This is a genomic window from Bradyrhizobium sp. 2TAF36 (assembly GCF_052114925.1).
GTDB classification, from domain to species: Bacteria; Pseudomonadota; Alphaproteobacteria; order Rhizobiales; family Xanthobacteraceae; genus Bradyrhizobium; species Bradyrhizobium barranii.
The window spans coordinates 1-57,267 of sequence record NZ_JBFRFR010000049.1 but is presented as its reverse complement, the minus strand read 5'-3'; the positions used below and the strand labels follow the sequence as shown (position 1 = coordinate 57,267).

Annotated in this window: 50 protein-coding genes and 1 pseudogene (1 of these 51 only partly in view); 23 read left to right on the top strand and 28 right to left on the bottom strand. The window is 64.2% G+C overall.

The features are described 5' to 3' along the window. Positions 1–1,294 carry the 5' portion of an O-acetylhomoserine aminocarboxypropyltransferase/cysteine synthase family protein gene (locus AB4Z51_RS26985; RefSeq protein ID WP_085404153.1) on the bottom strand. Its footprint begins 26 nt before the window's first position, so only the first 1,294 of its 1,320 coding nucleotides appear in the window; the start codon lies at positions 1,292–1,294; the stop codon falls past the left edge of the window. A gap of 250 nt (positions 1,295–1,544) precedes the next feature. Here AB4Z51_RS26985 and AB4Z51_RS26980 point away from each other — a divergent pair, with 250 nt between their 5' ends. Then, positions 1,545–2,951, top strand: coding sequence for an LLM class flavin-dependent oxidoreductase (locus AB4Z51_RS26980; protein WP_441498344.1), 1,407 nt, complete (start codon positions 1,545–1,547; stop codon positions 2,949–2,951). A gap of 12 nt (positions 2,952–2,963) precedes the next feature. On the opposite strand, the gene AB4Z51_RS26975 is transcribed toward AB4Z51_RS26980, so the two are convergent. Continuing rightward, positions 2,964–3,818, bottom strand: coding sequence for a LysR family transcriptional regulator (locus AB4Z51_RS26975; protein WP_085404155.1), 855 nt, complete (start codon positions 3,816–3,818; stop codon positions 2,964–2,966). A 130-nt stretch (positions 3,819–3,948) separates the two neighbouring features. Here AB4Z51_RS26975 and AB4Z51_RS26970 point away from each other — a divergent pair, with 130 nt between their 5' ends. Beyond that, positions 3,949–5,571, top strand: a complete 1,623-nt coding sequence (locus AB4Z51_RS26970; RefSeq protein WP_441498343.1) for an MFS transporter — start codon at positions 3,949–3,951, stop codon at positions 5,569–5,571. A 210-nt stretch (positions 5,572–5,781) separates the two neighbouring features. Continuing rightward, positions 5,782–6,747, top strand: coding sequence for an aliphatic sulfonate ABC transporter substrate-binding protein (locus AB4Z51_RS26965; protein ID WP_439034511.1), 966 nt, complete (start codon positions 5,782–5,784; stop codon positions 6,745–6,747). An 8-nt stretch (positions 6,748–6,755) separates the two neighbouring features. Here the strand turns inward: AB4Z51_RS26965 and nikE are convergent, their stop codons facing one another. From nikE to AB4Z51_RS26940, 5 genes are read right to left on the bottom strand one after another with little or no spacing between them, the layout of a single operon-like run. Continuing rightward, the gene (nikE, locus tag AB4Z51_RS26960) at positions 6,756–8,465 is read right to left on the bottom strand and encodes a nickel ABC transporter ATP-binding protein NikE (protein WP_441498342.1); all 1,710 of its coding nucleotides are present in this window, start codon (positions 8,463–8,465) and stop codon (positions 6,756–6,758) included. Beyond that, complete coding sequence (locus AB4Z51_RS26955) at positions 8,462–9,376, bottom strand: ABC transporter permease (protein ID WP_439034509.1); 915 nt, start codon at positions 9,374–9,376, stop codon at positions 8,462–8,464. The genes nikE and AB4Z51_RS26955 overlap by 4 nt, the downstream gene beginning before the upstream one ends. Continuing rightward, the gene (locus AB4Z51_RS26950; protein WP_439034508.1) at positions 9,373–10,290 is read right to left on the bottom strand and encodes an ABC transporter permease; all 918 of its coding nucleotides are present in this window, start codon (positions 10,288–10,290) and stop codon (positions 9,373–9,375) included. The genes AB4Z51_RS26955 and AB4Z51_RS26950 overlap by 4 nt, the downstream gene beginning before the upstream one ends. Before the next feature lie 3 nt (positions 10,291–10,293). Beyond that, complete coding sequence (locus AB4Z51_RS26945; protein WP_441498341.1) at positions 10,294–11,904, bottom strand: ABC transporter substrate-binding protein; 1,611 nt, start codon at positions 11,902–11,904, stop codon at positions 10,294–10,296. Then, positions 11,891–12,268: a hypothetical protein gene (locus AB4Z51_RS26940; protein ID WP_439035790.1), complete on the bottom strand. Its 378-nt coding sequence runs from the start codon at positions 12,266–12,268 to the stop codon at positions 11,891–11,893. The genes AB4Z51_RS26945 and AB4Z51_RS26940 overlap by 14 nt, the downstream gene beginning before the upstream one ends. Here AB4Z51_RS26940 and AB4Z51_RS26935 point away from each other — a divergent pair. Beyond that, positions 12,227–13,562, top strand: a pseudogene (locus AB4Z51_RS26935) (LLM class flavin-dependent oxidoreductase). The gene AB4Z51_RS26940 and the pseudogene AB4Z51_RS26935 overlap by 42 nt on opposite strands. A 13-nt stretch (positions 13,563–13,575) precedes the next feature. Here the strand turns inward: AB4Z51_RS26935 and AB4Z51_RS26930 are convergent. Beyond that, a complete protein-coding gene (locus tag AB4Z51_RS26930) occupies positions 13,576–14,667 on the bottom strand; it encodes an LLM class flavin-dependent oxidoreductase (RefSeq protein ID WP_441268403.1) in 1,092 nt (363 codons plus the stop codon). Between the two features lie 297 nt (positions 14,668–14,964). On the opposite strand from AB4Z51_RS26930, the gene AB4Z51_RS26925 reads away from it, so the two are divergent. The 6 genes from AB4Z51_RS26925 to epsC are packed head-to-tail and all read left to right on the top strand — an operon-like array spanning position 14,965 to position 20,283. Beyond that, positions 14,965–15,762, top strand: a complete 798-nt coding sequence (locus AB4Z51_RS26925; RefSeq protein ID WP_208089367.1) for an ABC transporter permease subunit — start codon at positions 14,965–14,967, stop codon at positions 15,760–15,762. Then, positions 15,759–16,487, top strand: coding sequence for an ABC transporter ATP-binding protein (locus AB4Z51_RS26920; RefSeq protein WP_441498340.1), 729 nt, complete (start codon positions 15,759–15,761; stop codon positions 16,485–16,487). The genes AB4Z51_RS26925 and AB4Z51_RS26920 overlap by 4 nt, the downstream gene beginning before the upstream one ends. A 19-nt stretch (positions 16,488–16,506) precedes the next feature. Then, positions 16,507–17,511 carry an NrtA/SsuA/CpmA family ABC transporter substrate-binding protein gene (locus AB4Z51_RS26915; RefSeq protein WP_208086070.1) on the top strand — a complete coding sequence of 335 codons (1,005 nt, stop codon included), beginning with the start codon at positions 16,507–16,509 and terminating at the stop codon, positions 17,509–17,511. Positions 17,512–17,526: 15 nt separating this feature from the next. After that, entirely contained in the window at positions 17,527–18,759 is a 1,233-nt protein-coding gene (locus AB4Z51_RS26910; RefSeq protein WP_439034505.1) for an acyl-CoA dehydrogenase family protein, read from the top strand. 44 nt (positions 18,760–18,803) lie between these two features. After that, positions 18,804–19,376 (top strand): flavin reductase family protein, encoded by a 573-nt coding sequence (locus AB4Z51_RS26905; RefSeq protein WP_085404163.1) that lies wholly within the window; start codon positions 18,804–18,806, stop codon positions 19,374–19,376. Continuing rightward, entirely contained in the window at positions 19,366–20,283 is a 918-nt protein-coding gene (gene epsC, locus AB4Z51_RS26900) for a serine O-acetyltransferase EpsC (RefSeq protein WP_166352076.1), read from the top strand. Before AB4Z51_RS26905 ends, epsC begins: the two co-directional genes overlap by 11 nt. Here epsC and AB4Z51_RS26895 read toward each other — a convergent pair. From AB4Z51_RS26895 to AB4Z51_RS26875, 5 genes are all read right to left on the bottom strand, one after another. After that, positions 20,280–21,146: an ABC transporter permease gene (locus AB4Z51_RS26895; RefSeq protein WP_063984176.1), complete on the bottom strand. Its 867-nt coding sequence runs from the start codon at positions 21,144–21,146 to the stop codon at positions 20,280–20,282. The genes epsC and AB4Z51_RS26895 overlap by 4 nt on opposite strands. After that, positions 21,139–21,996 (bottom strand): ABC transporter ATP-binding protein, encoded by an 858-nt coding sequence (locus AB4Z51_RS26890; protein WP_439034504.1) that lies wholly within the window; start codon positions 21,994–21,996, stop codon positions 21,139–21,141. Before AB4Z51_RS26890 ends, AB4Z51_RS26895 begins: the two co-directional genes overlap by 8 nt. Then, complete coding sequence (locus AB4Z51_RS26885; RefSeq protein ID WP_439034503.1) at positions 21,993–23,051, bottom strand: ABC transporter substrate-binding protein; 1,059 nt, start codon at positions 23,049–23,051, stop codon at positions 21,993–21,995. Before AB4Z51_RS26885 ends, AB4Z51_RS26890 begins: the two co-directional genes overlap by 4 nt. A 22-nt stretch (positions 23,052–23,073) precedes the next feature. Next, complete coding sequence (locus AB4Z51_RS26880; protein ID WP_441268404.1) at positions 23,074–23,988, bottom strand: TauD/TfdA dioxygenase family protein; 915 nt, start codon at positions 23,986–23,988, stop codon at positions 23,074–23,076. A gap of 296 nt (positions 23,989–24,284) precedes the next feature. Next, a complete protein-coding gene (locus AB4Z51_RS26875; protein WP_441498339.1) occupies positions 24,285–25,724 on the bottom strand; it encodes an FAD-dependent oxidoreductase in 1,440 nt (479 codons plus the stop codon). A gap of 373 nt (positions 25,725–26,097) precedes the next feature. Here AB4Z51_RS26875 and AB4Z51_RS26870 point away from each other — a divergent pair, with 373 nt between their 5' ends. From AB4Z51_RS26870 to AB4Z51_RS26825, 10 genes are all read left to right on the top strand, one after another. Beyond that, positions 26,098–26,934, top strand: a complete 837-nt coding sequence (locus AB4Z51_RS26870) for a class I SAM-dependent methyltransferase (RefSeq protein WP_439034500.1) — start codon at positions 26,098–26,100, stop codon at positions 26,932–26,934. A gap of 33 nt (positions 26,935–26,967) precedes the next feature. Further along, the gene (locus AB4Z51_RS26865; RefSeq protein ID WP_441268405.1) at positions 26,968–28,311 is read left to right on the top strand and encodes an LLM class flavin-dependent oxidoreductase; all 1,344 of its coding nucleotides are present in this window, start codon (positions 26,968–26,970) and stop codon (positions 28,309–28,311) included. A 45-nt stretch (positions 28,312–28,356) separates the two neighbouring features. Next, positions 28,357–29,172 carry a MetQ/NlpA family ABC transporter substrate-binding protein gene (locus AB4Z51_RS26860; protein ID WP_439034498.1) on the top strand — a complete coding sequence of 272 codons (816 nt, stop codon included), beginning with the start codon at positions 28,357–28,359 and terminating at the stop codon, positions 29,170–29,172. A gap of 9 nt (positions 29,173–29,181) precedes the next feature. Continuing rightward, positions 29,182–29,508, top strand: a complete 327-nt coding sequence (locus AB4Z51_RS26855) for a hypothetical protein (protein WP_439034497.1) — start codon at positions 29,182–29,184, stop codon at positions 29,506–29,508. 213 nt (positions 29,509–29,721) lie between these two features. After that, a complete protein-coding gene (locus AB4Z51_RS26850; protein ID WP_439034496.1) occupies positions 29,722–29,874 on the top strand; it encodes a hypothetical protein in 153 nt (50 codons plus the stop codon). Between the two features lie 45 nt (positions 29,875–29,919). Continuing rightward, complete coding sequence (locus AB4Z51_RS26845; RefSeq protein ID WP_441268406.1) at positions 29,920–30,432, top strand: Lrp/AsnC family transcriptional regulator; 513 nt, start codon at positions 29,920–29,922, stop codon at positions 30,430–30,432. Between the two features lie 601 nt (positions 30,433–31,033). Continuing rightward, positions 31,034–32,686 (top strand): ABC transporter substrate-binding protein, encoded by a 1,653-nt coding sequence (locus AB4Z51_RS26840; protein WP_441498338.1) that lies wholly within the window; start codon positions 31,034–31,036, stop codon positions 32,684–32,686. A 38-nt stretch (positions 32,687–32,724) separates the two neighbouring features. Next, positions 32,725–33,735 (top strand): ABC transporter permease, encoded by a 1,011-nt coding sequence (locus tag AB4Z51_RS26835; protein ID WP_439034493.1) that lies wholly within the window; start codon positions 32,725–32,727, stop codon positions 33,733–33,735. After that, complete coding sequence (locus AB4Z51_RS26830; RefSeq protein ID WP_441268407.1) at positions 33,732–34,580, top strand: ABC transporter permease; 849 nt, start codon at positions 33,732–33,734, stop codon at positions 34,578–34,580. Before AB4Z51_RS26835 ends, AB4Z51_RS26830 begins: the two co-directional genes overlap by 4 nt. Further along, on the top strand, positions 34,559–36,247 hold the full coding sequence (locus tag AB4Z51_RS26825; RefSeq protein WP_441498337.1) for an ABC transporter ATP-binding protein: 1,689 nt from the start codon (positions 34,559–34,561) through the stop codon (positions 36,245–36,247). Before AB4Z51_RS26830 ends, AB4Z51_RS26825 begins: the two co-directional genes overlap by 22 nt. A 43-nt stretch (positions 36,248–36,290) precedes the next feature. On the opposite strand, the gene AB4Z51_RS26820 is transcribed toward AB4Z51_RS26825, so the two are convergent. Then, positions 36,291–37,304 (bottom strand): DUF2891 domain-containing protein, encoded by a 1,014-nt coding sequence (locus AB4Z51_RS26820; RefSeq protein ID WP_441498336.1) that lies wholly within the window; start codon positions 37,302–37,304, stop codon positions 36,291–36,293. Further along, positions 37,301–38,224, bottom strand: a complete 924-nt coding sequence (locus AB4Z51_RS26815; protein ID WP_441268410.1) for a hypothetical protein — start codon at positions 38,222–38,224, stop codon at positions 37,301–37,303. The genes AB4Z51_RS26820 and AB4Z51_RS26815 overlap by 4 nt, the downstream gene beginning before the upstream one ends. 89 nt (positions 38,225–38,313) lie before the next feature. Between AB4Z51_RS26815 and AB4Z51_RS26810 the strand changes: the two genes are divergently transcribed. Next, a complete protein-coding gene (locus AB4Z51_RS26810) occupies positions 38,314–39,228 on the top strand; it encodes a LysR family transcriptional regulator (RefSeq protein ID WP_441498335.1) in 915 nt (304 codons plus the stop codon). Positions 39,229–39,253: 25 nt separating this feature from the next. On the opposite strand, the gene AB4Z51_RS26805 is transcribed toward AB4Z51_RS26810, so the two are convergent. From AB4Z51_RS26805 to AB4Z51_RS26745, 13 genes are all read right to left on the bottom strand, one after another. Beyond that, positions 39,254–39,655, bottom strand: coding sequence for a VOC family protein (locus tag AB4Z51_RS26805; RefSeq protein WP_441268412.1), 402 nt, complete (start codon positions 39,653–39,655; stop codon positions 39,254–39,256). A gap of 134 nt (positions 39,656–39,789) precedes the next feature. Beyond that, on the bottom strand, positions 39,790–40,572 hold the full coding sequence (locus AB4Z51_RS26800; RefSeq protein ID WP_441268413.1) for a class II aldolase/adducin family protein: 783 nt from the start codon (positions 40,570–40,572) through the stop codon (positions 39,790–39,792). Positions 40,573–40,587: 15 nt separating this feature from the next. After that, a complete protein-coding gene (locus AB4Z51_RS26795; protein WP_441268414.1) occupies positions 40,588–41,580 on the bottom strand; it encodes an NAD(P)-dependent oxidoreductase in 993 nt (330 codons plus the stop codon). A gap of 602 nt (positions 41,581–42,182) precedes the next feature. Further along, the gene (locus AB4Z51_RS26790; RefSeq protein WP_441498334.1) at positions 42,183–43,880 is read right to left on the bottom strand and encodes a GMC family oxidoreductase; all 1,698 of its coding nucleotides are present in this window, start codon (positions 43,878–43,880) and stop codon (positions 42,183–42,185) included. Between the two features lie 63 nt (positions 43,881–43,943). Further along, positions 43,944–45,275, bottom strand: coding sequence for an MFS transporter (locus AB4Z51_RS26785; RefSeq protein WP_441498333.1), 1,332 nt, complete (start codon positions 45,273–45,275; stop codon positions 43,944–43,946). Between the two features lie 72 nt (positions 45,276–45,347). After that, positions 45,348–46,154: an enoyl-CoA hydratase/isomerase family protein gene (locus tag AB4Z51_RS26780; RefSeq protein WP_439034484.1), complete on the bottom strand. Its 807-nt coding sequence runs from the start codon at positions 46,152–46,154 to the stop codon at positions 45,348–45,350. Positions 46,155–46,190: 36 nt separating this feature from the next. Continuing rightward, on the bottom strand, positions 46,191–47,735 hold the full coding sequence (locus AB4Z51_RS26775; protein WP_441268415.1) for an AMP-binding protein: 1,545 nt from the start codon (positions 47,733–47,735) through the stop codon (positions 46,191–46,193). Further along, positions 47,728–48,246, bottom strand: a complete 519-nt coding sequence (locus AB4Z51_RS26770; protein ID WP_441268416.1) for a (2Fe-2S)-binding protein — start codon at positions 48,244–48,246, stop codon at positions 47,728–47,730. The genes AB4Z51_RS26775 and AB4Z51_RS26770 overlap by 8 nt, the downstream gene beginning before the upstream one ends. After that, positions 48,243–49,058 carry an FAD binding domain-containing protein gene (locus AB4Z51_RS26765; protein WP_441268417.1) on the bottom strand — a complete coding sequence of 272 codons (816 nt, stop codon included), beginning with the start codon at positions 49,056–49,058 and terminating at the stop codon, positions 48,243–48,245. Before AB4Z51_RS26765 ends, AB4Z51_RS26770 begins: the two co-directional genes overlap by 4 nt. Further along, positions 49,055–52,057 (bottom strand): xanthine dehydrogenase family protein molybdopterin-binding subunit, encoded by a 3,003-nt coding sequence (locus tag AB4Z51_RS26760; protein WP_441268418.1) that lies wholly within the window; start codon positions 52,055–52,057, stop codon positions 49,055–49,057. The genes AB4Z51_RS26765 and AB4Z51_RS26760 overlap by 4 nt, the downstream gene beginning before the upstream one ends. Before the next feature lie 136 nt (positions 52,058–52,193). After that, positions 52,194–53,033 (bottom strand): helix-turn-helix transcriptional regulator, encoded by an 840-nt coding sequence (locus tag AB4Z51_RS26755; protein ID WP_071917558.1) that lies wholly within the window; start codon positions 53,031–53,033, stop codon positions 52,194–52,196. A gap of 127 nt (positions 53,034–53,160) precedes the next feature. Then, positions 53,161–54,582 carry a UbiD family decarboxylase gene (locus tag AB4Z51_RS26750; protein WP_259261118.1) on the bottom strand — a complete coding sequence of 474 codons (1,422 nt, stop codon included), beginning with the start codon at positions 54,580–54,582 and terminating at the stop codon, positions 53,161–53,163. A gap of 25 nt (positions 54,583–54,607) precedes the next feature. Continuing rightward, positions 54,608–55,228 (bottom strand): UbiX family flavin prenyltransferase, encoded by a 621-nt coding sequence (locus AB4Z51_RS26745; RefSeq protein WP_071915243.1) that lies wholly within the window; start codon positions 55,226–55,228, stop codon positions 54,608–54,610. 173 nt (positions 55,229–55,401) lie between these two features. Between AB4Z51_RS26745 and AB4Z51_RS26740 the strand changes: the two genes are divergently transcribed. Beyond that, complete coding sequence (locus AB4Z51_RS26740) at positions 55,402–56,373, top strand: LysR family transcriptional regulator (protein WP_259261119.1); 972 nt, start codon at positions 55,402–55,404, stop codon at positions 56,371–56,373. A 212-nt stretch (positions 56,374–56,585) separates the two neighbouring features. Continuing rightward, positions 56,586–57,267, top strand: a 682-nt coding sequence (locus AB4Z51_RS26735) for a Bug family tripartite tricarboxylate transporter substrate binding protein (RefSeq protein ID WP_441498332.1), incomplete at its 3' end; no start/stop codon positions are given.

The following is a 57,267-nucleotide window of genomic DNA, read 5'->3' as shown; positions in this document are numbered from 1 at the left end:
CGGCCTGTGCGAGCGCCTGACCGAGATCCGCCAAGATGTCGTCGGGATGCTCGATCCCCACCGACAGGCGTACGTAGCCGGGCGTGACCCCGGCGGCGAGCTGCTCGGCTGCGGTCAGTTGCTGATGCGTCGTCGATGCAGGATGAATGGCTAACGACCTGGCATCGCCGATATTGGCGACGTGATAGAACAGCTTGAGCGCGTCGACGAAGCGACGGCCGGCCTCGACGCCCCCTTTCAGCTCGAAGCCGACCAGCCCGCCATAGCCGCCCTTCAGATAGGCGTCCGCCCTGCGCCGGTTCTCTCCGTTTTGCAGACCGGGGAAGATCACGTTCGAGACCGAGGCGTGCTTGGCGAGGAAGTTCGCGACCTTCACCGCATTCTCGTTGTGCTGGCGGATGCGCAGCGGCAGGGTTTCGAGGCCCTGGATGAACTGGAAGGCATTCTGCGGCGCGATCGATGCGCCGAGGTCGCGCAGCAGCTTGACGCGGGCTCGCAAGATGTAGGCGATCGGGCCAAGCGGCTTCGCGGCCTCAGTCCAGATCGCGCCGTGGTAGGCCTCGTCGGGCGTGTTCAGAAGCGGAAAGCGATCGGCATGCGCGGCCCAGTCGAAGTTGCCGCCGTCGACGATGGCGCCACCGATCGCGGTGCCGTGGCCTCCGATATACTTCGTGGTCGAATAGACCACCACCGCAGCGCCATGCTCAAACGGGCGTGCGATCAGCGGCGACGCCGTGTTGTCGAGGATCAGCGGCACGCCAAGCGAGCGGCCGATGTCCGCGACCTCCTTGATCGGGAATACGTGCAGCTTGGGATTCGGAAGCGTCTCGCCGAAATAGACGCGCGTCTTGGCGTCGGTCGCGCGACGGAAGTTTTCGGGATCGGCGGGATCGACAAAGCGCACTTCGATGCCGAACTGCTTCAGGGTCTGCGATAGCAGTGTCCAGGTGCCGCCGTAGAGATCGGTCGAGGACACGATATTGTCGCCGGCCTGGGCAATGTTGAAGATCGCGAAGGCGGAAGCCGTCTGTCCAGAGGCAACTGCGAGGGCGGCCGCCCCGCCCTCGAGTGCAGCAAGCCGATCCTCAAAGGCCTGCTGGGTAGGATTGCCGATACGGGTGTAGATCGGTCCGAGCTGCTCGAGTGCGAACAGGCGCGAGGCGTGATCGGCGTTCTCGAACTGGAACGACGTGGTCTGATAGATCGGAACCGCGACCGCGCCGGTGGCGGGGTCGGAGCGGTAGGATCCGCCATGCAACGCCAGCGTCTCGAAGTTCCGGGTCTCCAAGGTCATCTGCAATTCCCTTTCGATCTCGAGAGCGCGCCATGCGCGGCAAGCCGTGCTTGTCGACGAAAATGATGCGGTCGGATTCTGCTGCTGTCGAGCGTGTCTGAAAAATAGCGATGCGCGTGCTGCGTCATTGCAGCTTCGCAACGCGTTTGTTCCCGGTCCTTTGCTGAATTGGAAACAAACTCGCTCGCGCAGAATGCTAAAAATGCTCACGCGAAGAGATGTTCTTTGCGATTGACGATTGGGCCCGACCATGACGAGACCGCGCGAGCTGCGCTTTAACGCTTTCAACATGACTGCGCCCAGCCACAATTGGGCGGGCCTGTGGTCTCATCCGCGCGATGCGTCCATCGACTACAACACACTCGATTATTGGGTCGACTACGCCAGGACCGCGGAACGCGGACTGCTCGATGGCATCTTCCTGGCAGACGTGTTCGGCGTTTACGACGTCTATGGCGGCACGGCCGATACCGCCGCCCTGCATGCGGTGCAGCTTCCGAACGCGGATCCGACGCTGCTCGTATCCGCCATGGCGCTCGTCACCAGCCATCTCGGCTTCGGCATCACATCGAACCTGACCTTCGAGCATCCCTATCAACTCGCACGTACCTTTTCGACGCTCGACCATCTCACCAAGGGCAGGATCGGTTGGAACATCGTCACGGGCTATCTCGACAGCGGCGCGCGTGGGATGGGCCTTCCGGCTGGTCGCGCCCATGACGAGCGCTATGACGCGGCCGAGGACTTTTTGACCGCGGCTTACAAGCTATGGGAGGGAAGCTGGGAGGACGATGCGGTTCGCCGCGACCGCGGCAGCCGCGTCTTCACGGATCCCGCCAAGCTTCACCGGGTTCTGCATGATGGTCCCTACTTCAAGGTTGACGGCATCCATCTCGCCGAGCCCTCGCCGCAGCGAACGCCGTTGCTGTATCAGGCCGGCACCTCGAAGCGCGGCCGCGCCTTCGCCGCCCGGCACTCGGAAGCGATCTTTCTCAACGGTCAGACCAAGCCAATCCTCGCACGCGCTGTCCGCGAGATTCGAGAAGCGGCCAAGACCTATGGCCGCGATCCCTACGACATCCGCCTGTTTGCCGGCGCGACCGTGATCGTGGCGCCGACGCGGTCCGAGGCGAATGATCTGCTCGAGGACTACGCACGGCATGTCGATCAAACCGGCCAGCTCGCCTTGTTGTCGGGCTGGACCGGCATCGACTTCTCGACCTACCGGCCCGACCAGCCGATCGAATATGTCGAGAGCAACGCCATCCAGTCGATGGTCGAGAATTTCACGGTCCGGAGCGACCGGCCGGTCAATGTCGGCGACCTCGCCAGATTGAGCCGCGCCGGCGCCCGCTCGCCCTTCGTGGTCGGCTCGCCGCAGGACGTCGCCGACGAGCTGATCGCTTGGGCTGACGAGACCGACGTCGACGGGTTCAACCTGTTCCGCCTGGTCGCGCCGGAGTCGCTGAACGCCTTCGTCGACCTCGTGGTGCCGGAGCTGCAATCGCGCGGCGTCTACAAGACCGCATATCGCGACGGCGCGCTACGCGAAAAGCTGTTCCCGGGACGCGGCCCGCGGTTGCACACGACACATCCCGGCGCGAGCTTCCGGCGCGCGCCTTCGACGACTGCGCTCCAATCCGACGCCGCCGAATAGCAAGGACGGAGCTCACGCCTGCGTGCGATGCTCGCGGAACGCGGCTGCCAGCGCCCCCAAGGCGGCCCGTGACCGCCGATCGGTCAAGGACGAATGAAGCACGATCTCGGACGGCGGCAGCTTGGGAAGCCCAAGCTTCTCGCCGATGTCGATCGTGCCACTCGGCGCGATCCGATACGACAGCGGCGCGATGGCGAGCCCCGCCACGACGGCGGCGTGAACCGCCGAAGAGCCGCCTCCCAGGAACACCTCGATCCATTTGATGCCGACCGCATCCAGCGCCTGCGTGGCTACGTTGCGCACGCCGCAGGTCGGAGCCAGCGCAGCCAGACGTAAGGGCTCTCCCGGCCTGTGCTCGAACCCCTGCGCCGCAAACCAGCCGAAGCGCTCACGCGCCAGCGTCTCGCCATCACGACGATCGTCCTCGCGCTGGACGATGGCCGCATCGAGCCGTCCCTGGTCGAACAGGTCGAGGAGGTTGCGCGAATTGTCGAGCTGGACCTCGATGGTCAAATTTGGATCGTGCGCGTGGAGACGTGACAGCAGGGCTGGGACTTCCGGCCCGGCGACATGCGCAGCGATACCAAGTCCGAAGTGACGCGGAGACGCATTGAGCCCCGCGATCGCGCGTTCGTGAGCAACGATCAGCTCCCGCGCGCCCTGCAGAAAGGCCGTCCCTTGCGCAGACAACCGGACCGATCGCGGCGTCCGCTCGAGCAACCGATGCCCGATGCGATCCTCGAGCCGCTTCAGCTTGACGCTGATCGCGCCTTGCGTCGTCCCCAAAGCCTTGGCGGCGCGCGTGAAGCTGTGAAGGTCGGCCACCATCACAAAGGCTCTGACGGCATCGACATCGAGCGAGAGCATTCCATCATCCAGCTTTGTTGTCTCTGAAATCTATATCGATCGGATTTTGTTGTGGTCAAGGGCCCCCTATGTTCGCTCAGCCTGACGCGGGCCTAAGCGCACGGGACACCCATCCCTCCCGGAGCGAGCGATGGCGCATGCGTGCTGGCAATCGACACCATGTTTGGAGGTCACGGCCTTGACGGTCTTATCATCACGACGAAACACGATCGCCCTGGCCGCAGCGTGCCTCGCGTCCCTCATGTTCGGCCTGGAGATATCCAGCGTACCGACGATCCTGCCGACGCTCGAGACGGTGCTGCACGCCAGCTTCCAGCAGCTGCAATGGATCATGAATGCCTACACCATCGCGGTCACGACGGTGCTGATGGCAACCGGCACGCTGGCAGATCGCTATGGCAGAAAGCTTGTATTCGTGGTCAGCATCGCCGTGTTCGGCCTCGCCTCCCTGATCTGCGGCCTGGCGGAAGACGCGCTCCTCCTCATCGTCAGCCGCTTCTTCCAGGGCATGAGCGGTGGTGCGATGCTGATCTGTCAGGTCGCGGTTCTCTCCCATCAATTCCAGGAAGGCCCCGAGCGCGCACGCGCCTTCGCCGCCTGGGGGATCATCTTCGGCATCGGTCTTGGTTTCGGACCGATCATCGGCGCGACGATCGTCGCGGTCTCCGGCTGGCAATGGGTGTTCCTGATCCACGCATTCATCGCAATCGTCACGATCGCGCTCGCCGTGAACGGCGTGCGGGAGTCGCGCGATCCCGAGGCAAAGCACCTCGACATCGCAGGCATTGCGACGCTCTCGACGTCGGTGTTCTGCGTCGCCTTCTATATCACGGAAGGCCCCGACTTCGGCTTTACTGGCCCAACCGGCCTTACGGTCGCCGCGACGGCCGTTCTGAGCTTCATCGCCTTCGTGTTGGCGGAGTTGCATAGCGCCCGCCCGATGTTCGACTTCTCCGTGTTCCGGATACGCGCCTTTTCGGGCGCGCTGCTCGGATCGGCCGGCATGAATTTCAGCTTCTGGCCCTTCATGATCTACCTACCGATCTTCTATCGCAGCGCCCTTGGTTACGACAACGTCGCAGCTGGCCTTGCGCTTCTCACTTACACGCTTCCGACGCTTGTGATTCCGCCGCTCGGCGAACGGATATTGCTGAGGTTCGGCGGCGGCATTGCCATCCCGTTCGGCCTGTTCGTCATCGGCCTTGGTTTCATGTTGATGTGGGTTGGCAGCAGCCTCGCGCATGTCACGTGGCTGACGCTGGCGCCCGGATGTCTGGTTGCTGGCGCCGGCCTCGCCCTCACCAACACGCCGGTGACCAACGTCACGACGGGTGCGGTGTCGAGCACGCGGGCCGGCATGGCATCGGGCATCGACATGAGCGCCCGCATGATCGCGCTCGCCATCAACATCGCCTTGATGGGCTTCATCCTGATCGCCGGCATTTCCTCCCGGCTGAGCAGCGCGCTTCCCGGTGCGCTCGATGCCGGCCGTCTGCAACACCTTGCGGAGCGGATCGCCGGCGGCACCGCAGGCATGTCCGACTTCTCCGAGCTGAGCCTCCTGCCGGCAGCGGAAACTGCCGTGCAAGATGCGCTGATCCACGGCTTCAGGCTGATGATGCTCTATGGCGGACTGTCCGTCTGGATCATGGCGCTGGTAAGCTTCGCGATTTCCGGCGAGAGCTACGCCGCACGGAAGCGCTCCGCGCAGAACAGCGATGAGCCAAGCTGTGTTCCCCGCTCATCGCCCTGATCGGATGCGTCCAGGCAGGGCGCTACGACAACATCCTTTCCGCGCCGATAACTCCATTCTCAATTCCGAACGCACGAGAGAATGTTCGTTCCCTTCTGCGCCCGACTGCGAAATTGCCACGCGGACCCGTTTGCCGTCAAAGTGAGCCGTCCAATCTCCCCAAACAGACGTCGAGACGGCAAGGCAGTTTCGTTGAACAGGATACCCGAAATGCATCATCTCACGTTCCGCCTGCGAGCCCTTGCCGCGGTTGCGCTCGGCTTCTTGGCCGTGGCGTCCGTTCAGCCCGCGAGGTCCGAGGAGATCCGCATCGGCTATCAAAAATCCTCGACACTAACGGCGATCCTGAAGACGAACGGGGAGCTGGAGAAGGCGCTCGCGCCGCTCGGCGTCACCATCACGTGGCACGAGTTCAGCAGCGGCCTGCCGCTGCTGGAAGCCATCAACATCGGCAGCATCGATTTCGGCGCGGACGTCGCCGACACCGTGCCGATCTTCGCGCAGGCCGCTGGCGCCAAGCTCGCCTATATCGCGGAAGAAGCCGCCTCGCCGGCAGCGCAAGCGATCGTCGTTCCACAGTCTTCAACTATCAAGACCATTGCTGAGCTCAAGGGCAAGAAGATCGCCGTCACCAAGGGCGCCGGCAGCCACTATCTGCTGCTTGCGGCGCTGGCGAAATCCGGACTCAACTTCAAGGACATCACGCCCGCTTATCTGACACCCGCCGACGGCCGCGCTGCGTTCGTTAGCAACAACGTCGATGCCTGGGTGGCCTGGGATCCGTTCCTGACCAGCGCCTTGCACCAGACAAAGGGCCGCATCCTGACGGACGGCAGCAACGGTCTCGCGAGCTACAAGCGCTACTATCTCGCTTCGGCCGCGTATGCGGACAAGCACGCCGAGGTGCTCAACGTGATCTTCGCAAAACTCTCCCAGACGGGAAAATGGGTCAAGGCCCAGCCGAAGGACGCGGCCACATTGCTCGCCGGGCTCTGGGGTATCGACGCCGCGACCGTCGAAGAGGCCAACAGCCACCGCTCCTATCAGGTTGGCGCGGTGACCGGCCCGGGCCTGTCCGAGCAGCAGCGCATTGCGGACGCGTTCCACGCCGAGGGCCTGATCCCCGTGAAGATCGATACCACGGCGATCAAGATCTGGGCGCCGAAGGGGTCCTGACTTCCAGCTTAGGCCGCGCTCAAGCCACGCTGGATGTCCGGCACGGATGCCAGCAGGCTCCTTGTGTAGGCGTGCTGCGGTTGCCTGAGCACGGCCTCGGCGCCACCCTGCTCGACGATGCGGCCGTTCTGGAAGACCAGCACGCGGTCGCACAGATGCTCGATGACGCCGAGATCGTGCGAGATGAACAGCAGCGCCGTTCCGAGCCGCGATTGGAGCTCGGCCAGGAGATCGAGCACCTGGGCCTGGATGCAGATGTCGAGCGCCGAGACCGGCTCGTCGCAGACGATGATGGCGGGTTCAGCCGCTAGCGCCCGCGCGATCGACACCCGCTGACGCTGGCCGCCGGACAATGATCGCGGCACGCGGTCGAGATGATCGGCACTCAGGCCGACCAGTTCGAGCAGCGACACGATCCGGTCCAGGCGCGCGATGCGGCTATCGGCGCTCGGAAGATTTTCCGCAATGATGTTCCTGACGCGATAGCGCGGATCGAAGCTGCTAAGTGCGTCCTGCGGGATGTATTGCAGCTTGCGACGAAGCCGGCGGCGCCCCGCTTCCGCGACCGAGGACCAGGGCTCTCCGAGCAATGTTACCTCACCGTCATCCGGGTCGAGCAGCCCGAGCACGACCTTGGCACAGGTGGATTTTCCCGAGCCGGATTCGCCGACGATACCGACGACCTCGGCGGCCCTGACATCGAAGCTGATGTCCTGCAGGACCACCGACTTCGCCCGTCCGGCGGCTTTCGGCGCAATGAAACTCTTCGAGATCTCCTTGACTTCGAGCACGACCTCGCCTGCCGCCTGTCGCTGCGGCAAGGGCTCCCGCACGATGGAGACCGCCGTCGCATCGCTCGCACCGGGCTCGAACCTCGCCGACGCGAGCCTGGACCCGCGCGACCGCCCCGACGGAATCGCCGCGATCAACTGCCGCGTATAGGGATGGCGCGGATGGGTAAGGACATCGCGAGTCGGCCCACTGTCGACGACCCTGCCGTCGCRCATCACGATGACACGGTCGGCGATGCCGGCGACCACCGCGAGATCGTGACTGATGAGCAGGAGACCCGCCCCCTCCCGGATTCGCTCCGCCAAGACCTGGAGCACCTGCGCCTGGACGGTGACGTCGAGCGAGGTCGTCGGCTCGTCCGCGATAATGAGATCGGGGTCAGCCGCGATCGCCGACGCGATCAGCGCGCGCTGGCGCAGGCCACCGGACAATTGATGCGCATATTGCAGAGCACGATCAGCGGGGTTGGGAATGCCGACCTTGCCGAGCGTCTGCAGCGTCCGGTCCCGGATAGCGCCTGCATCGGTCAGAATGCGATGGCTCGAAATGACCTCGGCAACCTCCTGGCCGATCGTGCGCAAGGGATCGAGCGAGACTAGGGCATCCTGCATGACGAGCCCGGTCACGGTCCCGCGCAGCTTGCGCCAGTCGGCTTCGCCGAAGCTGCGAGCGTCGCGTCCCTTGATCTCGAACCGGTGCACGGCGGTCTTCGCACCGTCGCCGGCGAGATTGAGCAGGCTTCGCGCGGTGATGCTCTTGCCCGACCCGGATTCACCGACCAGGGCAACGCATTCGCCGGGCCTGATCGTCAGATCGAAATCAACAACGATCGGCTTGCCACCATTGGCGCCGGCAAAGCCGATGCTCAGTCCCTGCACCTCGACGATCGGCGCTGCCCGATCTATCTGCGAACCTTCGCTGCTCATGCGAGCCGCCCTTCAAATCTCTGTTGTAGGTGATTGCCGATCACGCTGAAGGCGATCACCGTCGCGGTGATGGCGAGGCCCGGGAAGACTCCAGGCCACCAGGCGACGCGCAGCACATCCCGGCTCTCCGCCAGCATCACGCCCCATTCCGGCGTCGGCGGCTGCGGTCCGAGCCCGAGGAAGCTCAGGCCGGATACGATCAGGATCGTCGAGCCTATATAGACGGTCGCGATGATCGGGATGGCAACAAGAACGTTGGGTAAGACGTGCCGGATGAACACTTGCCAGCGGCTCAACCCGTAGATCGCGGCCTGCGTCACGTAATCGGCATCGCGTATCAGCTGGGTCTGCGCCCGCACCACGCGACCAAATTTCGGGATGCCGGCGATGCCGACCGCGATGGCGATGTTGAGCATGCCTTGGCCGAGGAAGGTCACGATCAGCATGGCGAGCAGCACGCCGGGAAATGACGACAGCATATCGAACAGGCGCGACACGGCCTCATCCAGAATGCGATTGCGCTGGCCCGCGATGATGCCGAGGACAATGCCTGCTCCGAGTCCGACCGCAACACCGCCGAACCCGATCAGGAGCGAGTAGCGCGTTCCGAAGACGGTCCGCGCGAAGACGTCGCGGCCGAGCCGATCGGTCCCGAACAGATGCGCCCAGCCCGGCGGCTTCAGGCCCTCGCTGAAATCGCCGACGAGCGGATCGAAGTGCGTGAACAGCGAAGGCGCGATCGACGCCGCGATCAGGAACGCGACGAAGACGAAGGACAGGACGAGCCCGAACGGCAGACGGCGCCGAACAGCGATTGCAGCCAGAGAATGTGACGCCTCGAAGCCAACGAGGTCTTGCGGGGCCTCGAGCGGTACGGCCGTGTCGAAGGAGCGATGCGACGGCGCGGTCATTGGGCCCTCAATCTCGGGTCGATCAGCACATAGAGGATGTCGAGCAGCGTGGACGCGGCAACGTGGATGAAGGCTGCGAGCAGCACGACGGTGAGCACGACCGGTACGTCGTGGGTCAGCACCGCGCCCAACGTTACCGTGCCGAGGCCTGGCCGGCCGAACACCTTCTCGGTGATGACCGCACCACCGAGCAGGCCGCCGATCAGCCAACCGCCTAGCGTCACCGCCGGCAAAAGAGCGTGCCGCAACACGTGACGCCAGCGAATGACGAGTTCGCCGACGCCGCGCGACCGCACGGTCGTCACGAAGGGCTGGTCGAGCGTCTTCTCCATGGCTTCACGCAGAACCTGCGTCAGCAGGCCGGCGGTCGGCAATGCCAGGGTGATCGCCGGCAGCACGAGGGAATTCCACCCCTCCGCGCCCGATACTGGAAACCAGCGCAGATTGAACGAGAATGCCATCAGCAGGAGGATGCCGAGCCAGAAGACGGGCGTCGAGGCGAACACCAGTTCGACGAACGAGGTCAGCTCGCGCGAGAACCGCCCTCGCCCCGCAGTTAGCAGCGCGATGAAGCCGGCAATCACGATCGCAAGCACGCCGGCCGTGAGCGCAAGCTCGACGGTCGGCAGAAGCTGCGATCCGACGACCTCGATCACCGGCTGGCGCAGCACATAGGACGTGCCGAAATCGCCGCGGAGGATGCGCGACAAGAACTCGACGTATTGCTCGGGCAACGAGCGATCGAGGCCCCATTCGGCTGCGATCGCCTCACGGAGACCGGGATATTCGACGTCACCGGCGAGGATGTCCTGAATGCGGCCGGGCAGCGCATGCAACGCGAGAAACGTTGCTGTCACGCTCGCCCAGGCCACCACCAGGCTGGTGAACAGCCTGGAGACGATGCGAGACCACATGGCCTACTTCTTCGCGATCCAGAAATCGTAGGCGCTGGACGGCGAGTCGAGGCCGGCCTCGAAGCCCAGACCGTTGACGTTGCTCTTCGCCGCCAGGAACCAGCTCGGCGCGAACAACGGCACGATGAAGGCCTGGTCCACACCCCGCTTCTGAATCGCGTCGGTGAGCTGCCGCTTGCGGACGGGATCGGTCGTCCGCAACGACTCGTCGATCTGGCTCGTGATCTCCTGGTCTGGATTGGGAATGTTGGAATAGAGGAAGCCCTTCGATCCCAGCATGTCGCAGAGCTCGCGGGCAGGATCGGACGGATTGTCCGTATTGGGATAGATCACCCAGGTGCCGTTGGCGTTGTTCTTGGCGTATTCGCCCGCCGTGATCAGGCGCAGGTTGAGATCGAGGCCGACATTCTTGCGCAACGCCGCCTGGACGCCCTGGATAAGGATGTCGCGATTGTCGCGCACATAGGGCTGCGGATAGCCGACCTCGATCGAGAGGCGCTTGCCGTCCTTGGTGCGGAAGCCTTCGGAATCGCGGCCAGTCCAGCCGGCTTCGTCGAGCAGCTTGTTGGCGCCAGCAATGTCGTTGCCCCAGGAACCGACCAGTGCCTTGTTATAGGCGGGATTGGCCGGGCCGATGATCGACCAGGCGCGCGGCACGGTGCCGAGATAGACCTGCTTCACGATCGGCTCCAGATCGAAACCGTCGCGCAGCGCGCGGCGCACGCGAACATCGTCCGCCGGCGGGCGCGTGTAGTTGATGTTGAAGGTGAAGGACGTGCTGGCGCCGGACGGGCCGGTCAGCAGCTTGAAGCCCGGCTGCTCCGCGAACAGCGGCGCATCGGTCGGCTGCACGCCCTCGATCAGATCCACCTGCCCCGAGGTCAATGCGCCCGTGCGAACGGCATATTCGGGGAGGAAGCGGAGAGTGACGCGGTCCAGATGAGCAGGTCCGTTATGCGCGGCATTGCCAGGCGCCCAATTATAGGCCGCGTTGCGCGCGAACACCGCGGACTGGCCGCGCGTGTAGCTCTCGAACACGAACGGTCCGGTGCCGGCCAACCCGCGTCCACCTCCGCAGAGATCACCMTTCGCCAGCGATTTCGGCGAGATCAGGCCGAGCTTCGCATTCGAGGTCGACTCCAGGAAACTCGAATCCGGCGTCGACAACACCAGTTTGACCACATAGGGCGAGACCACTTCGGCACGATCGTAGGCCTGGAGCAGCGAGACCGCGGTGACCGCGTTCTCGGGCTTCTTGACGAAATCGTAGTTGGCCTTGACCGCTGCAGCGTCGAACTTCTCGCCGTCGTGGAAGACGACGTCTTCCCTCAGTTTGTATGTGTATTCCTTGCCGTCGGTCGAAATCGACCACTCGGTCGCAAGCCAGGGTGCGAACGTGCCATCCGCCTTCTTCGCGATCAGCGAGTCGATGTAATTGCGGGCCACGAAGAACGCGGCCTGCTGTGACGAATAATGCGGATCGAAGCATGATGGCTCGGTCGTCACGCCCCACCGCAACGCGCCTCCGGAAACCGGCTTGTCTTCGGCATACGCTACATTCGACGCAAGCAAGGCAATCGCCACGCCGCTCACCAGCAAATTATTCTTCTTCATCCGCGTCACTCGCAATCGTTTCTGCTGTTGCCCCTGCAATCGGCGCATCGAACATCATCAATTGAAGGATGACGTACGTTCGCGCTTCATCCGATCTGCACGAGGCGTTATCTCTTGTTGCATCGCGATGTAATTCGTCGTCGCGCGCAAACGCAACATGCAAACGGTCGCGACGACGGCTGCACATGAAGTTTGAAAAATTATTCGAGCCCTCACGCCGACGGTGGATGAAATCGACGACATCGAACGCCAATCCGACAATTCGATGCTGCACGATCGTTGCGCATCGTGACCCGACAACCAGCTGACCTTTGGAATCCCCATGTCGCCACGCCAATTGCACCTGAACGTCAACCTGCTTCACTCCGGCGTATATCCGTCAGCCTGGCGACTGCCCGACAGCGATCCACGCGCCTTCTTCGATCTCGGTCATTATGTGCGCGTGGCTCAGATTGCCGAGCGCGGCAAGTTTGACGCAATCTTTCTGGCGGACTCGCCAGCCGTGAACGACCGCATCGACTACCGGTCGTTCACGTCGATGGAGCCGACCATCGTGCTGGCAACAGTTGCCGCAACGACCAGGCACGTCGGTCTGATTGGAACGGTGTCGACGACCTACAACGAGCCCTACAACATCGCACGCCGTTTCGTGACGCTCGACCACGCCAGCGGCGGCCGCTCGGGATGGAACGCGGTCACCACGGCAGATGCCGCTTCAGGCCGCAATTTCGGTCTGTCGTCGGTAACGGAACACAAGGCACGCTACGAACGCGCCAAGGAGTTCACGGAAGTCGTCCACGCATTGTTCGACAGCTGGGAGGACGACGCCTTTGTGGGCGACAAGGCGAGCGCGCGATTTGTTGATACGTCGAAAGTGCACCCGATCGCGCACCGCGGCCCGCATTACTCGGTGGCAGGACCGCTGAACGTCCCACGCTCACCACAGGGGCGACCGGTCACGGTGCAGGCGGGTGGCTCGAATGACGGGCGCGATTTCGCGGCAGCCTATGCAGAAGCCGTATTCACGCTGGCGCAGAGCATCGAGGAAGGCGTCGCGTATGCGCGCGATCTGCGCGCACGCGCCGCGTCCTATCGTCGTTCCGGCGATCGTGATTCTGCCCGGGCTCGCCACCGTCATCGGCAGCACCGAGGCCGAAGCCAAGCGGCGACAGGACGAGCTCTGGGAACTGGTGCCGATCGAATACAGCCTGGCGCGGTTGGCCGGCACGCTTCAGATCGACCCTACCCTCCTCGAGCTCGACAAGCCCCTGCCGGATCCCCTGCCGCTTCCGGTCAATGCCAACCACACCATGTTCCAAGGCACCGTGAATATCGCACGGCGTGGCAATCTCACAGTCCGACAGCTGATCCGCGCGCTCGGAGGCGGCGTCGGACATCGCATCATCGTCGGCACGCCGGAGCAGATCGCCGACGACATCGAGGCTTGGTTCAAGGCGGGTGCCGCCGACGGTTTCAACCTCATGCCAGACGTACTGCCGTCCGGTCTGGAGACCTTCGTCGATACCGTCGTGCCCATCCTACAGAGTCGCGGGCTGTTCCGCACCGAGTACGCCGGCTCGACGCTGCGCGATCATCTTGGCCTGCAGCGACCAGTGAGCCGATATGCGAAGCGGTCGCTGGAGGTCGCATCAGCCTAGCTGTCCCGACTATCTATCCCAGAGATCGAGCCCGCCCGTCGGCGGGCTTGGCCGATCGCCTGGCCCGCACGCGCGGAATTACGTCGAGTGCAAATCGCCGCATCTCGGCCTCGAACGGCTGGAATTGCAGCATGAAGAGCTCGATGCCGGCCGCATGGAACGCCTCGATGCGCTCCGCCACCTCGTCATAGCTCCCGACCAGCCCCGCGGCGGTACCGCCATTGCTGCCAACGCGCGGCGTCTTCTGCATGGTCTGCATCATCACGACCTTGGGGTCGGTGTTGTGCTTCTGGATCGCCTTCATCGGCGCATCCTTTGCGGCGAGGCTCAGCAACCGCTCGTAAGCGGCCTGCGCCAGCTCCCGGGTTTCGCGTGCGACGACGAAGGCCGACAAGCCGAAACGGAGCGGCGGCGCGGCATCGCGCGGGCGCACTGCGACATCGGCAATCAACCCGGCCACATCCTCCAGCGGCTGGCCATTGATAAACCAGACGTCGCCATGGCCTGCAACGAGGCCGCGCGCCGGCTCGGACTCACCGCCGACATAGATGGCCGGACGCTTGCGATACAGGCTGGTCGGGCGCAGGGCATAGTCCGTGACGTTGAAATGCTCGCCCGCATAATTGAGACGTTCGCCTTCCATGAGGCGCGAGACGACAGATATCCACTCGCGGCCGTAGGCATAGCGAGCGTCATGGTCCGGGAAGCCGATCCCGGCCTTCTCCAGTTCGGGACGGTTCCAGGCATTGACCAGATTGATCGCAAACCGGCCACCGCTGATGTTCTCGATCCCGAGTGCGAGCTTCGCCAGCACCACGGGGTGATAGAGATAGGGCTTGATCGCAGCAATGATCTCGATGCGCTTGGTCAGCGCCGCGATCGCTGCCGCGGCACTCCAGGCCTCGAGCTGATCGAGGTCTTCCTGATGCGGGTTGATGGTGTGCTGCGCGATCAGCGTTGAATCATAACCGAGCTCTTCGGCTGCAAGGATGAGATCGCGATTGCGCTCCCAGGACGCATCATAGGGCTCTTCGGGATCCTGATGCGCCGCGCGCGGCCCATGCACCAGCGCCCAAATGCCGAAGCGAAGAGGTGCAGTCGCCATCGTGCTCTCCTGTGACTTTCTCTCGTCAAGTTCTCGATCGTCGCCTGTTCTCGCCAAGGCCTGACGCAAAATCAAGCACATCCGCCTCAAAAGATTTTCTTTGTCGCGCAGCGGCACCGTGGCGACAGCAGATCACTCCGGAGCGAACGACAATTGAAATAGCGCTCTATTTCTGTCGGCACGATTTCATGGGACATTTTGCGCTGAACAAGGTTTCACGTCTTGAGCAATATCGAACTGAGCCAAATCGACCGCACGACAATCGTCGCTGACAACGCGCCGTCATCGCAAGGCAGCATGAAATCGCCTGCGGCGGCAAGCAAGCTTGGCGCTCGCGGCCTCCAGCTTCTGTCCTGGGTTGCACCCCTGCTGCTCGTTGTCGTTTGGGAAGCACTTGCACAGGCGGGATGGCTTTCGCCGCAGGTGCTGCCTGCACCAAGCAAGGTGATCCGAACGGCGTACAAGCTCGTAACCACCGGGACCCTGTTGAACGATCTCGGCGTCAGCCTGCTGCGTGCCGCGGCGGGCTTTGCGATCGGGTCTGCGGTCGGCGCCACGCTCGGCATCCTTGTCGGCTTCTCACGGATCGCGGAAGCCGCGATCGACCGCAGCGTGCAGATGATCAGGGCCATCCCTTTTCTCGCCGCACTCCCTCTGGTCATCGTCTGGCTGGGCGTCGGCGAGACGCAAAAAATCTTCCTTGTCGCGCTCGGCGTCACGTTCCCGATCTACATCAATACCGTGCTCGGCATCCGCCAGGTTGATCCCAAGCTGCTCGAGCTGGGACGAGTCCAGGGCCTGAGCTCGCTCCAACTGATCCGCCGCATCATTCTTCCCGGCGCGCTGCCGTCGATCCTGACCGGCGTTCGTTATGCTCTTGCCACGGCTTGGCTCGCGCTGGTCGTGGCTGAAACCATCGGCGCGCAGTCGGGGATCGGCTTTCTCGCGATGGATGCGCGCGAATTCCTGCGCACCGATGTGATCGTCCTGACGATCGCAATCTACGCGCTGATCGGCGTCGCGGCCGACGCCATTGCGCGCTTTCTCGAACAGCGCCTCCTCGCCTGGCATCCGAATTACGGAGCAGCGAGGTGAACGTGCACGTCGCTCCGCAGCCTTCCGCGCCGTTCGAATCCGGACCGGCCGTCGTTGTCAGCAACCTCGTCCGCAGCTACGGCAGCCGCGTCGTGATCGAGAAGCTGAACCTGCGCATCGATCGCGGCGAATTCGTCGCCCTGCTCGGCGAGAGCGGGTGCGGCAAGACAACATTGTTGCGGGCGCTGGCCGGGTTGGATCCCATCCAGGGTGGCCGTATCGCGGCGCCCCGCCGGCCGGCCGTGGTGTTTCAGGAGCATCGGCTGCTGCCCTGGGACAATCTCTGGCGCAATGTGGCGCTCGGCTTGCAGGTTCCGGATCCTCGCGAACGCGCCGCCGAAGCGCTCACCGAGGTCGGCCTCGGCGACAGGCTCGACGACTGGCCGCGCAATCTGTCCGGCGGACAAGCCCAGCGCGTCGCGCTCGCCCGCGCGCTGGTGCAGCAGCCCGAGCTTCTGCTGCTCGACGAGCCGTTTGCCGCGCTCGATGCGCTCACCCGTATCCGCATGCACGAGCTGGTCGGCGAGCTGGTGGCCAATCATCAGCCCGGCGTCCTGCTCGTCACCCACGATGTCGACGAAGCCATCGCGCTGGCCGATCGCATCCTCGTGATGCGCGACGGCGCAATCGCCTTCGAGCATCGCGCCGGGCGTGGAAGCTCGGCATCCATCTCGCGCGCCGAACTCCTTAGCGAGCTTGGCGTGGTCTCCCATTCTCCCAGCTAGGTCATCCGGAAGGCAAAAAATGTCCGACTCATCGATCGCCAAACCATCCCGGCGCAGCTTCCTCGGCTCCGCAGCTTTTGGCATTGGCGCGCTCGCCGGCATGAATATCAGCGAATTCGCCCAGGCCGCGCCTGGCCGTACCACCGACACGGTCCGCCTGACCTGGGGCCTGAGCGGCCTCAATCTGATCGCCAAGGAGCGCGGCGAGTTCGAGAAGGTGCTGGCCAAGGATGGCATCAAGGTCGAATGGCTCGGCCCCTTCCCTAATCATGCGCCAACCTTGCAGGCGGTGACCGGCGGCAGCGCAGATTTCAGCTTCGGCGGCAGCACCACGCCTGCGCTCGCCGCTATCATCGCCGGCTCGCCGCTGGTGTTCACCCAGTTCGTGGTCTACGAGCCCCGCACCACGGCGATCATCGCCAAAGACGGGTCCGGCATCGACAAGGTCGAAGACCTCGTCGGCAAGTCGGTCGCGGTCAATCGCTCAGGCCTCGGCGAGTTCCTGCTGGTCGCGGCGCTCGAGAAACACAAGGTCGACCGCTCCGCGGTGAAGTTCGTCTATCTCAATCCTCCTGATGCGGCGCCGGCGCTCGCCTCCGGCAAGGTCGACGCCTGGTCGATGTGGAGCCCTGGCGTCGACATCGCCCGGCTCGAATACAAGGCGCACGACATCTTTCTGGAAGGCCGCGATCTCGAATTCCAGATCGACTACACGTCCTATCTGACCACCCGCAAATTCGCGACCGACAATCCCGCCCTCGTCCGCGCGGTGAACGACGCCTTCCGCGCCGAAGGCAAGTGGATTTCGGAGAACAGCAGGGATGCCGAGTACATCGCCCAGAAGGCGGGGAAATACAGCGATCAGGTCCGCGACCAGTTCATCGCGATGAACCGCAAATACCGCTACTTCGCGGTCAACGACGAGCGCTTCATCAGCGAGCTGCAAAAGGCCGCCGACTGGCTCGCGGCCCGCAAGGTTCTACCCGAGCCGGTCAAGGTGACCGACCATCTCGCCCAGCTCTAATAACAGGCCAACACTATGAACAAGACCGTGTCCGCCCCCTCCCTCGGCACACCCGAACCGCTCAAGACCGGCTCGCCGGAGCTGGAGGCGCTCCTTAACCAGATCGCCGAGGGCGCCAGTGACCGCGAGCGCGACCGCATCCTGCCGTTCGAGGTCATCGATCTCATTCGCCGGGCTCGCCTTGGCGCGTTGCGGCTGCCGTTGGACGCCGGTGGCGCCGGCAGCACGATCCGCGATCTCTTCGCCTTCGTCATTCGCCTCGGCGAGGCCGACGCCAATGTCGCGCATATCCTGCGCAACCATTTCAGCGTGGTCGAGCGCCTGGTGCGTTCCCCCAAGGACGAGCAGAGCCGGCAATGGCAGAAGGCGGTCGCCGAGGGCGCCATCATCGGACTTGCGACGACCGAGCTTGAAAGCCCGCGCGTCGGCAATGTCACGCCCGGGACGACGTTCACGCCCGACGGGAACGGCGATTATCTGCTGAACGGCACCAAATACTACAGCACAGGCACGTTGTACTCGGATTATGTGCTGGTGCGCGCGGCCGATCCGTCCGGAGCGACGGGCGCCACGATCGTGCCGATCAAGCGCGAGGGAATCGAGCTGGTCGACGACTGGGACGGGCTCGGGCAGCGACTTACCGCAACCGGCACGACGCACTTCCGTAACGTCAAGGTCAGGCGCGAGGAAGTGGTGTTCGATACGCCGGACGGCGGTTATGGCGTGCCCTATTCCAACACGTTTGCACAGCTCTTCCTGACGGCGGTCGTTGCCGGCATTGCACGCGCGACGCTGCGCGATGCGACAGCCCTGGTCCGCTCGCGCAAGCGTACGTTTTACTACGCGCCCACCGAGATCCCGACCGACGATCCRCTCCTGCAACAGACGGTCGGCCAGATCGCCAGCGGCGCTTTTGCGGCCGAGACGGTGGTGCTCGCGGCCGCCGAGGCGCTCGACCTTGCAACCGATGCGTTCGACGCCGGCGCGGCGAACGCTACAGAGGCGGCGCACACCGCCGCGCTGCTCTCGGCAAAGGCCAAGATCATCGCCGATGATTTCGCCATCCGAGGTGGCAGCCTGCTGTTCGATGTCGGCGGCGCATCGGCGACCAAGAAGGTCACCAACTTCGACCGTCACTGGCGCAATGCGCGCACGCTCTCTTCGCACAATCCGACCACCTACAAGGCGCGTTCGATCGGCGAACACGAGATCAACGGCACGCCGTTGCCCGCGAAGGGCTTTTTCTGAGAGCGAACAGGCCGATCCACGGCGTCCGATGCGAGGAGCGACAGATGGGAAAGTCCGACATTCATCTTGTCAGCGGCGATGACGAGGTCGAGCATCAGTTTCGAGCCGTGATGCGGCGCCTGGCCGGCGGCGTCACCATCATCACGGCCGGTCGCGACGAGGACATCACCGGCATGACGGTGACGTCCCTGACATCGCTCAGCGCCAGTCCGCCCCGGCTACTAGTCAGCGTCAACCGGCAGGCCTCGTCCTTTGCTCGAATCGCGCGCTACGGCGTATTCGGCGTCAACATTCTGGGATCGGATCAGCAGGCCCTCGCCGGGCGCTTCAGCGACGGAAGCTTGAAGGGCCACGAGCGCTTCGACGGGATCAGATGGTCCGCGGGGGCGGCCGGCGTGCCGCTGCTTGGCGACACTCTCGCAACCATCGAATGCAAGGTCGAGGAAATCATCGAGCGGCACTCGCATGGCATCATCATCGGCAGCCTGTTGAGCTTCGAGCTGTCCCGCGAACTGTCGGGCCTGGTGTACTGGAACGGCCAGTACATCAGGATCACCCATGACTTCGACCTCGACCTCCTCGCCGAGATCAGTATTCCGTTGGCCCATGTCAGATAACCCGCCGGAATCGCCCAGCGGCGGGCGCTGGCAGCTTGACAGGATTGTCGCCGAGCTTCGCCTCTCGCGCGAAGAAACACACAGCATAAGGCGCGACGGAGAGGCGCGACGCGCTCCCTCGCGCGAGGCGCTTCAGGCCATTCTGGATGGCCTCACCGAGGCGCTGTTTCCGAGGCATTACGGTCAGTTCGACCTCGACGGCGAGAATATCGACTATTTCGTCGGCAATCGCCTGAGCATCGCCCTCGACGGCCTTTGCGACCAGATCCACCGCGGCGCACGATTCGTCGGTGACGAGCTGATCCCGGGCTACCGGCGCGAGGACGCGGTCGAGCTGACGCGGCAGTTCGGCGAGCGCCTGCCGGTGGTGCGTGGACTCCTGATCTCCGATCTGAGAGCCGCCTTCGTCGGCGATCCCGCAGCCAGGAACTTTCCGGAGATCCTGATCGGATATCCGGGCATGACGGCGATCATCCATCACCGGCTGGCACATATCCTTGATGGGCTCAATGCGCGCTTGATCGCCCGACTTGTCGCGGAGATCGCTCATACGAGAACCGGGATCGACATTCACCCCGGCGCCAGCATCGGATCCGGCTTCTTCATTGATCACGGGACCGGTGTGGTCATCGGGGAGACCGCAATCATCGGCGACAATGTCCGGATCTATCAGGCCGTGACGCTCGGCGCGCGCCACTTTCCAACCGACGACGATGGCCATCTGATCAAGGGCGATGCACGGCATCCGATCGTCGAGGACGACGTCGTGATTTATGCCGGCGCAACCATCCTCGGGCGGATCACGATCGGCCGAGGCGCGACGATCGGCGGCAACGTCTGGGTCACCCAGGACGTGCCGCCGAACAGCATCGTGACGCAGGCCACCGCCCGCAACAAGCAGGGTTAGGCGGCCGGCGCCTTCCAGCGCATCAGGCGGCGTTCCAGCGTCTCGAGGATCGCGTTGAAGACGAGGCCGATCACGGTAATGCCCAGGATGCCAAAATACATCTGGGGGATCAGGAAGCTGTATTGGCTGTTGATGATGAGATAGCCGAGCCCCGATTTCGCGCCGACCATTTCTGACGCCACCAGGACCAGCATCGCGGATGCGCTCGCCAGACGGATGCCGACGAAGATCGTCGGCAATGATGCCGGCAGGATCACCTTCCGGAACAACTGGCTCGGTGTCGCGCCCATCGTCCGCGCTGACTTGACCAGCAGCGGATCGACCTGGCGCACGGCTGCGATCGTATTGAGAAGTAACGGCCAAGCGCAGCTATAAACCACCATGGTGACCTTCGAGAGCTCACCAATGCCGAGCAGCAGGATGAAAACAGGGAGCAGCGCAAGTGGCGCCGTGTTGCGCGCGATCTCGATGATCTGGTTCAGGAAGTCGCCGAGCCGGGCGTACCATCCCGTCAGCACACCCAACGGCACGAACAGGACAATGGCGATCAGGAAGCCGCTCAGGGCTCGCAGCAGGCTTGCACCGACGTCGTCATAGAGTTCACCGCTCTGCGCGAGCTGCCAGCCCGCTGCGATCACCTCGGAGAACGGCGGCAGGAACGTCACGTCGATCAACCCGAGGCGCGGCGTCGTCTCCCAGACAGCCAGGAACACCAGCAGCAGCAGGGATCGTTGCCCGATGGTGCCGAACCATCGCACCAGGCTGCCCGTCGCGGCGGCAACCGCGCCGGCGCGTGGTCTGACCCGATCCTTCGGACTCCCCTCGGCGAGTTCCAGCAGCGTCAGGATCTCCAGATTAGACATGAGCCAACTCCTTCTTTCCTGCGCGCTCGCCGTCCGGCGCGGGCACCTGGGAGCCCTGCGCCTTCAACACTTCGTCGCGCAGCAAGGACCACACCTCGTGCCTGACCTGCCCGAACTCGGGCAGCGAGCGGACGTCCTCGGTCTCGCTGTGCAGCTCGGCGGGAATATCGACAATCTGCTTGATCCGGCCGGGGCGCGAGGTCATCACGGCCACGCGCTGGCCGAGCACGACGGCCTCGTCGATGCCGTGCGTGATGAACAGGATGGTTTTCCCGGTCCTGCGCCAGATCCGCAGCAGCTCGCCTTGCAGCGTCTCACGCGTCTGTGCGTCGAGCGCGGCAAAGGGCTCGTCCATCAGCAGCACCTCCGGATCGTAGGCAAGGCTTCGCGCGATCGCGACGCGTTGCTTCATGCCGCCGGAAAGTTCGTGCGGATAGCGGTCGGCAAAGCCGGACAGTCCGACCAGATCGAGATAATGCAGGGCCCGCTCGCGCCGCTCCCTGGCTTTGAGACCCGCGATGTCGAGCCCGAACTCAGCGTTCTGCGCGGCTGTGCGCCAGGGAAACAGCGCATATTGCTGGAACACGATACCGCGGTCGCGCGCCGGGCCCTCGATGACCTTGCCATCGAGCAGGACGCGTCCGCTGCTCGGCGCCGTCAGTCCGCCGAGCAGATCCAGCAAGGTCGACTTGCCGCAGCCGCTCGGCCCGACCAGCGCCAGGAATTCGCCGGCACGAACATCCAGCGTGACATCATCGAGCGCGGTGAAGCTCTGCGCCGGCCCGCCATCCTTGCCGCGGACCAGGAACTCCTTGCGGGCGTGCTCGAAGCGGATCTTGGCCATGGTCATTTGGCCTCCGCGGTCTTGCCGGGGCGGAAATGGTTGAACTCGTTGGTATAGATGTCCGATGGCTTGAGCTGGTCCTGCTTCAACAGACCGTCCTTGACCAGCCAGTCGATCCACACCTGGAGCTCAGCATCGCCGATCACCCCGCCCCTGGTCGCGACACCCGTGCTCTTCCAGTATTTGATGGGTGTTGCGTCCTCGTTGCGCTTGCGATCGGCAATGATGCGTTCGAAGCGGGCGCGGACCTCCTCGGGCGGCGTCGTCTGCGCCCAGGCGATGGCACGGGACACGCCCTCGATCAGCTTGCGAGAGGAGTTGGGGTTGTCCTTGATGAACTTGTCCCGCAGCACATAGGACCCGCCGGTGAAGTTTCCGAAGATGTCCGAGTCCGCGAACAGCCTGCGGATGCCGCCGCGCTCCAGCGCCTTGTCGCGCAGCACGCCGTTCAGCGTGCTGACCTCGACCTGCCCCTGCCGCAGCGCCTGCTCACCGGTGACCGGCGGGATTGCAACCAGCGTCACTTGCTTCGCCTCCGCCGGCGTCAGGCCATTGCGGGCCAGATACTCGCGCAGCACGAATTCGAGATGCGCCCCCAGCGTGTTCACCGCGACCTTCTTGCCGATCAGGTCGCGCGCGGTCTTGATCGGACTGTCCTCCTTCACGTAGTAGCCGTTGTAGGTGTTGTCGTCCGAGCCGTAATAGCCGACAACAGCCTTGATCGGCGCCCTGGCTGCGATCAGCTTGATGATCGCGCCATAGAACGCGCCGCCGATATCGATGTCGCCGGTGACGACGGTCTGGATGTCCTGCGGACCGCTGATGGTGTTGCCGACCCATTTGAGCTTGAGCGGCGCGAGATAGCCGAGATCGTCGGCCAGTTCGATGAACGTCACCTGCCCGGCCCAGCCCTGGTAACGAATCTCGGTCTTTTCGAGCTGCGCCTCGGCCATGGCACTGCTGGCGAGAGCCGCCAGGCCGAGGCCGGCCAGACCGAGTTGCCGCCCTCTTGCCCGCAGGCCGGCAACCAGACGACGCAACGCAGAGATAGCGATCTTCATTGTGTTCACTCCATTGCTCGCTTCAGGCGGCCTTCGCCGCCTTGACGCGGGTCACGCTGCTGCGGCCCTCGATGCTGACCGGCACCTCGCCATCGATGGTGGCACGCCGGACCACGCGGTGCTGGTCGCCGTAATCGTTGACCGCGTAGTGCTGGGTCGCGCGATTGTCCCAGATCACCACGTCACCTTGCCGCCAGCTCCAGCGCACGGTGTTCTCGGGTGCGGTGATGTGCGACTGGAACAGGTCGAACAGTTTCTGGCTGTCGTATTTCGAAAGGCCGACAAAGCGCTGGACGAAATTGCCGAGCACCAGCGTCCGTTCCCCGGTTTCGGGATGGACGCGAACGACGGGATGCTCGGTCTCGTAGACGGTCGCCGTGAAGACCTCCTCGAATTGCTTCCGGTCAGCCTCGCTCGCACGGGTCTTGACTGCATAGTCGTAGGCATTGCTGTGCACCGCCCACAGCTCGTCAGCGAGCTTGCGCAGCGGAGCCGGCAGATCCAGATAGGACGCCGCCGTGTTCGACCAGATCGTGTCGCCGCCGAACTCGGGGATCACGACGCCGCGCAAGACTGAGATCTTCGGATAAGCGTCGACGAATGTGACGTCGGTGTGCCACTGGTCGGCGCGCCCGCCTCCGCGCGCGGAGTCAAGTTCGAGGATCGAGGCCGTTCCCTTGGTAGCGCCGACCGTGGGATGTGGCACCAGCTTTCCGAGCCGATGGGCAAAACGCTCCTGCTCGGCATCGTCGAGATGATTCTGGTCACGGAAGAAGATGACTTTGTGCTCGAGCAGCACCTGGTTGATCGCCGCAATCGTCCGATCCGGAAGATCGCCCGAAAGCTTGATGTTCCTGATTTCGGCGCCGATACGGGCCGATCGCTTGACGATATCCGAACGCGGAATGACGTTGTCGATGGTGATTCCGTCTGTCATGTCATCTTCCCCGAGACCGCGATCCATTTGACAAGGCTCCGCCGTTCGCCGATCGCTGCTGCGATGGCGGAGTGAAAGGCAGTGATGTTGCGATCGATCCTCTTGCGAGACCGCCGTCTGCTCTGGCGACAATCGCGTCTGGCGGGATCTTCCCCAGGGGCTGCATCGATGCAGCCCCTTGTTCAGTCACAGGATGCTAACTCAAGGACTTCGGAAATAGCTTCCAAAGTTCGAGGCCGTTAAGAAACAGACGCATCCACGATCATGGCGTGTCCAGTTGCTACTTGCACTCTGCTCTATTCTGCCGCGACGATATTCGGCGACCGCCAGACGGCCGACGCGTAAAGGGCCGGCTCGAAGTCGTCGGCGATCGGCCCGTTGATCCGCGCCTCGTGCGCCGGAAGGTCGTCAAGGAACAGATCCCTGCTGATCCGCGCCACGACGCCCGGAATATCGCGCTTGAAGCTCGGCACGTCCCCAATCGGCAGGCCGAAGCTGACGAATGCCGCGGGGTTGAACACGTGGATGTTCCGCAAGTAAGGCGCGCGGCCGGGCCCCTTCTCCAGGAATTCATGGCCCGCACCGAGATAAGGGTGTGCGCCCAGGGCCTCGTCCTGCTCGTCCGCGGCCGGAGAATAGCGGTCGCGCCATAGCAGGATCTCGTCGGAGAAGGCGGCGAGCTCAGGCCGCTTCGCCAGATCGACCTGGTAGCCCGTACCGGCGATGACGAAATCGAATGCGATATCGCCCTGCGGCGTGGTCGCGAGCAGCCGCCGTCCGAACGGCTTGGCTGACGTCCACGACGCTGCCAGATGAAGGTGGAAGTTGGGGAACTTGACCGCACGCGCGATTGCATCGGGCGCCGGCGTCGATCCCGCGCGACGGAAGCGAATGGCCTGATGCCAGCGCACCGCGTCCGGGAGCGCCCCGTAATTGTCGTATGCGCCCGGATATCCACGCGTCCTGATCACCGGCTCCGAGGCCACCCTGCCGCGGCGTGCAAAGAGATGCACCTCCCTCGCCCCTGCTTCGAGCGCAACTGCCGCGGCATCGAACGCGGAGGCCGCACTGCCCAGCACCGCGACCGACTTGTCGCGGAGCCTGTCGAAATCGATCGCCTCCAACGTATGCGCGTAAAGCTCCTTTGACAGATTGCGGGAGAGCACGTCGGGGACGGACGGACCGCCGTTGCTTGGGAAACCGCTGGCAAGGATGATCTTGCGGGCCGTTTCCGTCTTCGCTTCGCCCGCAATATCGAGATGAAGCCGCAGGTGGTCCTGCGCCGGTTCGATACGAACAAGCTTGGTACGATAGCGCACCTCGATGCCGAGCGTGTTGCGATACCAGTCGAGGTAGGCGGCCCAATCCACGCGAGCAATACGATCGATCGCTTCATATGCGACCGCGCCATGGCGGGCTTCATACCAAGCCTGAAAACTCAGCCCCGGCAGACCAAGCTCCGGTCCGGGCAGCCCCTTCGGCGTGCGCAGCTTGTGCATGCGCGCGCTGCTCAGCCATGGACCGGACGACGCCGCGTCATGTGATGCATCGATCACCGTGACACTGCCGATGCCGGCACGGCGCAATGCAAAGGCGAAAGCGCTTCCGGATTGCCCGCCCCCGATGATGGCGACGTTGTGGTCGCCCCCATGACGATCCGGAACCCAGTTCTGCGGATCTGGACCAATCAGACGCAGGGTTTCGCGAGCCGCGTCATTGACATCAGACTGAAACATGTTGCACCCGGATTTGTCTGCATCAGATGCGACCAAATCGTAGAAGCCAACGACACTCAGTCAATGAAATGGAATCGGTTTTGTTTTGCGGCCCGAACAACGAACAGACCGCGAGGTCACGCGGCGTTGAAAGATTTGCGCCGACAGCGGCGCGAGCCAGAAGACACGACCGGCCATTCGCTCGCCAGATCGACTTTCAGTTGAGACGATCGGTTCGCGACGTTATCTACTGAATGCGCTCCCGCCGCTAGATTCATGCTCGCATCGCACCGAACAACGCAAATCCATTTCATCGACTTTTCTCACCCCGACAACATAGAGTTCGTCTCGATCAAGCCGTCTCGACGGCTCGTTGGAGATTTTGGAAAGCACGATGTCGACCGCCGGCGTCATCAGCCTTGAACGGGACACGCCCGAGCTTGCACGGACCTACGAGCAGGCTGGCGTCCTCCAGTTTCACCATGGTAAATTCCTCATCGGGCCGCTGGCTTTGAAGTCCGGGGATCGCGTGCTCGATATCGGCGCCGGCACCGGCCGCCTGACCGAATTCGTCGCGGGACTTGTCGGCCCGACCGGGCGCGTGATCGGCATCGACCCGTTGGAGAACCGGGTCACCATCGCGCGTCTGCGCGCCTCGGGGACGCTGACCTTCGATGTCGGCCGTGCCGAGGACCTTTCGCGCTTTGGACCCGCGGAATTCGACGCCGTCTACCTCAACAGCGTCTTCCACTGGATCGCGGACAAGCGGCAGGCGCTGCGCGAGATCGAACGCGTCCTCAGGCCGGGCGGCCGGATCGGGCTGAACGTTCAGGATCCGACCAAACCTCACGAGTCGCGAACCCTGCTCCGCCAGGCGATCGAACAGGCCGGCTTCGGCGAGAGAAGCAGCGAGCCGCATCGCGTGCTCGGAGCAAGCGACGACGAGCTCAGAGCCCTGTTCGCCGAGGTCGGGTTCGTCGATTACCGAAGCGACCTGCGCTCGCTCGTCGATCTGCACGGCGACGTGACGTCGGTGCTGGGATGGTCCGAGGCCAGCGCCTTCGGCAACTTCCTTGGCAGCTTTTCGCCGGCGGAGCGGGCAGCGATCGACGCGGCCTTTGCAGCGCTAGTCGAGGCGAGGCGTACCCCGGAGGGCCTGCGCCTGGAGCGATATCTGCGTTTCGCCTTCGCGCGAAAGCCGAGGTCGCGAACGGCTCCATCCGCCTCCTAATTTCTCCGGCAATCGCATCTGGACATTCGAACCATGGGCAATCAACGGCAGCTTGTTCTCAATCTCTTCATCTATCCCGGCGGCCACCACGAAGCCGCGTGGCGCTACAAGGGATCGTCGGCGGAACGCATCCTCGACATCACCTTTTACCAGGAGCTGGCGCAGCGGGCCGAGGCCAGTAAATTCGACGCCATCTTCTTTGCCGACGGTCCGGCCCTCGCCGACAACGTTCGCTATGCCCAGCGCTTTCGCTTCGAGCCGATCACCTGGCTGGCTGCGATTGCCGCAGTGACGAAACGCATCGGCCTCATCGCAACCGCGTCGACCACTTATACCGAGCCTTACAACCTCGCGCGCCTGTTCGCCTCGCTCGACCATCTGAGCCAGGGTCGCGCCGGCTGGAATATCGTGACGACCAGTGCGCCACAAGCAGCGCAGAACTTTGGCCTGCCCGAACACCCCCCGCATCACGAACGCTACGAGCGCGCCCGCGAATATCTCGACGTGATCTCGCGGCTCTGGGACAGCTGGGAGGATGACGCGCTCGTCAACGACCCCATCTCGGGCATTTTTGCCGATACCAACAAGATCCACACGCTCGACCATGTCGGCCAACACTTTCGCGTGCGCGGCCCGCTCAACATTTCGCGCGTGCCGCAAGGCCGGCCGGTCTATGTCCAGGCCGGCGCCTCCGACGACGGCCGTGCCTTCGCCGCCCACTTTGCGGAGGCGATCTTTACCGCGCATCAAACCGTGGACTCGGCGAAGGCGTTCTATACCGACATCAAGCGCCAGGCCCGCGCCTTCGACCGCGGTCCGGATGAGATCAAGATCCTGCCGGGCATTAGCCCTTTCATCGGCAGCACGCAGTCCGAGGCGGACCGGCTCCAAGAAGAATTCAACGCGCTGATCCAACCGGAATATTCCCTGACCCAGCTGCGCCAAATGATCGGCGTCGATCTCACCGGATATGATCTCGACGGCCCCGTCCCGCGCCATCTCATCGACACCGCGAGCGCGCGCGGCGTTGCCAGCCGCTTCAAGCTGGTGGTCGACATCGTCGATCGTGAGAAACCGACGATCCGGCAGCTGGTGCAGCGCCTCGCCGGCGCGCGCGGCCACTGGGTGATTGCGGGCACACCGGAAAAGATCGCCGACAACATCCAGACCTGGTTCGAGGGCGGTGCGGCGGACGGATTCAACGTGATGCCGCCCTGGCTGCCCGGCGGCTTCGACGTCTTCGCCGAGCAGGTCGTCCCGATCCTGCGCAAGCGCGGCCTGTTCCGTGAGGACTACACCGGTACGACCCTGCGCGAGCATTACGGCCTGGCGCGTCCCGCCAGCATCTACTCCAACGCGGTCAAGGCGATCGCCTGACACCGCTTCCGCACTGACATCCCAACTCAAGACCAGTAAGAAGACATGAAGACAGCGTTGTTTCTCCTCTCCGGCCTTTTGGCTCTTTCCCCTTTCGCCGCCGAAGACGCCTTGGCACAGCAGCCCGCGAAGCCGGAGCTCCGGGTCGGCTTCGTGCCGGGACCGTATATCGACGAGTTCAAGATCGGCGTCGAGCCCGAGCTGAAGAAGAAGGGCTACAAGATCCGCTATGTCGAGTTCTCGACAGGCCTTGAAGCCAACAATGCGGTATTCAAATCCGAGATCGACGCCAATGTGATGCAACACACGATCTTTCTCGATTCCTACAACGAGCGGCAGAAGACTGATCTCGTCGGCATCGTCCACGTCCCCACCCCGCCGATGGGCCTCTATTCGAAGAAGCATCCGCTGGGCACGCCGATCAAGCCGGGCTCGAGCGTCGCCGTGCCGAACGATCCGGTCAATCTGCAGCGCGCGCTGTGGGTGCTGCGTGACCTCGGCCTGATCGAGATCCGTGATAGCAAGTCGGTCGACGTCACCGAGCTCGATGTCATCAAAAATCCCGGCGGCATCAAGATCGTGCCGCTCGAGGCCGCACAGGCGCCACGGGCGCTCGACGACGTCGATTTCGCCGCCGTACAGGGCAATTTCGCGATCTTCAGCGGGCTGAAGCTGACCAGTGCCTTTGCGCTGGAGAAGATGACCACGCCCTACATCAACGTGCTCGCGGTGAAGAAGGCTAACGCCAATGCCGAATGGGCCCAGGACATCGTCGCCGGTTACAAGTCGCCGACGTTCAAGACGGCAATCCGGGCCGACCGGTTCTATGACGGCTTCACTTTGCCCGACTACATGAAGTGAGGGGATCGCATGTTCGATTTCACGCTTGAATGGGCCAGCCGCCGCTCCGCCGCCGAGCGCGCGATCGACGCGCGGGCGATGACCGACAAGCTTCGTTTCCAGGAGGCTTTCGTCCTCCCGCTGGTCTTGCTGATCACCTTCCTGTTCGCACTGGGCATCATGACAGGAGCTCATTTGAACGGACGAGCAAACCACGCTTTGCCGTATCTCGTGTCGGGGGGCATGGGTATGCCCATGCTCTATCCCGCATCGGAGTCCTGTCGCAGGCCATCGAACCTCGGTTCCCTGCCGCGACTCCGGCAGGCTGAAGTGCTTGCGCTACTGACGGCCGACTAGCGGCAAGACTATGCCTTCCATGCTTTCGGCGCGGCGGTGGACATCAAAATCATCCATCTCAGCCGAGCATCGTGGAATTTTCCAGCCGCGCTCGCGACGACGCCAGCATGATTCAACCAAACTGATTCCGACGAGTGTGTAGCAATGTTCAATTCAACCCCTGCCGTGATAGCTTTTCCGGGTTCTCGTCCTACACCGTCGTCCGGAGTGAACATGCGCTACGTCATCTCGCTGCATTCAGGCTTCGCTCGTTTGATCGAACAGGCACGTGGATGGTTCCGGCGCTCGCTGCGGCTACGGACAGGCGGCTCGGACAACACGCAGGACGATCTCTACGAGATCTTCCTGTTCGGGCCCCACGGCTGACGCCCGGCAACGCGTCCAACTTTTCATCACACTGAGGTCTATGACATGACCGACGCTGCGTTGCAGCTCGCCGAGACTGGCCGCCGCCTCGACGCCATCGACCGCAAGATCCTGACGGTGCTTCAGGAGGATGCTTCGCTCTCCGTGGCCGAAATCGGCGACCGGGTCGGCCTGTCGTCCACGCCCTGCTGGAAGCGCATTCAGCGGCTCGAAGCCGACGGTGTCATCGTCAAGCGCGTTGCGCTGGTGGACCAAAACAAGATTGGCCTCGGCCTTTCGGTGTTCGTCTCGGTGGAGAGCGCGGATCACTCCGACGTCTGGCTGAAGCGTTTCGCCTCAGCAGTCAGCGCAATGCCCGAGGTGATGGAATTCTACCGGATGGCCGGCGACGTCGACTACATGCTGCGCGTCGTCATTCCGGACATGCCGAGCTACGACGTGTTCTACAAGAAGCTGATCCACGCCGTCCCGCTCAAGAACGTCACCTCGCGCTTCGCGATGGAGAAGATCAAGTCGATCACGGCGCTGCCGATTCCAGCGGCTGTGACGGTGGAATAAATGCTGACGAACCGCGAGCCTATGTCACGCGACGAGTTTGCCGATAGCGCACCAAAGCATCCCGACTGACGCTACCCCCTTGGACTAGAGTTTTTTGGTGAACCTACCAACGGACAGTTGCCATCGCCTGTCGCCACGCCACATATCCCGCTGCTCTCAGACATCGCGCGGCCTGCTGGAAGAGCGCTTAGTCCACTTTTCAATGTCTGCTCACAGTGGCCTTGATGGGATTTTTCTTGATCTCCCGGTGCACACCAGCGCTCGGCTTTCTGCAGAATGTCTTTTCAATTTGGTGATGCGCCACGCGACATAATGCGCCTGAGAGGACCGTCGCGCCGCCGAACTCGGGTTGACGCGCGAATGAAGCGGCAATCGTTGCGCTGTTCGGTCACGGGCAAACCTAGATCGGGCGCGTTCGCAATGAAAACAAAATGACCATCGCGTCCACTGCCCCGCCCCGACGCTTTTGTTGTCTGTCCCGAGTGAAATTTGGAATGGCCAGGTCCCTTTGTTTCGCTTCTCCTACGAGGAAACGCTGATCGTGCCGTAACGCTTTCGCGAAACGGTGACCTGATCGCGCATCAATCATCAGGGGCTCTTCATGACCGCACGTTTCCCAATGTTTTCGCTCTCCCGGCGCCGCCTCCTCGCTGCGGCCTCCGTGATTGCAGCAGCGACCGTGACGGCAACGGCGGGCCTCTCTCCGGCGCGAACTGCCGGCGCTCCACCGAGCGGCGGCGACATCACCTTCCTCATCGACTCGCTCGGCAGCACCTGGATTCCGAACAACAGCGCAATCTCCAGCTTCCAGGGCCACATCTGGGGCCACGTGACCGACAAGCTCGTCTATGTCGATGCCGACGGCAAGGTCAGCCCCTGGATCGCCGAAAGCTGGGAGCAGAACGGCGAGGCCACACAGTTCACCCTGCGCCTCGAGAAGGGTGTGACCTTCTCCGACGGAACACCGCTCGACGCGTCAGCCGTGGTCGCCAATCTCGACATCTGGTACGCAGGCCGGCGGAACGAGGGGATCAATCCGATTGGCCTCTTCCCGAAGACTTACGACCACGCCGAGGCGGTCGATGCAGCCACCGTGAAGGTTGTCTTCAAGGCGCCGACGCTCGGGTTTATCCCGACGCTCGGCTATCACGGCTCGATCCTCATCTCCCCGAAGACGATCGCGCAGCCCGCCGCGCAGCAGGCTGATCTGGCCAAGACATCCGGCAGCGGCCCGTATGTGGTCGCTTCCTGGAAAGAGGGCGACTTCGTCAAGCTGGTCAAGCGCAAGAACTACAATTGGGGGCCGGCAGCCGTCGGTCACACCGGTCCGGCCTACCTCAACTCGATCACCTACAAACTCGTGACCGAGCCGTCGCTGCGGGTCGCCGCTGTCCAGTCGGGACAGGCCGATGTCGCCTACAGCCCCTCACCGCAGGAACTGAAATCGCTCAAGGAAGCGGGCTTCACGGTCGCGACCCCGCGCTATCTCGGTTTCGTCAACGGCCTCGCGATCAACACCAAGCTGGAGCCATACAATGACTTGAAAGTGCGCCAGGCTCTTCAGGCCGGCATCAACCGGAAGGAGATCATCGACACCGTCTATACGCCTGACTGGAAGCTGGCGACGTCCTTCATCCAGAGCAACGTACCGGGTGCAACCGACCATAGCGAGCTCCTGGCCTACAACCCCGGCAAGGCGGAGAAGCTTCTCGACGAAGCCGGCTGGATCAAGGGTRCTGGCGGCATCCGGACCAAGGACGGCAAGCAGCTGTCGCTGACGCTCCACTCCAACCCCTATCTTGCGACGGCAAAGTCGATCGACGAACTCATCGCCCAGCAACTCGGCAAGCTCGGCTGGAAGGTCACCATTCGCGCCTACGACGTCGTGACGTTCGGCGAGAAGGTCCGGTTCGGCGGGCCGGCCGTGCCTGCCTACGAGGTGACGCGCAGCTTCATCGACGCCGGCACGGTGGCCAGCATCCTCACCGACGCCAACAACGGAGAGAACTGGTTCAACCTCGGCGACAGCGACAAGAAGCTCAATGAACTGCGCGACAAGATCGCCGGCGCGGCCTCTCTCGACATTCGCAATCCGCTGCTCGACGAGTTGCAGACCTACGTTCTCCAGCAGGGCTATTTCATCCCGCGCACGCAGATCGTCCAGCGGATCTACGTGCAGTCCCCGAAGCTCAAGGGGGAGGTCTACAACGGCATCGCCTACGCCAGCTATTACACGGCAACGATCGGCGAGTAATCCGCAGTGCAAACAAGCAGCGTGAGGAGGCGACCGGCATGAGAAGCGCCTACCTGTCCTATGCCGCGAAGCGCTTCGCCCAAGCCGTCGTCGTCATCCTGCTGGCTTACGTCTTCACCTTCGTCGTCGTCAGTATTTTGCCTGGTGACCCCATCACCAACGTGCTGCGCGACCCGCAGAATGGATTCAGCGAGGATCAGATCAAGGAGATCATCGCCGCCCAAGGCCTGGACCGGCCAATTCCGATCCAGCTCTGGGCGTCCTTGTCCAACTTCGTGACCGGCGACCTCGGCCTGTCGATGCGATCCAACCGGCCTGTGACAACCCTGATCGCCGAGGTTCTCCCTTCGACACTGATCCTCGCATCCGCAGCTTTCGCCATCGCGCTGCTGCTGGCGGCTACGATCGCCTACGGCACCCAGTTCCTTCCGAAACGGTTTGGCCAGGGCTTGCTGCGTGGCTTCCCATCGTTGTTCCTGTCGGTGCCGAACTTCGTGATCGGCCTGGTGCTGATCCACATCTTCGGCTTCCAGCTCGGGTTCTTTCGCGTAATCGCGCCGGACAGCTTCTGGGCGACCTTCTTCGCCGCGGTCGCGCTCGGCATCCCCATCTCCGCACGGATCACCGAGGTGCTGATCGCGAACCTCGACAACGAGTCCGAACAGGAATACGCCGCCGTTGCGCGCAGCCGTGGGCTCGGGCAGATGCACCTCTTTGCCAAGCACCTGCTCAAGCCGTCTTCGCTCCCGGTCATCACCGTCATCGCACTCGCCATCGGTGAGCTGCTCGGCGGTTCGCTGATCACCGAGACGGTGTTCGGACGCACCGGCATCGGCAGCCTGGTGCAGCGTTCGGTGAGCACGCAGGACCTGCCTGTCCTGCAAGCGGTCGTCTCGCTTGCGGCAGTGGTGTTTGTGCTCGTCAACCTGATCGCCGACCTCGTCTACCCGCTGCTGGACCCGCGCGTGAAGCTGATCGGCGGTCCCAAGGTCCGCCCGACTACCGCTGACGAAGGCCCCGCTGGCATGTCCCCGGCGGTGACATCATGACACTCGTCTCCGTTTCCTCCTCGCCACGCATCACGGCGATCAGCCGGCTGACAGCCCTTCGGGTGCCGCCGACCGTCGCGCTCGCATTCGCCGTCATCGCGATCGTAATCGCCTGGTCGCTCGCGCCGAGCTTGTTCACGAGTCATGATCCCGCCAGCGGCGTCCCCGCTGACAAGCTGCTCGGCCCCAGCGCAGCGCATTGGTTCGGCACCGATCACCTCGGTCGCGACCTCTATACCCGGGTCGTCTATGGCACGGCCTCCTCGGTGACGAGCGCGCTCATCGCGGTCGTCATCGCCGCGGTTGCCGGCGGGCTCATCGGCCTCCTGGCCGGCTTCCTCGGCGGCTGGATGGACATCGTGCTCGCCCGCCTGGTGGATGTGCTGCTGGCGATCCCGAACTTCCTGCTGGCGGTCATCGTCGTGACCGCGATCGGTTTCGACACCACGAACGCTGCGGTTGCGACCGGCGTCTCGGCGGTCGCCGTGTTCGCGCGGGTGATGCGCTCGGAAGTGATCAAGACCCGGCAGGCCGTTTTCGTCGAGGCATCGTTCCTGATGGGCGGCTCGCGCTGGCACATTCTGTTGCGGCACGTGCTGCCGAATGCATCGCGCTCGGTGCTCCCGCTCGCGGTGCTGCAGTTCGGCCTGTCGATCCTGGTGATCGCCAGCCTTGCTTTCCTCGGCTACGGCGATCCGCCTCCCGCCTCCGACTGGGGCCTGCTGATCTCGATCGGCAAGGACTACCTCAAATGGCCGTGGCTGGTGTACGCCCCCGCCTTCGTCACGATCGCGACCGTCCTCTCCGCAAACAGGATCAGCCGATGGCTCCGCAAGACAGACTGACCGCCACGTTCACCCGCGTCGCGCCGACGCCGCTGCGGTCGATTCCGCAGCTCCGGGTCGACGGCCTGTCGGTCTCCTATGGCCCGCACGAGGTCGTGACCAACGTGAGCTTTGAACTCGGCCGCGGCGAGAGCCTCGCCCTCATCGGGGAGTCCGGCTCCGGCAAGTCGACGATCGCCCGCGCAGTGCTGCGGCTGCTCCCCAGCGGCGGGCACGCCACCGGCCGCGTCGCGTTCGACGGCCAGGAGGTGCTGGGGATTTCCGAGCGCGGCTTCCGGCCGTTGCGGGGACGAGCCATCGGGTTCGTCCCGCAGGACCCTGCCAACTCACTCAACCCGGTACGGACAATCGGTGCCCAGGCGCAGGAGGCGGCTGCGCTGCTCGACGAGCCCGACAAGACGATCCGCAAGCAGCTCATCCTGGAGACGTTCGCCCAGGTTGGGCTCGACAACCCCCTGCGTGTCTACGACTCCTACCCGCACCAGCTGTCCGGCGGCATGCTCCAGCGCGTGCTGATCGGCCTTGCGATCCTGCCACGGCCGGCACTGCTGGTCGCGGACGAGCCGACCTCCGCGCTCGACGTCACGATCCAGAAGCGGATCCTCGACCTGCTCACGCGGCTGCAGCACGATCTCAAGATCAGTCTGCTGCTCATCACGCACGACCTTGCAATCGCCGCCGAGCGAGCGGACGCGCTCGTGGTGCTCAAGGACGGCGTCATCCAGGAGGCTGGCCGGACCGCTTCCGTCTTCTCCTCGCCGGCGTCGGCCTACGCAAAGAAGCTGCGCGCGGATGTCCCGGCCCTCAACCCCGACCGTTACGCCGCACTGCGCGACACGGGCTTCCGTTCCCGCGAGACCGGCCAGGCACCGAAGATCGAGGTCAGCGCCGTCACGAAGACCTTCACAGTCGACGGCAAGGCGCTGACGGCCGTCGACGATTTGTCGTTCAGCGTCCCTGCTGGCACCACGCACGCGCTGGTCGGCGAATCGGGCTCGGGAAAGAACACGACGGTCCGGCTGCTGCTTGGACTGGAGGGACCCGACACCGGGAGCATCTCCGTCGCAGGCGAACAAATCACCGGCCGCTCGCCCGAGGCACTGCGGACGGTGTGGCGCCACCTTCAGTTGGTCTACCAGAACCCGTTCACCTCGCTCGATCCGACCTGGACGATTGAGCGGCTCGTGCGCGAGCCGCTCGATCGATTCAAGATCGGAACGCGAAAGGAACGGGATGAGCGCGTCCGCGAAGCGTTGGCCGATGTCGGACTTGGCGAGCACCTGCTCTCCCGCAAGCCCGGAGCCCTGTCAGGTGGCCAGCGCCAGCGCGTGGCCATCGCCCGGTCGCTGGTCCTCAAGCCCGACGTGATCGTGCTCGACGAGCCCACCTCCGCGCTCGACGTCAGCGTCCAGGCCGGCATCGTCGAAGTCCTGCTCTCGCTACAGGCTACTCTGGGCCTGACCTACGTGTTCGTGTCTCATGACCTGGCGCTGGTGCGTCAGCTCGCCCACACCGTCTCGGTGATGCATCGCGGACGTATCGTCGAACACGGGGCCGTCGCCGACATCTTCGACAACCCTCAGCAGCCCTATACGAGGTCGCTGCTGGCGTCGATCCCGTCGGGTGGCGACGATATCGCGCACATGCGCACGCGCGCCTTCGGTTGATCATGACCGCGGATTGAATAAGCCGCGAAAGGCCCCTGCCCGCTCAGTTCTCATCATCCAGTGCGAGCACGGCAAAGCTCGCGAGCCAGTGCTCTCCCATGTAGTGACCGGCGATATGGGGGAGGCCTGCGGCCAGATGCTCGCGCGCCGCTTCATGAGCAACGACGCGGCGGGGGTCGCCTGCCGGCAAGGCGTCGCCGAGAGAGCGCCAGCACCAGGCGCGGCTGAGATTGAGCCCGTCGAGATGAGCGATCTTGCCGTCGGTGCGATCGGTGACCGTCGCAGGCTTGAACAGCGTTGCCGGCCGTCGTTCGACCAGCCGCGGCAGAAAGCGATCAAACCAGGGCAGGAACGCGTCCGGAGGCAACAGCCGCCGCATGCATTCGGCCTCGATAAGAGCCGAGGACTGGAAATCGTCGCCGCTCGGCTCACCCCAGGCGGGGCAGTCGCTGTCTTCACCATACCAGCGCTGGCCAGTCTCGTGCAGCAACCTGGYGAGCGCTTCATCCTTTTTGATGCCGGCGTAGTCTGCCGCCATCCGCAGGCCAAACGCCGTATTGAAATGGGTGCCGACGCGTACGGGATAGAACGCCAACGGCAGGAAGTCGCGAAAGCGTTGCGCGATGATTTCGGCCAGCGGCGCGAGATTGCGGCTCCAGCGATCGTCAGGATGGAGCGCCAGTTCAGTCGCGAGCTTCAGGAGCCAGGCCCAGCCATACGGCCGCTTGAAGCCGCGGGCAGTCGGGCGGGCGAAGTAAGCACGTTCGGCGGCGACCTTCTCGGGCACGAATTGCGTATCGAAGAGGGCGCGGATGTCGGAGGCTGCCGCAAAGTCGGGAAACCTGCGCAGCAGTCGCGCCAGCATCCAATAGCTGTGGACGCAGGAATGCCAGTCATAGCTGCCATAGAAGATCGGATGCAGCTGGCTCGGCGTGCGGGCATCCGCAGGTTCAGCCAGCGCGTGATCAACGTTATTGGGATATTCGCGCCCGACATGGCCGAGCGCGATGTTGGCAAAATGCGAGGCATGTTCGCGGGTAAGACGGGGCGTGGTCACGGCTTGGCCTTTCCAGTGTTCCGGCCGATCAATGTCTCGATCAGGCGCGGCAGGAGGTAGATCGGAAATTGCGTCGCGGCGAAGTATAGTGCCATGCGTGGCGAGGCGGCAGCACCCAGCGCCGACCAGACCAGGCCGACATTACGGTTGCCGAGGATGAGCCCGACGGTCAGCCGCTGGCTCAAATTGCCCGGCAGCAGCACGGCACCAGCTGCTTGAAGGGCGATATTGCAAGCGAAGGCGAGCCCGAGGCAGAGCATGGCGGCCTGCACATCCGCCGCGATCTGCGCGCGAATGTCAGCCATCGTCGCCGCCGCAAAGACGAGAAGCGCCGCGACGATGATCCCGTCGACCATCCCGCCATGGGCCGCCAGCACCGGGGCTGCATGCCGGCGGACCAGGAAAGCCACCCCTTCGGCGCCGCCGATCAACAGCGCCAAGCGAAGCGCGAGCTCGAGCGCGCTGATCTCGAGTCCGCCGAACCAGCCTGCAAGAAGCGGCACGGTGACCGGAGCCAGCACCATGGACAACACCGTCACCACGAGCGGCACCGCACCGTCGAGCCCGAGCATCCGTGCCACTGCTGCCGTTCCGCTCGATGGCGGCGCCGAGACGGCGAGCACCGCCGCAAGCGCGATCTCCGGACCAAGGTTCAAGGCGTGACCGGCAACACCGATCACGAGCGGACAGGCCACCATGACGACGGCCGGCAAGAGCACGGAAAGCGACGGCCGTCGCAGCGTTGCGACGACGGCCTGACTGTCGATCCGCAACAGCGTTCCCAGCACGATCAGGAAGATCGTGGTTGGCATCAGGGGGCGAGCGAGGTCCGCAAGAGCCGGAAAGGCCAATCCGAGCAGGACGCCAAGTGCCAGCAAGGTCGGTCCGCGCGGGATGAAGTGCAGGAGTGAAGACCGCATACGCCGCGCCCAATCATGTCGTCTCCGCCAGGAGACCACACTCCGCATCATTCTTGAAATCGATTGTTACTATATCTATCATCGTTCAAATGAATTTGGCTTCCGTCGACCTCAACCTCCTGGTCGCCTTCGAGGCGCTGATGGAGGAACGCCATGTGACCCGCGCCGGCCAGCGCATCGGCCTGGCGCAACCGTCCATGAGCAGCACGCTGACGCGGCTGCGTGCGCTGTTTGGCGATGAGCTCTTCGTGCGCTCGGCCTCCGGCATGCAGCCGACGGCCAAGGCGCTGGCGCTGGCGCGACCGATCAGCGACGCTCTGGGGCAGATCAGGGGCGTGCTCGAACCCACATCAGCCTTCAATCCGGCAACAGCCCGCCATCGCCTGTCTATTGCGGCGACCGACTATGGCGACCTCGTCGTGGTGCCGCGACTGGTCGAGGCGTTGCGGCGGGAGGCACCTGGTATCGATCTCGTGGTGCGCCCCATCATTGATCCGGCCGCGAGTGTCGCGAGCCTGGAACACGGCGATGTCGACGCGCTGATAGGTGGCCATCTTCCCGCTTCCCCGCGCATCATCCGATCCACGCTTTTCACGGAGAGTTTCGTCTGCATTCTCGACGCCAAGCGCGCCAAACTGAAAGCCCGTCTCACCAAGGACGATTACACGCGGCTTCCGCATGTGCTGTTCTCCTCCGCCGRCGGCGACGGGCTTCCCGGCGCAATCGACACGATGCTGAGCCGGCACGGACGCAAGCGCCGGACCGCGATCACGCTCGCCCATGTCGTCGCGGTGCCGTTTGCCGTCGCAGGCACCGATCTCGTGGCAACCATGGCCGAGCGCGTCGCGCGCCGCTTCGCGACAGCCGCCGGCGTGTCTGTCGTTCCGATTCCCTACGATGTGGAACCATTCACCATCGACCTTCTCCACACGCGCCGCGCCATGGCCAATCCGGCGCTGCGCTGGTTCATCGAGCTGGTCAATCGCGTCTGCGGGACGCTGTAGCGATCGGCGGGCCGGAAGCCGGCTGCTATTTCCGCTCAATCAGCTGCGCGATCTCCCAGACATGGCCTGAGGGGTCGGCAAAGGATGCAGTTCGTCGCCCCCACGGACGGTCGATCGGGCCATTGAGCAGATCGACGCCAATCTCCCGCAGGGCCGAGCAGACCTGATCGACGTCGACGACCCTGATCGTCAGGAGTGCGCGCGCCCCTGCGGAGGACTGCGCGACACGCAGCGGCTCGACAAGCGGCGGTGCCTGAGTCGCGTCGAGAAGGTTGACCAGGAGCCCACCAAATCGAAGTACGGATGAGACCGCATCCTCCCAGACCGTCTCGGATGTGAAAACCTTGGCGTAAAACGCTTTCGACGACGCAATGTCATCGACGAACAATGTGATGACTTCAACTTCGCTTGGCAGACCATTGACCATGTCGCCCTGCTCCTCACCGTTGCTGCGGCAGCCTGCACAAGCGTGACAAGCCGCCTGCCGCTATATCTCACGATGTTAGAGCATGGCGCAATTCGGCGAGCCGGGTCATCGGCCCGGCTCGGAAGCCTCGATACCTAATTGAATAGATCCGGTTCCGCCTCGGTGATCCAGTCCCACAACGGCTGGAAGCTGAAATAGCCGCCCTTGTGCGTTCCGACCTGCCGCGAGGTCAGGCTGGCGATCTCGTGCGGGATCGGCTTTGGCGTTCCGGCGGCTTCCACAAGCAGCTGGGCGCGCGCAGCATTGTCCATGGCGATGTACCACCAGGCGGCAGCCTCGATGGTCGGTCCGACCGTGAGCAGGCCGTGGTTCTGCAAGATGGCCGCCTTCTTCGATCCCAGCGCCTGCGCGATCTTGCGGCCCTCTTCCGCCTCCAGCACGACGCCGGAGAACGGATCGAACAGCACGTGATCCTCGTAGAAGGCGCAGGAATCCTGCGTCAGCGGATCGAGCAGGCGGCCGAGCGCCGACCAGGCCTTGCCATAGGTCGAATGGGTGTGCGCGGCCGCGATCACCTCAGGATGCGCGGCGTGGATCGCGGAGTGAATCACGAAGCCGGCCTGGTTGATCGGCTTGTCACCGATCAGGATGTTGCCATCGTGATCGACGAGCTGAAGATCCGATACCTTGATCTGGCTGAAATGCTTCGACAGCGGATTGATCCAGAACCGTTCGGGAAACTCCGGATCGCGCACGGTGACATGGCCTGCGAGCCCCTGATCGAAGCCGTAGCGCGAGAACAGGCGGAATGTTGCGGCAAGCCGCTGTTTGCGATGCAGCCGCTCTTCCTCGAACGTCGCGGCCGGCGTGCGCTCGACCAGGGAGTACTTCTTGGGCTTCTCGACGACCTTGTTCATTGTGCCTTTCCTTTTTTAGTATTCGAGATTCTTGTCGAAGACGTCGGCCAGCGCCACGCCATGGGCGTGGGCGTCGAGGTTGACCAGCGTCTTGTCGGCCAGCCGCTTGGCATCCTCGCCACCCGTCCATGACACATGCGGGGTCAGGACGACCTTGGGATGGCGATAGATCGGATCGCCCTCCGGCGGCGGCTCGGGATCGGTGACGTCGAGCGTCGCGCCGGCAATCCGCCCCTCGTCGAGCGCCTGCAACAGCGCACCCTGATCGACGATCCGCCCTCGCGCGACATTGATTAGGTGCAGCGACGTCTTGGCCCGCGCCAGCACATCGGCGTTGATCAGACGCGCGGTCTTGGTCGTCGCCGGCAGAACAAGGACGAGATGATCGGAGACCGCGACCAGCTCCTCGATGCTATCAACCGGCTGGATGCCTGGAAGGACATATGGCCAGGCCGAGCGCCTGAGAACCCTGATGTTGACACCGAACGGCTTGGCCCGTTCGGCGACTGCGCGGCCGATCGCGCCGAAGCCGGCAATCCCGATCGTCTTGCCGGTGAGCGAGCCCAGCGGGCTGATCTTCCACTGCTCGCGATTGCGCGGCCGGATGTCATGGATACGCTTCTCGAAGCCGAGAATCGCCGCAAGGACATATTCCGCGATCGGATCAGCCGAGATGCCGCGGCCGACCGTGACCACCGGACCGTCGAGCAGCCATGCCGGAAAGAAATCGACTCCCGTCGATGCGGTCTGGATCCAGTGCAGGCCGAACGGCCAGCCGGCCGGCTTCTCCGCAGGCGCCTTGTGCCAGCCCACTAGCGGCCGCGTCAGCAGCACGTCCGCTTCGGGAGCAACCTCCCAGGGCGCGCGATCGGCGGGATGATCGATGATCAGCGGGCGCGACCAGTGATCGACCAGCGCCGCACGAATGTCCGGGCCAAGCTGATTGACGATAATCGGCGATCGCACGCTGGTGGAGGCGCGCTGGCTTTCAATTCGGGGAGTGTTCATGTCACGCAGTCACGATGGCAACGATCCGGATATGCTAGGCGTTTGCGGCAAGATAGTCCTTTCAAAGATGACGGGTGTCTTGCAACAAGAGGACGACGCGCTTCGGCAAGACAAAAGGATTTGTCTCTGGAGCCCTGGCGCCTCTACGGGGGCTCGCGCCCGACGCGGCAAAGGCTCGAACCCGAGCCCCGCTGATTAAGAGCCAGTTGGTCCCATCCCCAAGACGTCGCGTCATTGATCAAATAGGTCGCAGTTAGCTGCGTGAGTGCAAAGCAGCTGCGCTTTCCGCGACCAATCCGCCTACTTCAAAAACGCCTGCTCACGTTGGCCTGCGCAAGATTTTTCTCGATCTCCCGGTGCATACGTCATGCACACGCCGCCCTTTAACTGATTGAAACAATCTAACCCTCGCTCCAATCCATCACGGGCCACTTTCGGCTAACAACAGCGAAGAAGAGCGAGCCCGGTCTAACGTGAACCGCTCGATGCCGCAGTCGGTCGTCGCGGCGCTTCCTGTTCAGGAGTCGAATCTAATGGAGTGACCTCGTGGAACTCGAATACCTAACGCAGGAGGGCGTTTCCGCGCTGGCGCAGCACAAAGCTTAATTTCGCGACAGCAGGGCATCACTGATCTTCTCGGCCGCCATGATCACGGGGATGTTGGTATTGGCCGTCGGCAGCCGCGGCATGATCGAGGCATCCGCCACAAAAATGTTCTCGCTGCCGATCACCCTGCCCTCGGACTCGACCACCGCCATCCGGTCGGCGGGATCGCCCACGCGGCATGTCCCCACTGGATGCCAGACTCCGAACACGCTTTGCCGTACGAAGGCTTCGAGGGCACGGTCGTCGGCAAGCGTCGCCTGGAAGGCCGTGCCGTTGAGCAGCACGAGCCGGATCACAAGCGCCCTGAGGCCCGCGGGTATGTCGAGCATTGGCCCGAGGATGGACGCAACGATGCGATTGACGGTGCCGTACCGGCTCAGCCGCTTGATACGCGGAGAAAAGGAAGCCGGGAAGAAATCGCCCGCCTCCGGGTTGAGCGCGGGATGAACGACAAGTTTCGCGAGCAGCCGGACGGCCGCGACCATCCGTTCGAGATCGCGTCGGTCGGACAGCAGGTTGAAATCGACCACTGGATAGGTTTTCGGGTCGCGGCTCGCCAGCATGAGCGAGCCGCTCGAATACGGCCGGTTGCACCAGAGAAAGTAGAGACCAAGCCGCGTGCCCAGCGCATGCCACCCGCCGCGCGCCGAGGCCGTGATGTACATGTCGGAGGCGTCGCAGCCGGGATGTTCGGACGAGAAGCGCATCGCCGCGAAATTGGGACGCCGCCGGGCAAGCGGCAAGCGCAACCGCCGCGGCAAATATTGACAGAAGGTCAGTGCGGGGTGATCGCGCAGATTGCTGCCGACGCCGGGCAGATCGATCGCCACGGGAATGCCGAGCGCTTGCAGCGCCGCACCCGGGCCGATGCCCGCCCGCATCAGGATCGCCGGCGATTGCAGCGCGCCTGCGGTGAGGATGACACGGCCGGCGCCAATGGTGAGCTTATGACCGCCGCGCGAAACCACCACGCCCGTCGCATGGCGGCCGTCGAGCTGAAGCTGCTCGACCTCGCTCTCAGCCCAGATCGTCAGGTTCKGTCGCGCACGCGTTGCTGCGTCGAGATAGCCGGCGGCGGTCGAGACGCGCCGGTCGTTACGGTTCGAAAACGCCGGCGGAAAGATGCCGTCCTCGAATTCGGCGTTCTGGTCTTTCCGGAACGGCAGGCCGGTTGCCGACAAAGCCTCTCCCACGGCCTTGCCAAACGGCGGCATCGCCTCGCGCGCGATGCGGCGGATCGGGATCGGGCCGTGCTTGCTGTGCAGCGGGCCGTCGAAATCCAGATCAGTCTCGAGCTTGAGGAAGTACGGCAGCACATCCGCCCAGCCCCAGCCCCGCGCGCCGAGATCGAGCCACTCGTCATAGTCGCGCGGCAGGCCGCGATTGGCCGATTGCACGTTGATGCTGGAACCGCCGCCCATCACCCGCCCCTGTTCGTAGGCGCGAACGACCGGCTTGCCCTCGGCATTGCGGCCGGCGGCCGCTGACAGGCCCGGCCAGATGTATTTGTCGCCGAAGAACAGCGTCATCGGATAGCTGTCGAGGATTTCCGGCGGCGTCGCCTCGGGCGGCGTGTCCATCCCGGCTTCGATCAGAAGCACGCGGCGGCTTCCGTCTGCGGAAAGCCGATTGGCGAGCACGCAGCCCGCCGATCCGCCACCGACGATCACGTCGTCGAAATGCAGCCCATCCATTCCCGTCTCATCGCGCAATTCGATGGATCGGCGCGGCCACGAATGCGGCCGCGCCGATTTGGCTCAGCGGAAGTTACCCTTGGTCTCGGGGATCACGACCGCACCAATCAGGTAGATCACGAACACGCCGACTGCGAAGTAGGCCAGCGACATCGGGATCTCCGCAGGGCTGCCGCTCACCAGCGAGACGAAGGTCGGCATCATGCCGCCCAGCGCAAAGCCGATGTTCCACGACAGACCCGTGCCGCTAGCGCGCAACGCGGTCGGAAAACGCTCGTTGAGGAAGATCAGCACCGGCGCATAGCCGGCATTGCCGATGAAGGCGATCGCGAGCGCATAGAGCGTGATTTGCGTCGTGTCCTTGGTCGCCGCGAGCTTGAGATAGCACAGCGGCAGCAGCACCGCGGCCAGGACGCCGATGATGAGGAACGTCTTCTTGCGGCCGATACGATCGCTCAGCGCGCCGACCAGCACGGCCGAGAAGAACGCCGACACGCTAGCGCCCATCAGGATCAACGACGAGGTCTGGTTCGGGACCGCATTGATGACTTTCAGGAAGCTCGGCAGATAACCCGAGGTCAGATAATAGCCGGCACCACCGCCGAAGGTGATGAGAAGGTTGACCAGCAGCACGCCGCGATACTCGCCGGAGAACACGTCCTTGACCGGCGCCTTCGAGACCTTCGCCTGCTTGTTACCCTGCTGGCGCTTGAGCTCCTTGAAGTAAGGCGACTCCTCGAGGTTGCGGAAGATGAACCAGCCGAGCAGCGAGCTCAGCAGCCCCGAGAAGAACATGAAGCGCCAGCCCCACACCGCGAAGGCATCGCCGGGGAAGATCGAGGACGTGATCAGGAAGATGAAGGACGCGAGCAGCGCGCCGATGCCGGCGCCACCGCCGCCGACCAGGCCCGACATCGCGCCGCGCCATTGCGCCGGCACAGACTCGGTGCCGATGGTGTGCGTGGAAGCCACGACGCCGCCGACGAAGATGCCCTGCACCAGCCGCAGGATCAGGAAGATGATCGGCGCGAGAATTCCAACCTGGGCGATGGTCGGCAGCAGGCCGAAGGCGGCCGTGCTGATGCCGACGCCGATGATGGCGATCAGCATGGCCTGCTTGCGGCCGTGCACGTCGGCATAATGCCCGAACACCGCCGAGCCCAGCGGCCGCATCAGGAGCGTCACGGCGAACGAGCCGTAGACCGCAGCCAGCGACAGCGCTGGGTTGCTCGACGGAAAGAACAGCGCGCCGACGACCGGCGCCACGTAGAGCAAAATGAACAAATCGAACAGATCCAGCGCCCATCCGAGCACCGATGCGATGATCGCATTGACCATCTGCTTGTTATCGGCCGACGCCTGTGCGCCCGCGACCGGCATATCCATCTCAGCCATGTTGTTTTACCTCCCCCGTTTTGATAGAGCCGCGGCCCGCGTCATTGCGAACCGCGGCAGTTTTGTCGCGCATCAGTGCCCGGTGAACTTCGGCGGACGCTTGGCGTTGAAGGCTTCGACGCCTTCCTTGAAGTCTTCCGACTGGCGCAGGCGGCTGTAGCAATGGCCTTCGAGCTCGATCGCGATGGCGAGCGTCGAATCCTCGGTGTCGTTGAGGAGCTTCTTCGCCGTGCGCTGCGCCAGCGGCGAGAAGGTGCGGAGCTCGTCGACCAGCTTGTCGGTCGCCTTCTCCAGCTCGGCATCCGGCACGCATTCGGTGGCGATGCCCCAGTCATAGGCCTGCTTCGCCGAGATGCGCTTGGAGCGCATCACGATGTCCTTGGTGCGAGTGATGCCGACCATCTTCTGCAGGCGCGCCGAGCCGCCTGAGCCCGGGATCTGGCCGAGCTTCTGCTCCGGCAACGCGTACTGCGTGGTCTCCGAGGCGATGCGGAAGTCGCAAGCGAGTGACAATTCGAAGCCCACGCCGAAGCAATAGCCGCGGTTGGCAACGATCACGGGCTTGGCGCAACGCGCAGGCGCGGCGATGTTCCAGGCGAGCTTGGAGACGTGCTCGGGGCTCGCCTCCATGAAGCCGCCGATATTGCCGCCGCTGGAGAAATGCTCGCCCTCGCCGCGCACCACGATCACGCGGACGCGCGGATCCTCGTCCAGCGTCTCGAAGGTCAGGCGCAGCTGGTCACGCTGCGGCATCGCCACGACGTTGTAGGGCGGCCGGCCCAGGATGATATCGGCCCGCTCATGCGCCTCATCGATCTCGACCTTGAACCCGTCGAGTTTTGCGAGTCGAGGATCGGTAAAATTGTAGGCTGACGGCATGTTGGTTTCCTTCTGTTGATTGTTGATGAGTGATGATCAGGCGGCGTCTGATGGCGGCAGGCGCTCGGCTTCGTACTCACCGGCGACGAGCAGTCGCCGCAGCAGTTTGCCGACCGGCGATTTGGGAATGGCGTCGACGAAAACGTAACGTCTAGGCCGCTTGAAATTGGCGAGGCCCGTGGTCCGGCAGAACTGCTCCAGCTCGACGTCCGACACAGGGCGATTGCGCTTGACGAAGGCGGCGACGACCTTGCCCCATTTCTCGTCGGCAACGCCGACCACCGCGACCTCGTCGACCGCGGGATGCAGCGACAGGCAGCTCTCGATCTCGACCGGCGAGACGTTCTCGCCGCCGGTGATGATCATGTCGTCGACGCGCCCGGTGACGAATAGGTCGCCGTCGGGATCGACGAAGCCGGTATCGCCCGTAAAGTACCAGCCCTCGCGCAGCGACTTGGCGTCGGCTTCAGGGCGGCGCCAGTAGCCTTCGAAGGCCTCGTCGCCGGCGAGCGTCGCGATGATCTCGCCCTCCTCGCCGACCGCAGCAAGCTCCGCGACCGACTTCGCGCCGATGCGCACGACCTTGACGTGCTGGTTCAGCCCAGCTTTGCCGGCCGAGCCGGGCTTTGCGGCGGCGTTCTGGTCGATCGTAAAGGTGTAGATCTCGGAGCTGCCGTAGTGATTGACGAACAACTCTGGCTTGAACGCCTCGTTCAGCTTCCTGAGAAGGCCGTCGGTCATCGAGGCGCCGGCAAAGCCGAGCTTGCGGACGCTGGAGACGTCGGTTTTGGCGAAGGCCTCGTGATGAACGAGGTCGTGATAGAGCGTCGGCACCAGATACAGGTTGGTGATCTCCTCCTTCTCGATCAGGGCCAGCGCCTGGCGGCTGTCATAGCGCGGCAGGCAGATGAAGGTGCCGCCGATCAGCGACATCGCCAGCAGCGAGCGGACGCCCATGGTGTGGTAGAGCGGCATCACCCCGAGCGTGCGCTCGCCGCGGCCGTAGAGATTTTGCGCGACATGGGCGATCGCCGCGGCACGTTCAGCGCGATGCCGTCGCGGCACGCCTTTTGGCCGCGAGGTCGTGCCCGACGTGTAGAGCATGATCGACCAGGCATCGGTGCCGACACGCGGCTCGGCGTCCGGCGCGCTGTCCTTGATCAGATCGGCAAAGCTGGTGGCCTCCCCCGTCCCGGGATCGACGGAAACACGCAGCAGCTTGCCTGCCAACCCCGAGCCCTGCACCGCCTCGGCAGAGATATCCTGATAGACGATCGCGCAGGCTTCGGCGTTCTCGATGCAGTAATCGAGCTCGTCGGCCTTGGCGCGCCAGTTGATCGGCGTGATCACCAGGCCTGCGAACTGGCAGGCCCAGTGCAGCGTCGCCGCTTCCCAGCGGTTTTGCAGCAGCGTGACGACGTGATCGCCAGGCTTGAGGCCAAGGCGGTCAAACGATGCCACGAGCGCGGAGATCTTGCCGTACCATTGCCGGTAGGTCAGGCGCAGATCACCGTCGACAAGCGCGATCGCATGGGGATCGCGCGCGGCGCTGGCGATGAAGCTGCTGGCGAGATCAAGCATCGGACGTCTCTTTTTTGGATGAAGCGAGTTCGGCGGCGGCTTCGAGCGCCGCCTGGATGATCGGTGTGTAGCCGGTGCAGCGGCAGATATGCCCGCTGAGGAGGTCGCGGATCTCGGCCTCGGTCGGCGCCGGGTTCCTGGCGAGGTAGTGGTCGAGCGACATCAAAATGCCGGCGGTGCAGAAGCCGCACTGGAGCGCGTGGTTGCGGCGGAAGGCCTGCTGCAGCACGCCGAGCCGGTCCGCCGACGGTGCGAGGCCTTCGACGGTCCTGAGCTCGCAACCATCGACCTGCGCAGCGAGCGTGAGGCACGACCGCGTCAGCATGCCGTCGACGACAACAGTGCAGGCGCCGCAGACGCCGTGCTCGCAGCCGACATGGGTGCCGGTCGCTCCCAGCTGGTGGCGCAGGAAATCGGAGAGCAGCATGCGCGGCTCCGCCTCGCCCTCGACCGGCTTGCCGTTGAGCGCGAAACGGACGGCATGGCGCTGATCTGCCTTGAGACGGGTCATTGCAGCACCTCGCCGATCAGATCGCGACCGATCATGCGCACGAGGTCGCGCCGGTAGCGCGCGGTGGCGTGGACGTCGTCGCGGGCACCAAGCTCGTAGGCGAATGCATTGAGGGCATCGTCGAGCGCGCTGCCCTCCAGCCGCGGCCAGTCGCGCGCGGTCGGAACGTCGGCGACGCCGCCAACGGCGAGACGCACGCCCGTCGGTGTCTTCATCGCCGCGCAGGCGACAATGGCGAAATCGCCATAGCGGCGCGCGACCTCGCGGAAGGCGAAGCGCGATCCCTTGACGGCGGGCAGCGAGATTCCTTCGATCAATTCGTCATCGGCGCGCGCGGTCAGCATCATGCCGGCGAAGAAGTCCTTGGCTGCGACGCGGCGACGACGCTTGGCACTGCGCAACAGCACTTCACCACCAAGCGCAACCAGCGTCAGCGGCATTTCGGCGCTGGGATCGGCGTGCGCGAGCGAGCCGCAGATGGTGCCGCGGCTGCGGGTCTGCATGTGCCCGACCCACGGCAGCGCCAGCGCGACCAGCGGCAACGCCTCGGCAAGGTCAGGCCACGCCAGGAGATCGGCCTGGCGCACACCGGCGCCGATCGTGACGGCATCGCCCTTCCGCTCGATCTGGCGGAGCTCCTTGATACGCATGATGTCGATCAGCAGCTTCGGCTTGGCGAGACGCATGTTGAGCATCGCCATCAGCGACTGGCCGCCGGCGAGCACGCGGGCATCACCGCCCTGCTGGGCAAGGCCTTCGAGGACGTCGCCGACGGTCTCGGCCCGGAGATAGTCGAATGCGGGCGGTTTCATCGGCGCCCCCCGAACAGGCTGGCCAGTTTCGCCAGCACGGCGAACAGCGAGAAACCGCCGCCCTCTGCACCACCGCCGCCCGCCTTCCGCGCGAGCGCGGTGAAGAACTGGCCGATGATGACGCGCGTGGCGCCGTCGAGCAGACGGCCGCCGATGCTCGCGACCTTGCCGCCGATCGCGGCGTCGTAGCTGTAGGTCAGCTTTGTGCCGCCATTGCCGTCGGGCGCGAGCGTGATCCGCCCCTCGGCGTTGCCGAAGCCGAGCGCGCCGGTCGCACCGCCACGCAGTGTGACCGCGCGTGGCGGATCGAGATCGAACAGCTCGACATCCGCGCGATAACGCCCGCTGACTGGGCCGATGCCGAGCGTGACGTCGGCGCGGAAATGCGTGTCGGTGATCTTGTCGACGCGCTGGCAGCCGGGAATGACCGACTGCAGGGTGGCGGGATCGAGCAGCATCGCCCAGACCTGCTCGGGCGGCCCCTTTACCGAGGCCTGTCCCTCGCCGCGCAAGCGCCGGTCGCCTTCGCGCACTGGCGCAGAAGTCACGCCGCCCGCGGGGGGCGGCGGCTCGGCACCGCGCACCAGCTCCGCGAGCCGCGCAGGCACGAGCGGCAGCGTTATGTCGGCAACGCCGAGCGCATCCGCGACCGCATTGGCGAGGCACACCGGCGTCGACATGCAATTGCCCTCACCGACGCCTTTTGCGCCGAGCGGCGTGAACGGCGACGGCGTCTCCATGTGGATGATCTGCGGCTCCGGCACCTCGGTGGTGGTCGGCAGCAGATAGTCGGCGAGCGTTCCCGTCAGGAAACTGCCGTCCTCGGCGTAGGCATATTCCTCAAAGAGCGCGGCGCCGAGCGCCTGCGCAAAGCCGCCGCGGATCTGGCCGTTGACCATGCCGGGATGCAGGATGGTGCCGCAGTCGTGCATGGTGACGTAGCGATCGATTTGCGTCTCCAGCGTCGTCGGATCGATCTCGACGCCGCAGAAATCGAAGATGAAGCCGTGGCAGAGCGAGGAGTTGATGCGGTCGTCCTCGTCGGGCGGCGTCAGCTCCGGCGGCGTCCAGAACACGGTCTCGCGGATGGTCTGCCCCGCGTCATCAGGGAGCGAGCCCGGCGACCAGTGGCTGAGCGCCGCGACGCGCGAGAACGCGATCCGGTTCTCCGGATTGTACCTGGAGGCAACGAAGCCTTTCGCAAACACGATGTCGGCGGCTTCGACGTTCAACTGGCTTGCGGCGATGCGGGCGAGCCTGCCGGCGACGCGTTCCGCGGCGATCTTTGCCGTGCCCGCCACAGCTGCGGCGAAACGGCTGGCGTAGTTACCGGACGCGATCGACCAGGCGTCCTTGGCGGTGTCGATCTCGGTGTTGACGCGGATATCCCTAGGCTGGAGACCGAAGACGTCGGCGACGACCTGCGACAGCACCGTGCGATGGCCCTGCCCCTGCGGCACGGAGGCGACGTGAACCGTGACGCTGCCGACCGGATCGAGCCCGACGGTCGCGGTTGCCTGCGCGCCGTTCTTGGGACCTGCCTTGCGGCGCTCGGCCGCCGTCAGCACGGTGGTGATGTAGCCCATGTTGGAGACGCTGGGCTCGACCACCGCGGTGAAGCCGATCCCGTAGAGCCGCCCCTGCGCTCGCGCCTCGTCCCGCTTCGCCTTGAGTTCAGCGAGCCTGCCCTGCTCGACTGCGAGCGCAACGGCGTCCTGGTAGTTGCCGGAGTCGAGCAAGGCACCGGTCGCCGTGCGATAGGGAAACGCGCCGGCGTCGATTAGATTGCGCTTGATGACATCGAGCGGATCGAGGCCGAGGCCAATCGCGATCCGCTGTACCAGGCGCTCCAGTGCGAAATAGACCTGCGGGCCGCCAAAGCCGCGGTTGAGACCGGTCGGTGTCTTGTTCGTGACGACGACGCGGTTGCGGATCTTGACGTGGCGGATGTCGTAGGCGCCGGTCAGATTGCCGTGCATGCGGTAGAGCGTGGCAGGCTCAGGCGCGCGCAGATGCGCGCCGCAATCCTCGACCTGGTCCCAGTCCAGCGCGAGGATCTTTCCGTCTGCTGCGACCGCCGCCGACAACGTCGTCGCGCGGTTGGTCGCCGACACCGACGCGGTAAGATGCTCGAGCCGGTCCTCGATCCACTTCACCGGCCGTCCCGTGACGCGCGCTGCCGCCGCGATCAGCACGATGTAGGGAAACACGCCTTGCTTGACGCCAAAGCTGCCGCCGGAATCCGGCGGCGTGCGCAGCCGGAGCCGATTGCCCGGCACTTTCAGCGCTCGCGCAATCACCGTGTGGATACTGAACGGGCCCTGGAAGTTGGCGAGCACCTCATAGGCATCCTCGCCGGCATCGTGCGATGCGACGACCCCGTAGGTCTCGATCGGCGTGCAGGAATTGCGGGGATAGCGGATGTCGATCGAGAAGCGATGCGGCGCCTCCGCAAAGGCTTTCTCGGGATCGCCGTAACGGAAGTGGCGGTCGCTGGCGAGATTGCCGGGAAAGCCATCGTGGAGCACGGGCGCGCCTGGCGCGAGCGTCTGGAGCGGATCGACGACGGCAGCCCGCGGGCGATATTCGACATTGATCAGTTCGGCAGCGTCCTCGGCACGTGCGCGATCAGTTGCGACGACCAAAGCGACCGGCTCGCCGACATAGCGCACGCGGTCCATCGCGATCGGCCAACACTCCACCGGCGCCTTCACGCCGACGACGAGGCTCGTCGTGACGGCCTTGACGTCGCTGCCGGTCAGAACCGCGGCGACGCCCGGCAGACGCTTCGCGGCTTCAACATCAATCGAGAGAATATCGGCATGCGCATGCGGCGAGCGCAGGATCGTCGCGTGCAGCGTGCCGGGCTGGACACCGAGATCGTCGATGAAGCGGCCGCGGCCGCTGAGCAGTGCGGCATCCTCGACGCGCTCGATCGAACGCCCGACCCACGGCTCATCGCCACTTCCCGGATTTGCGGATTTGACCGCCTGCAACATGTCCCGGCATACCTCCCGACGCGTTCTTTGACGCGACGATGACGTTTGTCAGGACTGGGGGTGCGGGAGCCATACCGCCCGCTCTCACGACTTACCAAATCGTCTCATTCGAGAGCGTGCAGCGCAATATCAAGACTCAACCCGCGAGACGCGAGACATTGCGAAACTCGCGCGGGCTGACGCCGGCATGATCCCGGAAGAAACGCGTGAAATGCGCCGGCTCCGGAAAGCCAAAGCGCTCGCTGAGCTCGCCGAGCGGTGTGTCCTCGCGCATGACAGCATCGAGCGCGCGCTCCATCCGGACGACATTGAGATACAGCTTTGGCGAGACGCCGAGCGAGGTCTCGAACAGGCGGAAGAACTGCGCGCGCGAGAGGCCTGCGCCCTTCACGAACTGATCGACGTTGGCATAGGAATCGTGCACGCGCATCGCGTCCATCGCGCGGCGGATGCGCCAATCGCAGCTCACCGCGCTCATGCCGCGGATCGTGGTCGGGAAGCTGCGCCAGGGCGTGAATCGCTCGATCACCGCGATCATGAGATCCGAGAGCGTCTGCTCGTGGGTCCGCACCGCATCCGGATTCGCCATCATTTCGGCCGCCAGATGCAGCGTGAGCTGACGGATGCGCGGCGACACCTCGCCCGACGGCCGCTCGAAAAAGCCCGGCGCACCGCTGGCCGCCCAGCCGGGACGGAACTCCTTCAGCCATTCCGGCTCGATATAGAGCGCCATGATCAGCGTGCGCGGACGGTTGGCGTCGTGCACATAGGCATGCGGCTTCCAGCCGTCGACGAGCACGGCGGCCGTATCCGTCAGCGGCGTGACCTGGTCGCCCACAAGAAACTGCGTGTCGGAGCCCTCGACCTTGAGCAGGACGTGGCAGTGATGATGAGCGTGGCGGACCAGCGAACGGTCCATGTCGAGCAGAGCGACCCTGCCGAAAGCGCCATGAGCGATGCGCAGGGCCGTCGACATCAGTTCCTTCCTCCCGGCAGCGTTGCGCTGCAAAATAATTGCTTCATCGGCGCGGCACTATAAGCAGCACCCGCTTCATATTCCAACGGCGCAAACCGACGCAAGTTGCTTCCGAGCGGCAATCCGCTCATGCGCGCGTCTCCGAAAGAAACCGCGCGACCGCAGCGCCGGGGTCGGCCTGCAAGGCAGTGGCGAGATCGACCTCCTCCTCGCCCTTGACGCGAATGCGCTTGAAAGCGAGCTCGGGCGCGTTGACCGGCGCGGTCGCATCGAGACCCATCTTGGCGCTGATGCCGTTGTCGGTGGTCGGATCGAGCTTGGAGCCGAGCGCGCCCGCGACGACCATGAGGTCGCGGTCGGCCTGGAAGCGCGTCGCCACCGCCCATTCGATTTCCTCGGACGAGGAGATGTCGACGTCCTTGTCCACCACGACCACCTGCTTAATGTCGTAATGGGCGCCGAAGGCGCACATCATGATGTTCTTGGGCTCGCCGTCGTTCGCCTTGTCGATCTTGATCGCGAGGTGGTAGCGGCAGGTGCCGCCGCGCGTGAGGCGGACGTCGATCACGCCAGGAAAACTGCGCCGCAGATGCTGGAGCAGCGTCGCCTCGCGCGGCACGCCGCCGAGGATCAGATGCTCGAAACCGCCGCCCACGATGGTATGGAAGATCGGTTTCGCACGATGCGTGATCGCATCGACCTCGATCACCTCGCGATTGGCGCGCGGGCCGTAATATTGGGGGAATTCGCCGAACGGACCTTCCGGTTCGCGCACGCCCTGAAGAATGCGTCCCTCGATGACGATCTCCGCGTGGGCGGGCACGCGGACCGAATTGGTGCGACACTTCACGACGTCGACGGGCGCTCCGAGCAACGCACCGGCAATCGCCATCTCGTCTTCGTCAAGCGCGGCAATCGCCTGCGAGGCCAACATCAAGGCCGGATGCGCGCCGATCACGATCGCGATCTCCAGCGCCTGGCCCAGCTCTTCCGCGAGGCGGTAGTAGGAGAAGGTGTGCCGCGGCAGCAGCAGCACGCCGATGCGGTTCCTGCTACTGATCTGACAGCGGTGGATCGAGACGTTCTGTACACCGGTCTTCGGGTTGCGCGCGATCAGCAGGCCGGCCGTGATGTAGGGGCCGCTGTCGCGCTCATTGTGCTTGGGCACCGGGAGTTGGCGCAGCAGATCGACGTCCTCGTGGACGACGTCCTGCACCGGTCCGCTCGCGACCTCATGCGTCGGCAGTGGATGGTTTGCGGCAGCCAGGAACCGTGGCAGCAACTGGTCCTCGGTCACGCCGATGGAATCGGCGACCCAGTCGCGGCCCGCGAAGAGATTGGCGACGACGGGAATTTCATGCCCATCGGGTCGCGGGAAGAGCACCGCGCTGTCGCGCTCCAGCCGCTTGGCGACGGCGGCTAGCTCGTCAGCCAGCCCAATGCCCTCGCGAGCGATCGCGAGCTTGCCGCGCTCGGCGAGAAACGCGAGCCAGGCGCGCAGATCGGCGGGCGCGTTCGCGCTTCTCCTCGCAACATTTTCCATTCGCATACGGGTCATTCCTCAGGTCTTCAGGTCAAGGCGCGATCTTGCGCAGCGGCGGCGAGCGGCGCTTGAGCGCCTCGTCCTCGCCCCAGCGGCGCACAACGCCGATATCGATGTCGAACAGGTCGAGCACACGGCCGACGGTGTGCTCGACCATGTCGTCGAGGTTCTCGGGTTTTGCGTAGAAGGCCGGCACGGGCGGGGCGATGATCGCGCCCATCTCCGACAGCGCCGTCATCGTCCTGAGATGCCCGGTGTGCAGCGGCGTCTCGCGCACCATCAGCACCAGCCGCCGACGCTCCTTGAGCACGACGTCGGCAGCGCGGGTCAAAAGCGTCGTGGTCACGCCCGAGGCGATCTCGGACATCGAGCGCATCGAGCACGGCGCCACGATCATGCCGGCGGTGCGGAACGAGCCGCTGGAGATCGCCGAGGCCATGTCGTCGATCGCATGGCAGACATTGGCGAGCTCCCTCACCTCCGCGATCTTCAAATCGGTCTCGTAGGCAAAGGTAAGCTCGGCCGTCTTCGACATCACCAGATGCGTCTCGACGCCGGCATTGCGCAGGAGCTGCAGCAGGCGCACGCCATAGGTGACGCCGGAGGCGCCGGAAATGCCGATGATCATCCGCTTGGGTGTGGCGTCCTGCATATGTCTGATTTCGCTCCCAGACGGCCCGGGCCTTGAGGCCCCGCGGTCCGCCACGAGACTAGGCAATCCCACCCATCACTACAAATAATGATTGATTATATCGTCCATCATCTATGATGATGCCCGCGAGCAAGACCGGCGAACGAAGGACAGGCCCCGTGGAACTCAGGCAGATGCAATATTTCCTTTGCCTGGCGGAGGAAAAGAACGTCACCCGCGCCGCGCGCCAGCTCAACATCGTGCAGCCCGCGCTGAGCATGCAGATCGCCAAGCTCGAGGCCGAACTCGGCCAAAAACTGTTCGACCGCAGCGTCCAGGGCATGACTCTGACCAGCGCCGGCGAGGCGCTGGTGCGGCTGACGGCCCCGATCGTGCGCGATGCCGAATATGCGCGGCAGGAGATGGCGCAACTCGGCGGGCGCATCTCGGGCCGCGTCTCGGTCGGCCTCATCACGTCGGTGGCGCAGAGCACTATGGCCAGTTCGTCGGCGACGGTCGCCAGTCGTTATCCCGAGATCACGCTGTCCGCCTGCGAGGGCTATACCGAGACGCTCGTGGACTGGGTCAACACCGGCCAGCTCGATTTCGCGCTGATCAACGTGCCGCGCCGGAAGACGCCGCTGTCCGCGCATCACATCATGGACGAGGAGATGGTGTTCGCCTGCCGCAAGGACAGCCCGGTCAGGCCACCGGCAAAGCTGCGCTTCGACCACGTCGCGAATTTCGACCTCGTGCTGCCGTCCAAGCGCCACGGCCTGCGGCTGATCCTGGATGAGCACGCCGCCGCCGTCGGCATCGACCTGCGGCCGCGGCTCGAGCTCGACACCCTCCCCGCGCTCTGCGACGTGATTGCGACCACCGACTTTGCAACGGTGCTACCGACCATCGCGCTCCGGCAATCGCTCGCGAGCGGCGCCATCCGGGCGCATCGCTTCGACCAGCAACGGATCGTGCGCTCGATTGCCTGGGTGCATCACCCGCGGCGAGCGGTGTCGGTCGCGGCCAAGGCGGTGCTCGACGTCATCAGCCACGATCTTGCGCAAGCGGCCGCCGTGGCGAGAGAGTTTGTGGAGCCTTTCATTGGCAGCACGACCTCATCGCCCCGCATGGCGCGCAGCAAGACGCGGCGGAAAGCGATCTCTTGAGTGCAGAATTCCTGCTCGGACAAGATGTCGCGCCCACTGCAAAATGAGACGGGTTGGTAAGTTTTGAGACGTGCAGGCATGACGGTCGTAGCGGCCTGCTAACTACGGTTCAGGCGCAGAAAAATGCGAACTGGCGCTCATCCCCGACGACTCCCGTCCCGGACGCTCCCTGGGCTCGCAGAACAAGACACAGTCGGGAGATTCAGTCCGAGATGGCACGGTTCGGTCGCAGCAAGATCACAGATGGCGCTCACCAGGAGAGCGAGGGATTTCGTCCTGACCGGAGGTCGCTGCTCACGCTCGGTGGTGGCGCCCTGCTCGCAGCAACGGGAATGCGGCATGCAAACGCGCAAGACTATCCGACCCGCCCGGTCCAGGTGCTTGTGCCCTTCGCCGGCGGCAGCGCCAGCGACGTCATCACCCGCATCCTGCTCAACCGCATGTCGATGTCACTCGGGCAGGCCTTCGTGGTCGACAACCGCCCCGGCGCCGGCGGCAATATCGGCACCGCTGCTGCGGCGCATGCAGCACCCGACGGCTACACGCTGCTTATGAGCACCTCCGGTCCGCTGGCCGCGAACAAATCGCTGTACAAGGAGCTGCCCTACGATCCGCAGAAGGATCTCGTCCCCATCGGCCTGTTCGCGACGCTGCCGAATGTCATCGTGATCAATTCGAGGCTGCCACCGAAATCACTGAACGAGCTGATCGACTATGCCAAGGCGCATCCGCGGGAGCTGAACTACGGAACGGTCGGCGTCGGCTCGTCGCAGCATCTGGCGGCCGCCTATTTCGAGCAGCTCACGGGCACCGAGATCACGCACGTTCCCTATCGCAATATCGCCGCCTACACGCCGGACTTCATCGCGGGCCAGGTCCCGCTTGGCTTCCAGC

Excerpts from the sequence above, each read along its gene's own strand:
- AB4Z51_RS26795 (WP_441268414.1), bottom strand. The coding sequence starts at position 41,580 with ATGAACACTCCCCGAATTGAAAGCCAGCGCGCCTCCACCAGCGTGCGA.
- AB4Z51_RS26855 (WP_439034497.1), top strand. The coding sequence starts at position 29,182 with ATGTTCGATTTCACGCTTGAATGGGCCAGCCGCCGCTCCGCCGCCGAG.
- AB4Z51_RS26780 (WP_439034484.1), bottom strand. The coding sequence starts at position 46,154 with ATGCCGTCAGCCTACAATTTTACCGATCCTCGACTCGCAAAACTCGAC.
- AB4Z51_RS26865 (WP_441268405.1), top strand. The coding sequence starts at position 26,968 with ATGGGCAATCAACGGCAGCTTGTTCTCAATCTCTTCATCTATCCCGGC.
- epsC (WP_166352076.1), top strand. The coding sequence starts at position 19,366 with ATGTCAGATAACCCGCCGGAATCGCCCAGCGGCGGGCGCTGGCAGCTT.
- AB4Z51_RS26800 (WP_441268413.1), bottom strand. The coding sequence starts at position 40,572 with ATGAACAAGGTCGTCGAGAAGCCCAAGAAGTACTCCCTGGTCGAGCGC.
- AB4Z51_RS26875 (WP_441498339.1), bottom strand. The coding sequence starts at position 25,724 with ATGTTTCAGTCTGATGTCAATGACGCGGCTCGCGAAACCCTGCGTCTG.
- AB4Z51_RS26775 (WP_441268415.1), bottom strand. The coding sequence starts at position 47,735 with ATGCTTGATCTCGCCAGCAGCTTCATCGCCAGCGCCGCGCGCGATCCC.
- AB4Z51_RS26765 (WP_441268417.1), bottom strand. The coding sequence starts at position 49,058 with ATGAAACCGCCCGCATTCGACTATCTCCGGGCCGAGACCGTCGGCGAC.
- AB4Z51_RS26825 (WP_441498337.1), top strand. The coding sequence starts at position 34,559 with ATGGCTCCGCAAGACAGACTGACCGCCACGTTCACCCGCGTCGCGCCG.
- AB4Z51_RS26860 (WP_439034498.1), top strand. The coding sequence starts at position 28,357 with ATGAAGACAGCGTTGTTTCTCCTCTCCGGCCTTTTGGCTCTTTCCCCT.
- AB4Z51_RS26975 (WP_085404155.1), bottom strand. The coding sequence starts at position 3,818 with ATGCTCTCGCTCGATGTCGATGCCGTCAGAGCCTTTGTGATGGTGGCC.
- AB4Z51_RS26895 (WP_063984176.1), bottom strand. The coding sequence starts at position 21,146 with ATGTCTAATCTGGAGATCCTGACGCTGCTGGAACTCGCCGAGGGGAGT.
- AB4Z51_RS26830 (WP_441268407.1), top strand. The coding sequence starts at position 33,732 with ATGACACTCGTCTCCGTTTCCTCCTCGCCACGCATCACGGCGATCAGC.
- AB4Z51_RS26880 (WP_441268404.1), bottom strand. The coding sequence starts at position 23,988 with ATGACAGACGGAATCACCATCGACAACGTCATTCCGCGTTCGGATATC.
- AB4Z51_RS26970 (WP_441498343.1), top strand. The coding sequence starts at position 3,949 with ATGGCGCATGCGTGCTGGCAATCGACACCATGTTTGGAGGTCACGGCC.
- AB4Z51_RS26890 (WP_439034504.1), bottom strand. The coding sequence starts at position 21,996 with ATGACCATGGCCAAGATCCGCTTCGAGCACGCCCGCAAGGAGTTCCTG.
- AB4Z51_RS26785 (WP_441498333.1), bottom strand. The coding sequence starts at position 45,275 with ATGGCTGAGATGGATATGCCGGTCGCGGGCGCACAGGCGTCGGCCGAT.
- AB4Z51_RS26740 (WP_259261119.1), top strand. The coding sequence starts at position 55,402 with ATGCAATATTTCCTTTGCCTGGCGGAGGAAAAGAACGTCACCCGCGCC.
- AB4Z51_RS26815 (WP_441268410.1), bottom strand. The coding sequence starts at position 38,224 with ATGCGGTCTTCACTCCTGCACTTCATCCCGCGCGGACCGACCTTGCTG.
- AB4Z51_RS26745 (WP_071915243.1), bottom strand. The coding sequence starts at position 55,228 with ATGCAGGACGCCACACCCAAGCGGATGATCATCGGCATTTCCGGCGCC.
- AB4Z51_RS26770 (WP_441268416.1), bottom strand. The coding sequence starts at position 48,246 with ATGACCCGTCTCAAGGCAGATCAGCGCCATGCCGTCCGTTTCGCGCTC.
- AB4Z51_RS26925 (WP_208089367.1), top strand. The coding sequence starts at position 14,965 with ATGAAATCGCCTGCGGCGGCAAGCAAGCTTGGCGCTCGCGGCCTCCAG.
- AB4Z51_RS26835 (WP_439034493.1), top strand. The coding sequence starts at position 32,725 with ATGAGAAGCGCCTACCTGTCCTATGCCGCGAAGCGCTTCGCCCAAGCC.
- AB4Z51_RS26955 (WP_439034509.1), bottom strand. The coding sequence starts at position 9,376 with ATGACCGCGCCGTCGCATCGCTCCTTCGACACGGCCGTACCGCTCGAG.
- AB4Z51_RS26850 (WP_439034496.1), top strand. The coding sequence starts at position 29,722 with ATGCGCTACGTCATCTCGCTGCATTCAGGCTTCGCTCGTTTGATCGAA.
- AB4Z51_RS26760 (WP_441268418.1), bottom strand. The coding sequence starts at position 52,057 with ATGTTGCAGGCGGTCAAATCCGCAAATCCGGGAAGTGGCGATGAGCCG.
- AB4Z51_RS26750 (WP_259261118.1), bottom strand. The coding sequence starts at position 54,582 with ATGCGAATGGAAAATGTTGCGAGGAGAAGCGCGAACGCGCCCGCCGAT.
- AB4Z51_RS26930 (WP_441268403.1), bottom strand. The coding sequence starts at position 14,667 with ATGGCGACTGCACCTCTTCGCTTCGGCATTTGGGCGCTGGTGCATGGG.
- AB4Z51_RS26870 (WP_439034500.1), top strand. The coding sequence starts at position 26,098 with ATGTCGACCGCCGGCGTCATCAGCCTTGAACGGGACACGCCCGAGCTT.
- AB4Z51_RS26885 (WP_439034503.1), bottom strand. The coding sequence starts at position 23,051 with ATGAAGATCGCTATCTCTGCGTTGCGTCGTCTGGTTGCCGGCCTGCGG.
- AB4Z51_RS26965 (WP_439034511.1), top strand. The coding sequence starts at position 5,782 with ATGCATCATCTCACGTTCCGCCTGCGAGCCCTTGCCGCGGTTGCGCTC.
- AB4Z51_RS26950 (WP_439034508.1), bottom strand. The coding sequence starts at position 10,290 with ATGTGGTCTCGCATCGTCTCCAGGCTGTTCACCAGCCTGGTGGTGGCC.
- AB4Z51_RS26845 (WP_441268406.1), top strand. The coding sequence starts at position 29,920 with ATGACCGACGCTGCGTTGCAGCTCGCCGAGACTGGCCGCCGCCTCGAC.
- AB4Z51_RS26915 (WP_208086070.1), top strand. The coding sequence starts at position 16,507 with ATGTCCGACTCATCGATCGCCAAACCATCCCGGCGCAGCTTCCTCGGC.
- AB4Z51_RS26980 (WP_441498344.1), top strand. The coding sequence starts at position 1,545 with ATGACGAGACCGCGCGAGCTGCGCTTTAACGCTTTCAACATGACTGCG.
- AB4Z51_RS26905 (WP_085404163.1), top strand. The coding sequence starts at position 18,804 with ATGGGAAAGTCCGACATTCATCTTGTCAGCGGCGATGACGAGGTCGAG.
- AB4Z51_RS26805 (WP_441268412.1), bottom strand. The coding sequence starts at position 39,655 with ATGGTCAATGGTCTGCCAAGCGAAGTTGAAGTCATCACATTGTTCGTC.
- AB4Z51_RS26755 (WP_071917558.1), bottom strand. The coding sequence starts at position 53,033 with ATGTCGACGGCCCTGCGCATCGCTCATGGCGCTTTCGGCAGGGTCGCT.